Source organism: Citrobacter sp. CRE-46, from assembly GCF_059615875.1.
In genome coordinates this window covers 3,614,522-3,672,192 of sequence record NZ_CM184341.1, presented here as the reverse complement: position 1 = coordinate 3,672,192, position 57,671 = coordinate 3,614,522, and the positions used below count along the sequence as shown (strand labels likewise).

General features: G+C 52.9%; 52 protein-coding genes and 7 tRNA genes (2 of these 59 running past the window's edge). 20 read left to right on the top strand and 39 right to left on the bottom strand.

Translation table 11 applies throughout. From position 1 onward, the window contains the following. A protein-coding gene (gene leuS / locus AC534G_RS18075; protein ID WP_110498575.1) for a leucine--tRNA ligase crosses the window boundary here: on the bottom strand, window positions 1-2,134 show its 5' portion. The gene continues 449 nt to the left of window position 1, outside the view; only the first 2,134 of its 2,583 coding nucleotides appear in the window; it begins with the start codon at window positions 2,132-2,134; its stop codon lies beyond the left edge, outside the window. Window positions 2,135-2,369: 235 nt separating this feature from the next. Here leuS and AC534G_RS18070 point away from each other — a divergent pair, with 235 nt between their 5' ends. Then, window positions 2,370-2,852: a zinc ribbon-containing protein gene (locus AC534G_RS18070; protein ID WP_110498574.1), complete on the top strand. Its 483-nt coding sequence runs from the start codon at window positions 2,370-2,372 to the stop codon at window positions 2,850-2,852. Between the two features lie 96 nt (window positions 2,853-2,948). Here the strand turns inward: AC534G_RS18070 and rihA are convergent, their stop codons facing one another. The 10 genes from rihA to miaB form a co-directional block, all read right to left on the bottom strand. Continuing rightward, the gene (rihA, locus tag AC534G_RS18065; RefSeq protein ID WP_110498573.1) at window positions 2,949-3,884 is read right to left on the bottom strand and encodes a pyrimidine-specific ribonucleoside hydrolase RihA; all 936 of its coding nucleotides are present in this window, start codon (window positions 3,882-3,884) and stop codon (window positions 2,949-2,951) included. A gap of 116 nt (window positions 3,885-4,000) precedes the next feature. Further along, window positions 4,001-4,726 (bottom strand): glutamate/aspartate ABC transporter ATP-binding protein GltL, encoded by a 726-nt coding sequence (gltL, locus tag AC534G_RS18060; RefSeq protein WP_000631392.1) that lies wholly within the window; start codon window positions 4,724-4,726, stop codon window positions 4,001-4,003. Beyond that, a complete protein-coding gene (gene gltK, locus AC534G_RS18055; RefSeq protein WP_038638772.1) occupies window positions 4,726-5,400 on the bottom strand; it encodes a glutamate/aspartate ABC transporter permease GltK in 675 nt (224 codons plus the stop codon). The genes gltL and gltK overlap by 1 nt, the downstream gene beginning before the upstream one ends. Further along, the gene (gene gltJ / locus AC534G_RS18050) at window positions 5,400-6,140 is read right to left on the bottom strand and encodes a glutamate/aspartate ABC transporter permease GltJ (RefSeq protein ID WP_038638776.1); all 741 of its coding nucleotides are present in this window, start codon (window positions 6,138-6,140) and stop codon (window positions 5,400-5,402) included. The genes gltK and gltJ overlap by 1 nt, the downstream gene beginning before the upstream one ends. Before the next feature lie 159 nt (window positions 6,141-6,299). Next, window positions 6,300-7,208 (bottom strand): glutamate/aspartate ABC transporter substrate-binding protein GltI, encoded by a 909-nt coding sequence (gene gltI / locus AC534G_RS18045; RefSeq protein WP_110498572.1) that lies wholly within the window; start codon window positions 7,206-7,208, stop codon window positions 6,300-6,302. Window positions 7,209-7,566: 358 nt separating this feature from the next. Further along, on the bottom strand, window positions 7,567-9,105 hold the full coding sequence (lnt, locus tag AC534G_RS18040) for an apolipoprotein N-acyltransferase (RefSeq protein WP_038638779.1): 1,539 nt from the start codon (window positions 9,103-9,105) through the stop codon (window positions 7,567-7,569). 24 nt (window positions 9,106-9,129) lie between these two features. Beyond that, window positions 9,130-10,008, bottom strand: a complete 879-nt coding sequence (corC, locus tag AC534G_RS18035; RefSeq protein ID WP_038638785.1) for a CNNM family magnesium/cobalt transport protein CorC — start codon at window positions 10,006-10,008, stop codon at window positions 9,130-9,132. 96 nt (window positions 10,009-10,104) lie between these two features. Then, the gene (gene ybeY / locus AC534G_RS18030) at window positions 10,105-10,572 is read right to left on the bottom strand and encodes an rRNA maturation RNase YbeY (protein ID WP_003835559.1); all 468 of its coding nucleotides are present in this window, start codon (window positions 10,570-10,572) and stop codon (window positions 10,105-10,107) included. Next, window positions 10,569-11,615 carry a PhoH family protein gene (locus AC534G_RS18025; protein WP_019076268.1) on the bottom strand — a complete coding sequence of 349 codons (1,047 nt, stop codon included), beginning with the start codon at window positions 11,613-11,615 and terminating at the stop codon, window positions 10,569-10,571. Before AC534G_RS18025 ends, ybeY begins: the two co-directional genes overlap by 4 nt. A 153-nt stretch (window positions 11,616-11,768) precedes the next feature. After that, a complete protein-coding gene (gene miaB / locus AC534G_RS18020) occupies window positions 11,769-13,199 on the bottom strand; it encodes a tRNA (N6-isopentenyl adenosine(37)-C2)-methylthiotransferase MiaB (RefSeq protein WP_038643077.1) in 1,431 nt (476 codons plus the stop codon). A gap of 147 nt (window positions 13,200-13,346) precedes the next feature. On the opposite strand from miaB, the gene ubiF reads away from it, so the two are divergent. Next, complete coding sequence (gene ubiF / locus AC534G_RS18015; protein ID WP_110498571.1) at window positions 13,347-14,522, top strand: 3-demethoxyubiquinol 3-hydroxylase; 1,176 nt, start codon at window positions 13,347-13,349, stop codon at window positions 14,520-14,522. 104 nt (window positions 14,523-14,626) lie between these two features. Here the strand turns inward: ubiF and AC534G_RS18010 are convergent. The 12 genes from AC534G_RS18010 to nagB form a co-directional block, all read right to left on the bottom strand. Then, window positions 14,627-14,701, bottom strand: a tRNA-Gln gene (locus tag AC534G_RS18010). A gap of 35 nt (window positions 14,702-14,736) precedes the next feature. After that, window positions 14,737-14,811: transfer RNA gene (locus tag AC534G_RS18005), tRNA-Gln, on the bottom strand. Window positions 14,812-14,854: 43 nt separating this feature from the next. Continuing rightward, a tRNA-Met gene (locus AC534G_RS18000) sits at window positions 14,855-14,931 on the bottom strand. Between the two features lie 20 nt (window positions 14,932-14,951). Beyond that, window positions 14,952-15,026: transfer RNA gene (locus AC534G_RS17995), tRNA-Gln, on the bottom strand. Window positions 15,027-15,064: 38 nt separating this feature from the next. Beyond that, window positions 15,065-15,139, bottom strand: a tRNA-Gln gene (locus tag AC534G_RS17990). 23 nt (window positions 15,140-15,162) lie between these two features. Further along, window positions 15,163-15,247 (bottom strand) — tRNA-Leu (locus AC534G_RS17985). A gap of 8 nt (window positions 15,248-15,255) precedes the next feature. Then, window positions 15,256-15,332, bottom strand: a tRNA-Met gene (locus AC534G_RS17980). Window positions 15,333-15,555: 223 nt separating this feature from the next. Continuing rightward, on the bottom strand, window positions 15,556-17,220 hold the full coding sequence (asnB, locus tag AC534G_RS17975; protein ID WP_038638793.1) for an asparagine synthase B: 1,665 nt from the start codon (window positions 17,218-17,220) through the stop codon (window positions 15,556-15,558). A 251-nt stretch (window positions 17,221-17,471) separates the two neighbouring features. Further along, window positions 17,472-18,224, bottom strand: a complete 753-nt coding sequence (gene nagD / locus AC534G_RS17970) for a ribonucleotide monophosphatase NagD (protein WP_038638796.1) — start codon at window positions 18,222-18,224, stop codon at window positions 17,472-17,474. A gap of 57 nt (window positions 18,225-18,281) precedes the next feature. Next, window positions 18,282-19,502: a DNA-binding transcriptional regulator NagC gene (gene nagC / locus AC534G_RS17965; protein WP_038638799.1), complete on the bottom strand. Its 1,221-nt coding sequence runs from the start codon at window positions 19,500-19,502 to the stop codon at window positions 18,282-18,284. 8 nt (window positions 19,503-19,510) lie between these two features. Then, window positions 19,511-20,659: an N-acetylglucosamine-6-phosphate deacetylase gene (nagA, locus tag AC534G_RS17960; RefSeq protein WP_069323162.1), complete on the bottom strand. Its 1,149-nt coding sequence runs from the start codon at window positions 20,657-20,659 to the stop codon at window positions 19,511-19,513. A gap of 60 nt (window positions 20,660-20,719) precedes the next feature. After that, on the bottom strand, window positions 20,720-21,520 hold the full coding sequence (gene nagB / locus AC534G_RS17955; protein WP_003022803.1) for a glucosamine-6-phosphate deaminase: 801 nt from the start codon (window positions 21,518-21,520) through the stop codon (window positions 20,720-20,722). A gap of 342 nt (window positions 21,521-21,862) precedes the next feature. On the opposite strand from nagB, the gene nagE reads away from it, so the two are divergent. The 4 genes from nagE (at window position 21,863) to AC534G_RS17935 (ending at window position 27,887) form a co-directional block, all read left to right on the top strand. Further along, window positions 21,863-23,812: a PTS N-acetyl glucosamine transporter subunit IIABC gene (nagE, locus tag AC534G_RS17950; protein ID WP_038638803.1), complete on the top strand. Its 1,950-nt coding sequence runs from the start codon at window positions 21,863-21,865 to the stop codon at window positions 23,810-23,812. A 186-nt stretch (window positions 23,813-23,998) separates the two neighbouring features. Next, complete coding sequence (gene glnS, locus AC534G_RS17945) at window positions 23,999-25,666, top strand: glutamine--tRNA ligase (RefSeq protein WP_038638804.1); 1,668 nt, start codon at window positions 23,999-24,001, stop codon at window positions 25,664-25,666. A gap of 432 nt (window positions 25,667-26,098) precedes the next feature. Beyond that, window positions 26,099-27,505 carry a chitoporin ChiP gene (gene chiP / locus AC534G_RS17940; protein ID WP_199981174.1) on the top strand — a complete coding sequence of 469 codons (1,407 nt, stop codon included), beginning with the start codon at window positions 26,099-26,101 and terminating at the stop codon, window positions 27,503-27,505. A 49-nt stretch (window positions 27,506-27,554) separates the two neighbouring features. Then, on the top strand, window positions 27,555-27,887 hold the full coding sequence (locus tag AC534G_RS17935; RefSeq protein ID WP_038638809.1) for a ChiQ/YbfN family lipoprotein: 333 nt from the start codon (window positions 27,555-27,557) through the stop codon (window positions 27,885-27,887). A 44-nt stretch (window positions 27,888-27,931) separates the two neighbouring features. Here AC534G_RS17935 and AC534G_RS17930 read toward each other — a convergent pair whose 3' ends face one another. The 8 genes from AC534G_RS17930 to ybfF all read right to left on the bottom strand — a co-directional run bounded on the left by AC534G_RS17930 (window position 27,932) and on the right by ybfF (window position 35,573). Then, entirely contained in the window at window positions 27,932-29,227 is a 1,296-nt protein-coding gene (locus AC534G_RS17930) for an MFS transporter (RefSeq protein ID WP_038638812.1), read from the bottom strand. A gap of 53 nt (window positions 29,228-29,280) precedes the next feature. Continuing rightward, window positions 29,281-30,420 carry a tricarballylate utilization 4Fe-4S protein TcuB gene (gene tcuB, locus AC534G_RS17925; protein WP_042309776.1) on the bottom strand — a complete coding sequence of 380 codons (1,140 nt, stop codon included), beginning with the start codon at window positions 30,418-30,420 and terminating at the stop codon, window positions 29,281-29,283. Next, window positions 30,407-31,810 carry an FAD-dependent tricarballylate dehydrogenase TcuA gene (tcuA, locus tag AC534G_RS17920; protein WP_110498569.1) on the bottom strand — a complete coding sequence of 468 codons (1,404 nt, stop codon included), beginning with the start codon at window positions 31,808-31,810 and terminating at the stop codon, window positions 30,407-30,409. The genes tcuB and tcuA overlap by 14 nt, the downstream gene beginning before the upstream one ends. A gap of 97 nt (window positions 31,811-31,907) precedes the next feature. Continuing rightward, on the bottom strand, window positions 31,908-32,834 hold the full coding sequence (gene tcuR, locus AC534G_RS17915) for a tricarballylate utilization LysR family transcriptional regulator TcuR (protein ID WP_110498568.1): 927 nt from the start codon (window positions 32,832-32,834) through the stop codon (window positions 31,908-31,910). Window positions 32,835-32,961: 127 nt separating this feature from the next. Then, complete coding sequence (gene fur / locus AC534G_RS17910) at window positions 32,962-33,408, bottom strand: ferric iron uptake transcriptional regulator (protein WP_003022836.1); 447 nt, start codon at window positions 33,406-33,408, stop codon at window positions 32,962-32,964. 289 nt (window positions 33,409-33,697) lie between these two features. Beyond that, window positions 33,698-34,228, bottom strand: coding sequence for a flavodoxin FldA (fldA, locus tag AC534G_RS17905; RefSeq protein WP_003022839.1), 531 nt, complete (start codon window positions 34,226-34,228; stop codon window positions 33,698-33,700). A gap of 155 nt (window positions 34,229-34,383) precedes the next feature. Continuing rightward, a complete protein-coding gene (ybfE, locus tag AC534G_RS17900) occupies window positions 34,384-34,671 on the bottom strand; it encodes a LexA regulated protein (RefSeq protein WP_042310165.1) in 288 nt (95 codons plus the stop codon). Between the two features lie 128 nt (window positions 34,672-34,799). Continuing rightward, on the bottom strand, window positions 34,800-35,573 hold the full coding sequence (ybfF, locus tag AC534G_RS17895) for an esterase (RefSeq protein ID WP_110498566.1): 774 nt from the start codon (window positions 35,571-35,573) through the stop codon (window positions 34,800-34,802). A gap of 193 nt (window positions 35,574-35,766) precedes the next feature. On the opposite strand from ybfF, the gene seqA reads away from it, so the two are divergent. Beyond that, window positions 35,767-36,309: a replication initiation negative regulator SeqA gene (seqA, locus tag AC534G_RS17890; protein WP_038638828.1), complete on the top strand. Its 543-nt coding sequence runs from the start codon at window positions 35,767-35,769 to the stop codon at window positions 36,307-36,309. 24 nt (window positions 36,310-36,333) lie between these two features. Beyond that, window positions 36,334-37,974, top strand: coding sequence for a phosphoglucomutase (alpha-D-glucose-1,6-bisphosphate-dependent) (gene pgm / locus AC534G_RS17885; RefSeq protein WP_016152262.1), 1,641 nt, complete (start codon window positions 36,334-36,336; stop codon window positions 37,972-37,974). 95 nt (window positions 37,975-38,069) lie between these two features. Here the strand turns inward: pgm and kdpE are convergent, their stop codons facing one another. Genes kdpE through kdpF form a run of 6 tightly spaced genes read right to left on the bottom strand, consistent with a single transcriptional unit; the run spans window position 38,070 to window position 45,851 of the window. Then, window positions 38,070-38,747 (bottom strand): two-component system response regulator KdpE, encoded by a 678-nt coding sequence (gene kdpE / locus AC534G_RS17880; RefSeq protein ID WP_038638835.1) that lies wholly within the window; start codon window positions 38,745-38,747, stop codon window positions 38,070-38,072. Then, window positions 38,744-41,428 carry a two-component system sensor histidine kinase KdpD gene (gene kdpD / locus AC534G_RS17875; RefSeq protein WP_110498565.1) on the bottom strand — a complete coding sequence of 895 codons (2,685 nt, stop codon included), beginning with the start codon at window positions 41,426-41,428 and terminating at the stop codon, window positions 38,744-38,746. Before kdpD ends, kdpE begins: the two co-directional genes overlap by 4 nt. A gap of 10 nt (window positions 41,429-41,438) precedes the next feature. Then, window positions 41,439-42,005, bottom strand: coding sequence for a potassium-transporting ATPase subunit KdpC (kdpC, locus tag AC534G_RS17870; protein ID WP_038638841.1), 567 nt, complete (start codon window positions 42,003-42,005; stop codon window positions 41,439-41,441). 8 nt (window positions 42,006-42,013) lie between these two features. Beyond that, entirely contained in the window at window positions 42,014-44,062 is a 2,049-nt protein-coding gene (gene kdpB, locus AC534G_RS17865) for a potassium-transporting ATPase subunit KdpB (protein WP_110498564.1), read from the bottom strand. 20 nt (window positions 44,063-44,082) lie between these two features. Next, on the bottom strand, window positions 44,083-45,762 hold the full coding sequence (kdpA, locus tag AC534G_RS17860) for a potassium-transporting ATPase subunit KdpA (protein ID WP_110498563.1): 1,680 nt from the start codon (window positions 45,760-45,762) through the stop codon (window positions 44,083-44,085). Beyond that, window positions 45,762-45,851 carry a K(+)-transporting ATPase subunit F gene (gene kdpF, locus AC534G_RS17855; protein ID WP_077949339.1) on the bottom strand — a complete coding sequence of 30 codons (90 nt, stop codon included), beginning with the start codon at window positions 45,849-45,851 and terminating at the stop codon, window positions 45,762-45,764. The genes kdpA and kdpF overlap by 1 nt, the downstream gene beginning before the upstream one ends. Before the next feature lie 308 nt (window positions 45,852-46,159). On the opposite strand from kdpF, the gene AC534G_RS17850 reads away from it, so the two are divergent. From AC534G_RS17850 to AC534G_RS17835, 4 genes are all read left to right on the top strand, one after another. Next, on the top strand, window positions 46,160-46,366 hold the full coding sequence (locus tag AC534G_RS17850; protein ID WP_003022870.1) for a YbfA family protein: 207 nt from the start codon (window positions 46,160-46,162) through the stop codon (window positions 46,364-46,366). A gap of 87 nt (window positions 46,367-46,453) precedes the next feature. Continuing rightward, window positions 46,454-47,407, top strand: coding sequence for a YbgA family protein (locus AC534G_RS17845; protein WP_110498562.1), 954 nt, complete (start codon window positions 46,454-46,456; stop codon window positions 47,405-47,407). 20 nt (window positions 47,408-47,427) lie between these two features. Beyond that, the gene (gene phrB, locus AC534G_RS17840) at window positions 47,428-48,846 is read left to right on the top strand and encodes a deoxyribodipyrimidine photo-lyase (protein WP_110498561.1); all 1,419 of its coding nucleotides are present in this window, start codon (window positions 47,428-47,430) and stop codon (window positions 48,844-48,846) included. 161 nt (window positions 48,847-49,007) lie between these two features. Beyond that, complete coding sequence (locus AC534G_RS17835) at window positions 49,008-49,910, top strand: Rpn family recombination-promoting nuclease/putative transposase (protein WP_110498560.1); 903 nt, start codon at window positions 49,008-49,010, stop codon at window positions 49,908-49,910. Between the two features lie 50 nt (window positions 49,911-49,960). On the opposite strand, the gene dtpD is transcribed toward AC534G_RS17835, so the two are convergent. Further along, entirely contained in the window at window positions 49,961-51,418 is a 1,458-nt protein-coding gene (gene dtpD, locus AC534G_RS17830; protein WP_496594448.1) for a dipeptide permease DtpD, read from the bottom strand. A 264-nt stretch (window positions 51,419-51,682) separates the two neighbouring features. Further along, entirely contained in the window at window positions 51,683-52,255 is a 573-nt protein-coding gene (locus tag AC534G_RS17825; protein ID WP_496594447.1) for a helix-turn-helix domain-containing protein, read from the bottom strand. 182 nt (window positions 52,256-52,437) lie between these two features. Between AC534G_RS17825 and AC534G_RS17820 the strand changes: the two genes are divergently transcribed. The 8 genes from AC534G_RS17820 to AC534G_RS17785 all read left to right on the top strand — a co-directional run. Beyond that, the gene (locus tag AC534G_RS17820; protein WP_046275137.1) at window positions 52,438-52,668 is read left to right on the top strand and encodes a helix-turn-helix domain-containing protein; all 231 of its coding nucleotides are present in this window, start codon (window positions 52,438-52,440) and stop codon (window positions 52,666-52,668) included. 4 nt (window positions 52,669-52,672) lie between these two features. Beyond that, a complete protein-coding gene (locus AC534G_RS17815) occupies window positions 52,673-54,754 on the top strand; it encodes a Mu transposase C-terminal domain-containing protein (protein WP_046275138.1) in 2,082 nt (693 codons plus the stop codon). Window positions 54,755-54,792: 38 nt separating this feature from the next. After that, entirely contained in the window at window positions 54,793-55,740 is a 948-nt protein-coding gene (locus AC534G_RS17810) for an AAA family ATPase (RefSeq protein ID WP_046275139.1), read from the top strand. A gap of 2 nt (window positions 55,741-55,742) precedes the next feature. Then, on the top strand, window positions 55,743-55,982 hold the full coding sequence (locus AC534G_RS17805) for a Kil protein family (protein WP_097471204.1): 240 nt from the start codon (window positions 55,743-55,745) through the stop codon (window positions 55,980-55,982). Window positions 55,983-55,984: 2 nt separating this feature from the next. Further along, window positions 55,985-56,272 (top strand): hypothetical protein, encoded by a 288-nt coding sequence (locus AC534G_RS17800; protein WP_097471205.1) that lies wholly within the window; start codon window positions 55,985-55,987, stop codon window positions 56,270-56,272. A 22-nt stretch (window positions 56,273-56,294) separates the two neighbouring features. Further along, window positions 56,295-56,912, top strand: coding sequence for a DUF3164 family protein (locus AC534G_RS17795; RefSeq protein WP_097471227.1), 618 nt, complete (start codon window positions 56,295-56,297; stop codon window positions 56,910-56,912). Window positions 56,913-56,997: 85 nt separating this feature from the next. After that, window positions 56,998-57,489 (top strand): nucleoside triphosphate pyrophosphohydrolase family protein, encoded by a 492-nt coding sequence (locus AC534G_RS17790; RefSeq protein ID WP_046275143.1) that lies wholly within the window; start codon window positions 56,998-57,000, stop codon window positions 57,487-57,489. Beyond that, window positions 57,479-57,671, top strand: partial view of a gp16 family protein gene (locus AC534G_RS17785; protein ID WP_046275144.1) — the start only. It continues 356 nt past the right edge of the window; the window shows 193 of its 549 coding nt (coding positions 1-193); the start codon lies at window positions 57,479-57,481; its stop codon lies beyond the right edge, outside the window. Before AC534G_RS17790 ends, AC534G_RS17785 begins: the two co-directional genes overlap by 11 nt.

Here is a 57,671-nt window from a genome sequence, read left to right as displayed (position 1 = left end):
CTTTAGCGATAGTTTTGTGTACGTCGCGACGCAGCGCTTTTTGATCTTCGCTCAGAGCAGCAACGTTCAGGGCAGCAACATCACCTTTAGAAGTATGCTCGTAAACCAGTTTCCAGACACGTTTCAGGAAGCGGTTAGCCCCTTCAACGCCGGATTCCTGCCATTCCAGGGTCATGTCAGCCGGAGAGGCGAACATCATAAACAGACGCACGGTGTCCGCGCCGTAACGCTCAACCATCACCTGCGGGTCGATGCCGTTGTTTTTGGACTTGGACATCTTGCTCATGCCGGTATACACCAGTTCATGACCTTCGGCGTCCTTCGCCTTCACGATACGACCTTTTTCGTCGCGTTCAACGATGGCATCAACCGGAGAAACCCAGTTACGCTCGCCGTTAGCGCCGACGTAATAGAACGCATCAGCCAGCACCATGCCCTGACACAGCAGTTGTTTAGCCGGTTCGTCAGAGTTCACCATGCCCGCGTCGCGCATCAGCTTATGGAAAAAGCGGAAGTAGAGCAGGTGCATGATGGCGTGTTCGATACCGCCAATGTAGATATCAACTGGCAGCCAGTAGTTAGCGGCCTCTGGATCCAGCATGCCTTCGTTGTACTGCGGGCAGGTATAACGCGCGTAGTACCAGGAGGACTCCATAAAGGTATCGAAGGTGTCGGTCTCACGCAGCGCAGGCATGCCGTTAATGGTGGTTTTCGCCCACTCAGGATCGGCTTTGATCGGGCTGGTGATGCCGTCCATGACCACGTCTTCCGGCAGAATAACCGGCAGTTGATCTTCTGGTGTCGGCAGCACGGTACCGTCTTCCAGCGTCACCATCGGAATCGGCGCGCCCCAGTAACGCTGACGGGAAACGCCCCAGTCGCGCAGACGATAGTTAACTTTACGTTCACCCACACCTTTTGCGACCAGCTTGTCAGCAATGGCGTTGAAGGCAGCTTCGAAGTCGAGGCCATCGAACTCACCGGAGTTAAACAGCACACCTTTTTCGGTCAGAGCTTGTTCCGACAGATCTGGCTCTGCGCCTTCGGCGGTCAGAATGACCGGCTTGATGGTCAGGCCATATTTGGTGGCAAATTCGTAGTCGCGCTGATCGTGACCCGGAACGGCCATCACTGCGCCAGTGCCGTATTCCATCAGGACAAAGTTTGCCGCCCAAACCGGGATCTCTTCGCCAGTCAGCGGGTGAACGGCTTTAAAGCCAGTGTCGACGCCTTTTTTCTCCATGGTTGCCATTTCGGCTTCAGCAACCTTGGTGTTGCGGCATTCGTCAATGAAGGCGGCCAGTTCAGGATTGTTCGCGGCGGCTTTCTGCGCCAGCGGATGACCTGCGGCAACGGCCAGGTAGGTCGCACCCATAAAGGTGTCCGGACGGGTGGTATAGACGGTCAGCGTGTTGTCGTAACCGTTCACGTCGAAGGTGATTTCCACACCTTCAGAACGACCGATCCAGTTGCGCTGCATGGTCTTAACGGTGTCCGGCCAGTGATCCAGGTTATCCAGATCGCGCAGCAGTTCGTCAGCGTAAGCGGTGATTTTAATGAACCACTGCGGGATCTCTTTACGCTCAACTTTGGTATCGCAACGCCAGCAGCAGCCGTCGATAACCTGCTCGTTGGCAAGAACGGTCTGATCGTTCGGGCACCAGTTGACTGCAGAGGTTTTCTTATATACCAGGCCTTTTTTATACAGCTCGGTGAAGAACTTCTGTTCCCAACGGTAGTATTCCGGGGTGCAGGTCGCCAGCTCGCGGCTCCAGTCATAACCAAAGCCCAGCATTTTGAGCTGGTTTTTCATGTAGGCGATGTTGTCGTACGTCCACGGTGCCGGAGCGGTGTTGTTTTTAACCGCAGCGCCTTCCGCAGGCAAACCGAACGCATCCCAGCCAATGGGCTGCAGTACGTTTTTGCCCAGCATACGCTGGTAGCGGGCGATCACGTCACCGATGGTGTAGTTACGTACGTGGCCCATGTGTAGTCGACCAGAAGGATAGGGAAGCATAGACAGGCAGTAATACTTCTCTTTGCTCTCGTCTTCGGTCACTTCAAATGTGCGCTTCTCATCCCAGTGAAGCTGTACTTTGGATTCTATCTCTTCCGGGCGGTATTGCTCTTGCATGGCAGCCAGTGGTCCTGTTTTCAATACAGCTACAAACGTAGCTCTAGATGTGGTGTTTCAGATCCGCATAGCATAGCCCAAACGCCCGCGCCAAAACAGCCTTTCGCGCATTCAGCGTTGAATTCCCGCAAGGATAATTCTTGCACGAATTTACACACTCTGTGGACAGTCTTGCAAAGCGTAGCGTAAATAACGTCTATTATTATAGACAGTTAACGACCCAGGAGGTGAAGTGATGAACAAGGTTGCTCAATATTACCGTGAACTGGTGGCTTCACTGAGCGAACGCCTGCGTAACGGCGAACGCGATATTGATGCGCTGGTGGAGCAGGCGCGTCAGCGAGTTATGCAGACCGGGGAGTTAACGCGAACCGAGGTGGAAGAGGTCACCCGGGCCGTCAGACGCGACCTGGAAGAGTTTGCGTTGAGTTATGAAGAGAGTCTCGATGAAGAGAGTGACAGCGTCTTTATGCGGGTTATCAAAGAGAGCATCTGGCAGGAACTGGCCGATATTACTGATAAAACGCAGCTCGAATGGCGCGAAGTGTTTCAGGATCTTAGCCATCATGGGGTTTATCACAGCGGCGAGGTGGTTGGCCTGGGCAATCTGGTCTGCGAGAAGTGCCACTTCCATTTAGCGGTATACACCCCGGATGTACTGCCGCTGTGCCCGAAATGCGGCCATGACCAGTTTCAACGTAGACCGTTTGAGCCGTGATCGCTTATTGCCGGATGGCGACGCGAAGCGTCTTATCCGGCCTACAAACTGCACGATTTTGTAGGCCGGATAAGCGTTAGCGCCATCCGGCGTGTATTAGGCGTAAAACTTCAGCCGTTCTGCCAGCAAATCGACAAACCCCTGGCGATCAACGTCCACCATCACGGTTGCGTTAGGTTTATTGCCGCTCAGGAAATAGTAGTCCACCACCGTCATCCCCTGGGTATATTTGCCCTGCGTTTCCACGCCAACCCAACGTTCAACGGTAGTAAACAGTTCAGGTTTCAGCAGCCAGGCAATGGTACACGGGTCGTGCAGCGGCGCGCCGATGAATCCCCATTTTTCGTCTTTATGATATTCAAAGAAAAAGTCGAGTAGTTCAGCCACGATCGTCGAAACAGGGTTGCCGATAGTGCGGAATCGCTCGGTATCTTCACGATGTATTTGCGCTTTATGCGTGACGTCCAGACCTGCCATCACCACAGGGATACCCGACTGGAATACGATCTCAGCGGCTTCAGGATCGACATAGATATTGAATTCCGCCGCGGGCGTCCAGTTCCCGAGGCCCATCGCACCGCCCATAATCACGATACGGGCGATTTTGGCGTGCAGCTCAGGATGGCTGTTCAGAAGCAATGCCACGTTAGTTTGCGGCCCGGTGGAGACAATCGTGACCGGTTCCGGGCTTTCGCGCAGGGTTTTCGCCATCAGTTCCACGGCGGTACAGTCCAGAGGAGCGAAAGCGGGTTCCGGCAATGCCGGACCATCCAGTCCACTCTCACCGTGGACGTTATCGGCAATAATCAGATCGCGCATCAGCGGTTTTACGGCTCCGCCGGCTACAGGGATATCCGTACGGTTGAGTAACGTTAACATGCGTAATACGTTACGCAGCGTTTTGTCGGGCGTCTGGTTGCCAGCAGAAGAGGTGATTGCTTTCACATCCAGTTCAGGTGAGGCGAGGGCGAGAACAATTGCGATAGCGTCGTCATGACCTGGATCGCAATCAAACAGGATAGGAAGTGCCATTGTTGCTCCTTGTAAGTGGGACTTTGTGACAAGGTTAACGCTGGGCTGTACCTGTTTCGAGGAGTGAAGAGATAAAGCGTGAGGTGGCGCGCACATAGCGGTGCGCGCCAGCAAGATTAGTGCAGGATTTTCGCGAGGAAGTCTTTGGCGCGGTCCGATTTCGGATTGGCGAAGAACTCTTCTTTCGGTGAGTCTTCAACAATTTTCCCTTCATCCATGAAGATCACCCGGTTCGCCACTTTCCGCGCAAAGCCCATTTCGTGGGTAACCACCATCATGGTCATCCCTTCATTGGCCAGTTCAACCATAACGTCCAGAACTTCGTTGATCATTTCAGGATCAAGCGCCGACGTCGGTTCGTCAAACAGCATAGCGATGGGATCCATGCACAGCGCCCGGGCGATGGCGACACGTTGTTGCTGTCCCCCGGAGAGCTGAGCCGGAAACTTTTCGGCATGGGCCGCCAGACCGACACGCTCCAGCAGCTTCTGCGCTTTTGCGCGGGCAGGCGCTTTATCGCGTTTCAGCACTTTTACCTGCGCCAGCGTCAGGTTTTCAATGATCGACAGATGTGGAAACAGTTCAAAGTGCTGGAACACCATGCCCACACGGGAGCGCAGTTTGGCCAGATCGGTTTTTTTGTCGTTCACCACGGTGCCATCAACCGTGATGACGCCCTGTTGTACCGGCTCCAGACCGTTCACGGTTTTGATAAGCGTGGATTTACCGGAACCTGAAGGACCGCAGACCACGACCACTTCACCTTTTTTCACTTCCGTAGAGCAGTCGGTCAGCACCTGAAAGTGACCATACCATTTAGAAACATTTTTCAGGGTAATCATTAAACTGTCCTTTTCTTCAAATAGCTGACCAACAACGATGCGCTCAGACTGAATACAAAATAAACGGCGCCAGCAAACAGGATCATTTCAACCTGCGTGCCGTCACGCTCGCCAATAGTGGAGGCGGTACGGAAGAAGTCTGCCAGACTTAATACATAGACCAGCGAGGTATCCTGGAAGAGTACGATGCCCTGGGTAAGCAGCAGCGGCACCATCGCGCGGAAGGCCTGCGGCAGAATAATGAGCTTCATCGACTGCCAGTGGGTCATCCCCAGCGCCAGCGCGGCGCTGGACTGCCCGCGAGAAATACTCTGGATCCCTGCCCGGATAATCTCTGAGTAGTACGCGGCTTCAAACATTGAAAACGCGACCATCGCCGAGATCAGGCGAATATCGGTCTTTGGCGACAAACCCAATACGTTTTGCAGGAAGCCGGGCACAATCAGGTAGAACCACAGCAGTACCATCACCAGTGGAATGGAACGGAATACGTTGACGTAGCCTTTCGCAAACCAGGCAATCGGCGCGAAGCTGGACAGACGCATGACGGCCAGGATAGTTCCCCATACGATACCGATGACGACCGCCGTGACGGTAATTTTCAGCGTGATCATCAGCCCATCCAGCAGATACGGCAGGGAAGGGACAATAGAACTCCAGTCAAATTCGTACATTATTTGCCTCCCATATTGCCCGGCAGGCGGATCTTGCGTTCGACGAGATTCATCACCAGCATGATGACAGCGTTAATCAGCACGTAGGCCAGAGTAATGGCCGTAAACGATTCCCAGGCGTGGGCGGAGTAATCCAGCAGTTTCCCCGCCTGCGCCGCCATATCGACCAGGCCGATAGTAGAAGCGATCGCGGAGTTCTTCACCAGGTTCATCATCTCTGAGGTCATTGGCGGAACAATCACGCGGTAAGCGTTTGGCAGCAGAACATAACGATAAGCCTGCGGCAACGTCAGCCCCATCGCCAGCGCAGCGTTTTTCTGTCCACGAGGCAGAGACTGAATAGCAGCGCGAACCTGCTCGCAGACGCGCGCGGCGGTAAACAGCCCCAGACAAAGCATGGATGAAAGGAAGAACTGAATATTGGGATCCAGTTCTGACTTGAACCACATACCAATGTTTTCTGGCAACAGTTCAGGAATGACCAGATACCAGGTAAAAAATTGGACAATGAGCGGAACGTTACGAAACAGCTCAACGTACAGCGTGCCGATCCCGGCAAGGAAGCGGTTGGGAACTGTACGTAAAATGCCGAATAAAGAACCGATGAGGAAAGCGATAATCCAGGCCGTAATGGATAACGCGACCGTGACCTGGAAACCACTCCAGAGCCAGCCGAGATAGGTGGTGTTGCCGAACGGGGCTTGTTGTAAAAAAATGCCCCAGTTCCAGTCTATAGACATAAATCTACTCCAGAAAAAAAAGGGTAGCAGCGCTACCCTCGAAGATTGTTATTCAGCGTTTTGCGGTTTTCAGGCCTGATGGGGAACGACCATCAGGCTTATAGTCTGTCCGTGCCGAGTAGCAATCGAGAGGGAGGGGAAGCCTCCCATTTATTTTAGTTAGTTAAGCGCTTTATCATTCGGTTCTTTGAACAGAGCTTTCATCTCATCTGACAGTTCGAAATTCATGTTCAGGTTCTTCGGTGGAATTGGGTTTTTAAACCACTTATCAAACCATTTCTCTGCTTCGCCTGAGGTCTGCGCCTTGGCGATCGTGTCGTCCATCAGTTTTTTGAACTCAGGGTCATCTTTGCGCAGCATGCAGCCATAGGCTTCCTGAGACTGCGGCTTGCCGACGATCTCCCAGTTGTCTGGTTTCTTCGCCTTCGCGCGTTCACCAGCCAGCAGGGCATCATCCATCATAAAGGCAACGGCGCGACCGCTTTCCAGAGTACGGAAAGAGTCACCGTGGTCTTTCGCGCTGATGATGCGCATGTCCATTTTTTGTTCTTCGTTCAGCTTGTGCAGCAGCACTTCTGAGGTGGTGCCCGAAGTCACGACCACGGCTTTGCCTTTCAGGTCAGTGAAATCTTTGACGTCGCCGCCTTTTTTCGCCAGCAGACGGGTGCCGACAACGAAAATGGTGTCAGAGAATGCCGCTTGTTTTTGACGCTCGACGTTGTTGGTGGTGGAACCACATTCAAAGTCGAAGGTACCGTTTTGCAGCAGCGGGATACGGTTCTGTGAGGTAATCGGGATCAGTTTTACCTGCAGGTCAGGCTTGTTGAGTTTTTTCTTCACGGCTTCAACGATGGCGTTGGAGTAATCCTGTGAATAACCGACCACTTTTTGCTGATTATCGTAGTAAGAAAACGGTACCGATGATTCACGGTGACCGACAACGATAACGCCATTTTTGGCGATCTTGTCCAGCGTGCTGCCTGCCGCTGGTGCCGCATCTTCTGCGTGCGCCAGACCGGCGGACATTCCCATGACCAGCATGGCAGTGGCGAGCTTACGTAATTGCATATCCAACTCCTTTATCGTCTGCGCCAGGGACGCATTGATACCCATTGTGATGTTGTTATTGTTTGCTACTTAAACGTGCAGTCTTGTATATGTTTGTTAACATTTAGTTTGGATGAATGTAAAGAATTTGCTGTGTTATTGTTTATTTTTGCGAAGTGCGCCGCACCATTTGGGGGCAAAAATATCTTGTTGCACATTTCAGGTGCTACCAAAGATCAACTTTGGTGCGACCAGGTTGCACATTCAGCCAAAACTGCGTTTGCCTTGTATAACAAAGCAATAGACGTGCCAGAATGGGCAAGGTAGGGAGTTTGTCGGCCGGATAAACAAAGTCGTTATCCGGCCCGGGGAAGGAAGGTTATTTACGACGCTGGCGCAGGCTCATTACCAGCGCGCCAAAGCCAAACAGTGCGGTAAGCAGCCATAGCGGCCAGTTACCGGTACGGGCATACGGGGTTAAGCCCGTGGTTGGCGTTACGCTGGTGGTCAGAACCTGGCGGGTAAACTGCGGGATCATCGCCTGAATCTCACCCTGTGGACCAATCACCGCCGTAATACCATTGTTGGTGCTACGCAGCAGCGGGCGCGCCAGTTCCAGGGAACGCATACGCGCCATCTGGAAGTGCTGCCATGGGCCGATAGACTTACCAAACCACGCATCGTTAGAGATGGTGAGCAGATAGTCCGTATCCGGGCGGAAGTTATCACGAACCTGTTCGCCAAGAATGATTTCGTAGCAGATTGCTGCGGTCAGCTTAAAGCCGTGCGCATGCAGCTGTGGCTGCACATACGGCCCGCGGCTGAACGACGACATAGGCAGGTCAAAGAACGGCGCTAATGGGCGCAGGATCGATTCCAGCGGGACAAACTCGCCAAACGGTACCAGATGGTTTTTATTGTAGCGGTTACTGGAGTCGTAGCTGTACGGGCTGTCTTTACCCAGCGTGATGATGGTGTTGTAGGTGTCGTAACGGTTCTGCTTATTCAGCCGCGCGTCTACGATACCGGTAATCAACGTGCTGTTTTTCGATTTCAGCAGATCATCCATCATGCTCAAAAAACGCTGCTGGTTAATTTCCAGGTCCGGGATAGCGGACTCCGGCCAGATGATCAGCTGTGATTTACCCATTTCGGGCTGGGTGGCGTCGAGATAAATTTTCAGCGTGTTAAGTAGCTGACCCTCATCCCACTTCAGTGACTGCGGAATGTCACCCTGTACCATCGAAACCTGAGTTGTTTTTTCCGGCTCAAGCGTATACCACTGGATATAGCGCAGCGGGAAGGGCAGAGCGAAAAGCACCACGCCAGCAATCAGCGGTTTCCAGTTGCGCGTCACCAGCGCCAGCGCCAGCAGGCCGCTGACCATCATCAGCAGGAAGTTAATCGCTTCAACGCCCATCACCGGCGCCAGCCCTTTTAACGGGCCGTCAATCTGGCTGTAACCAAACTGCAGCCACGGAAATCCGGTCAGGACCCAGCCGCGCAGGAACTCGGTTATCTGCCAGACAACCGGCGCGGCAATGGCGACGCGTAGCCAGGTTGTTTTCGGCCACAGGCGTGACAACACGCCAGCAAACAGACCGGTATAGAGTGAAAGGTAGGCGGCAAGCAGTACCACAAGGAAAACGTTAACCGGACCTGGCATACCGCCAAACTGCGCGATGCTGACGTAGACCCAGTTAATGCCGGAGCCAAACAATCCCAGGCCCCAGAAGTAGCCGATAGCGGCTGACTGAAGTGGACGGCGGTTGAGGGTGAGAGCCTGCAGGCCCATCAGCGATACGATCGCCGCAGGCCAGATGTCATACGGAGAGAAAGCCAGCGTCCCGCAGGCACCGAATAATAACGCCAGCAGCAGGCGAATGCGCTGGCGTTCAATTAGTGAGGCAAATGCCATGTAGTCTTAGATCCAGTTTCGGGTTTATTCGTCCAGTTTGGGCTGGGGTGAGTCGTCCGGAATTCTGACATGAACCTGAATAATACGACGGCTGTCGGCCATTGCCACTTTGAACTGGTAACCATCAATGTCGATAGTCTCCCCACGAGCGGGAAGATGACCAAAGGCCTGCATAACCAGACCGCCAATGGTATCGACTTCTTCGTCGCTAAAGTGGGTGCCAAAGGCTTCGTTGAAGTCCTCAATTGGCGCCAGCGCGCGAATGGTCCAGGTGTGGCGACTGAGCTGACGGAAATCAATATCGTCTTCTTCGTCGTACTCATCTTCGATTTCACCAACGATCAGTTCAAGGATGTCCTCAATGGTCACCAGACCAGAGACACCGCCGAACTCGTCGATGACGATAGCCATATGATAACGCTGGGAGCGGAACTCTTTCAGCATGCGGTCAACACGCTTGCTTTCCGGTACGACAACCGCCTGGCGTAACACTTTCTCCATGCTGAAGGCTTCGGCATCGCTGCGCATAAACGGCAGCAGATCTTTGGCCATCAGAATCCCTTCAATGTGATCTTTGTCTTCGCTGATCACCGGGAAACGCGAGTGGGCTGACTCGATAATGACATCGAGGCATTCATCCAGGGTCTGGTTGCGTTTCAGGGTAATCATTTGAGAGCGGGGGATCATGATGTCGCGAACGCGCTGGTCCGCAATGTCCATCACCCCTTCGAGCATATCTCGCGTATCTTCATCGATAAGGTCGTTCTGCCCGGAATCACGGATCAGCTCCAACAATTCGTCACGGTTTTTGGGTTCACCGTGGAAAAGTTGGCTCAGTAACAGGGAAAAAAATCCCTTTTTGCTGGTTAACGTGTCACTACTGTGTGAATTGTCGTCGCTCATGGCGTCGTATGGGTTCTCATGTTAGTTAATAGGTCGCTCAATGCGCGTAAACTCAGCGCATGGCTTCATGGGAAGCCCGGGCTGATGCCCGACGGCTTATTCCTTCTCGGCAATGTACGGATCCTCATAGCCCAGAGCAAGCATAATCTCTGTTTCAAGGGATTCCATTTCTTCCGCTTCATCATCTTCGATATGGTCGTAGCCGAGTAAATGCAGGCTACCGTGCACCACCATGTGCGCCCAGTGTGCCTCAAGCGGTTTACCTTGCTCCTGCGCTTCTTTCTCAACCACCTGGCGGCAGATGATCAGATCGCCCAGCAGTGGCATCTCAATGCCCGGCGGGGCTTCAAACGGGAAAGAGAGCACGTTGGTTGATTTATCTTTCCCGCGATAGGTCAGGTTCAGCTCGTGGCTTTCCGCGTCATCAACCAGGCGAATCGTCACTTCAGACTCTTCCTGAAACTGCGGGATTACCGCATCCAGCCAGCCCTGAAACTGACTTTCTGTGGGTAAACCAGATTCGTCTTCACATGCCAGCTGTAAATCGAGAATAACCTGACTCATTTTTGCTCCTGCTCCTGAGCTTCGCGCTTGCGTTCCGCTGCCAGCTCGGCTTTTCGTTTCTGTTCTGCTTCTTCCCAGGCTTCATACGCCGTGACGATACGGGCGACTACCGGGTGGCGAACCACGTCTTCGCTATGGAAGAAATTAAAACTAATCTCGTCGACTTCGGCCAGCACCTCAATGGCATGACGCAGACCGGACTTAGTGCTACGCGGCAGGTCAATCTGAGTGATATCGCCGGTGATGACCGCTTTGGAGTTAAAGCCGATACGGGTCAGGAACATTTTCATCTGTTCGATGGTGGTGTTCTGGCTCTCATCAAGAATGATGAACGCATCGTTTAAGGTACGACCGCGCATATAGGCCAACGGTGCCACCTCAATGACGTTACGCTCGATCAGCTTTTCGACCTTCTCAAAACCGAGCATTTCGAACAGCGCGTCATACAGCGGACGTAAATAGGGATCGACTTTCTGACTCAGATCGCCTGGCAGGAAGCCCAGTTTTTCGCCGGCTTCCACTGCCGGACGGGTCAGCAGAATTCGACGGATCTCCTGGCGCTCAAGCGCATCGACCGCAGCGGCAACCGCAAGATACGTTTTACCCGTACCCGCAGGGCCAACGCCGAAGGTGATGTCGTGATCGAGGATGTTAGCGATGTACTGCGCCTGGTTCGGCGTACGCGGTTTAATCACTCCGCGCTTGGTTTTGATATTCACCGCTTTGCCAAATTCCGGCACGCTGTCCGCGCTTTGCTCAAGCACACGCGCTTCTTTAATCGCCAGATGAATTTGCTCAGGTTCAATGTCCTGCGTCTGACCGCGCATTGGGGCGGTATCGACATACAGGCTGCGTAAAATATCAGCCGCAGCGGTGACGCAAATTGGGCGACCGGTCAGCTTAAAGTGGTTATCCCGACGGTTAATTTCGATGCCGAGGCGACGTTCCAGCTGTTTGATGTTGTCATCAAATGGACCGCAAAGGCTCAACAGACGGGCGTTGTCTGCGGGTTCAAGGGTGATTTCGCGAGTGTCTATGTTCAAACTGTTCCTCTTTAGCATGTCTCGCCGGACGCTGAACATTTACCGGCATCTAAGGAAATTATTCACGCCACAGGGAAAAGGCGCAAGCATTGCAATAAATATGGGGATTGCGGGAGGAAATACAAGGCCCGTCAGAGCTGACGGGCCAGAAGATTAAGGCTGGTAAATACCGACGCCCAGATCGTTTTCTTTGCGGGTACGCGCAATGACCGACTCAGGGGATTCTGCGATGCGCAGGCCCATTTCGTCTTCGGTGCGCACCACTTTACCGCGCAGGGAGTTCGTCCAGACATCGGTAATTTCAACATCCACAAACTTACCGACCATTTCCGGGGTGCCTTCAAAGTTCACCACGCGGTTGTTTTCGGTACGCCCTGACAACTCCATGATGCTCTTACGTGATGTGCCTTCAACCAGAATACGCTGGGTTGTGCCGACCATACGGCGGCTCCAGGCCATGGCCTGCTGGTTAATACGCTCCTGCAGGATATACAGACGCTGTTTTTTCTCTTCTTCTGGTACGTCGTCAACCATATCGGCAGCCGGGGTGCCAGGACGCGCAGAGAAGATAAAGCTGTAGCTCATGTCAAAATTCACGTCAGCAATCAACTTCATGGTCTGCTCGAAATCCTGTGTGGTTTCGCCAGGGAAGCCAACGATGAAATCCGAGCTAATCTGAATGTCCGGACGCGCCGCGCGCAGTTTGCGAATGATCGCTTTATATTCCAGCGCGGTATGGGTGCGGCCCATCAGATTCAGTACGCGATCTGAACCGCTCTGTACCGGCAGGTGCAGGAAACTCACCAGCTCCGGCGTGTCGCGATAAACTTCAACGATATCATCGGTGAATTCGATCGGATGGCTGGTGGTGAAGCGGATACGGTCAATGCCGTCGATCGCCGCAACCAGGCGCAGCAGGTCAGCAAAAGATCCTGTCGTGCCATCATAGTTCTCACCGCGCCAGGCGTTCACGTTTTGCCCAAGAAGGTTCACTTCACGCACGCCTTGCGCCGCAAGCTGAGCGATTTCAAACAGGATGTCATCCGCCGGGCGGCTGACTTCTTCACCGCGGGTGTAGGGCACCACGCAGTAAGTACAATATTTATTACAGCCTTCCATGATGGACACAAACGCGCTTGGACCTTCAGCACGCGGTTCCGGCAGGCGGTCAAACTTTTCGATCTCCGGGAAACTGATATCAACTACCGGGCTACGGCTAGTGCTTCCACGCACTTTGTTGATCATTTCCGGCAGACGATGCAGAGTCTGCGGCCCAAAAATAATATCGACGTAGTGGGCGCGCTGGCGAATATGATCGCCTTCCTGAGATGCGACACAGCCGCCGACACCGATGATGAGATTGGGATTTTTCTCTTTTAACAGCTTCCAGCGGCCCAACTGATGGAAAACTTTTTCCTGAGCCTTCTCACGGATTGAGCAGGTATTCAGCAGCAGCACATCCGCTTCTTCCGCCACGTCGGTCAGTTGATACCCATGAGTGGCATCCAGCAGATCGGCCATCTTCGATGAATCGTATTCGTTCATCTGACAGCCCCAGGTTTTAATATGGAGTTTTTTGGTCATCGACTTGCTCTTGCGAAATTGTGGCTGAAATGCAGGGCGCATAGTGTACTGCTTTGGCGCGGTTGTGACCAGTATGACGGATGTCAGCCTCAAGGGGTAAAAAATCCTGTAAACTTACACAATACATGTAACAGGATGATTGACCACATGACAAATCAACCAACGGAAATTGCCATTGTCGGCGGGGGGATGGTCGGCGGCGCGCTGGCGCTTGGACTGGCGCAGCATGGATTTACGGTAACGGTCATTGAACATGCCGTTCCCGCGCCGTTTGTGGCTGATGGACAGCCCGATGTCAGAATTTCCGCCATTAGCTCCGCCTCGGTGTCGTTGCTGAAAGGGCTGGGGGTCTGGGATACGGTTCAGGGTATGCGCAGTCATCCTTACCGTCGTCTGGAAACGTGGGAATGGGAAAATGCCCATGTAATGTTTGATGCCGCTGAGCTTAAGTTACCTTTACTGGGTTATATGGTGGAAAACACGGTTCTGCAACAGGCACTCTGGCAGGCGCTGGAAGCCCACCCGAAAGTCACGCTGCGCGTACCGGCGTCATTGATCTCTCTGCATCAACATAACGATCGGCATGAGCTTGAACTGGCTGGCGGTGAGAAAATCAGCGCGAAGCTGGTGATCGGCGCGGACGGCGCAAATTCTCAGGTGCGGAAAATGGCCGGGATTGGTATTCATGCCTGGCAGTACGCGCAGTCCTGCATGTTAATCACCGTACAATGCGAGAACGCACCCGGCGACAGCACCTGGCAACAATTCACGCCTGACGGTCCGCGCGCATTTTTACCGCTGTTTGATAACTGGGCCTCGCTGGTGTGGTATGACTCACCGGCGCGTATCCGCCAACTGCAGGGTTTGAGCATGTTGCAACTGCAGGCGGAGATCGCCAAACACTTCCCGTCGCGACTCGGAAACGTTACGCCTGTGGCGGCGGGGGCATTCCCGCTTACGCGTCGTCACGCGCTACAATATGTCCAGCCAGGTCTGGCGTTGGTGGGTGATGCCGCGCATACCATTCATCCGCTGGCGGGGCAGGGCGTTAATCTGGGGTTCCGTGATGTGGATGCGCTGATTGACGTGCTGGTTAATGCGCGCAGCTACGGTGAATCCTGGGCCAGTCAGCCGGTACTGAAGCGCTATCAGAATCGTCGTATGACTGATAATTTCATTATGCAGAGTGGGATGGATCTGTTCTACGCCGGATTCAGCAACAACCTGCAGCCGCTGCGTATCATGCGTAATCTCGGGTTAATGGCCGCAGAGCGCGCAGGCGTACTGAAACGTCAGGCCTTGAAGTATGCGTTAGGATTGTAATTCAGGCAGGCCTACGGGGGAAATACGTAGGCCTGATAAGCGGAGCGCCATCAGGCGATAAACGCAGAAAAGCAAAAAGCTCGCCGAAGCGAGCTTTTTTAATATGGCTGGGGTACGAGGATTCGAACCTCGGAATGCTGGTATCAGAAACCAGAGCCTTACCGCTTGGCGATACCCCAACGGGCGCACCCACAATGTGGACGACTTTTGAAATTGGCTGGGGTACGAGGATTCGAACCTCGGAATGCCGGAATCAGAATCCGGTGCCTTACCGCTTGGCGATACCCCAACAATATTTTGGCTGTACCGAACGAGTCGATACGTCCTTAATATGGTGGCTACGACGGGATTCGAACCTGTGACCCCATCATTATGAGTGATGTGCTCTAACCAGCTGAGCTACGTAGCCATATATTACTTATTCTTCGATGGCTGGGGTACCTGGATTCGAACCAGGGAATGCCGGTATCAAAAACCGGTGCCTTACCGCTTGGCGATACCCCAATGACCGTTGCGGTGAACCGCTATATCGAAGAAAAAAATGGCTGGGGTACCTGGATTCGAACCAGGGAATGCCGGTATCAAAAACCGGTGCCTTACCGCTTGGCGATACCCCATCCGTGCAACGCTTACGGGTGAATGGTGCGGGAGGCGAGACTTGAACTCGCACACCTTGCGGCGCCAGAACCTAAATCTGGTGCGTCTACCAATTTCGCCACTCCCGCAAAAAAGATGGTGGCTACGACGGGATTCGAACCTGTGACCCCATCATTATGAGTGATGTGCTCTAACCAGCTGAGCTACGTAGCCATCTTTTTTTCGCGTAACCTTATCGGCGTTGCGGGGCGCATTATGCGTATTGAGCCTTGAAGCGTCAACCCCTTTTTCATTGAAAATAGCTGGAATGTGACTGTTTGGTTAGGTTGCGAACAGCATGGCGCAATATTCGGCAATTATTAGTTATTAATTGTTTTTTTGCACAGAAAACAGACATAAAAAAAGAGCCCCGTAGGGCTCTTTTCTAAGGATTAACTTATTTATAAGCGGACTGATGTACGCCAACCGCACGACCAGAGGGATCGTTCATGGTTTTAAACGCTTCATCCCATTCAATCGCTTTGGCAGAAGAACAGGCTACTGATGGCCCGCCAGGCACGCATTCCGCCGCGCTGGCAACCGGGAACAATTCTTCAAAAATCTCACGGTACAAATATGCTTCTTTAGACGATGGCGTGTTGTAAGGGAAACGGAAGCTGGCGGTTTCCAGTTGTTGGTCAGAAACTTGCTCAGCAGCCACCTCTTTCAAGGTATCGATCCAGCTGTAACCGACACCATCAGAGAACTGCTCCTTCTGACGCCATGCGACGCTGGCAGGCAGGTAAGATTCAAAACATTCGCGCAGCACATGTTTTTCCATTTTGCCGTTGCCGCACATTTTATCCTGCGGGTTGATGCGCATCGCCACATCAAGGAATTTCTTATCCAGGAAAGGCACGCGAGCTTCCACACCCCAGGCAGACATCGCTTTGTTGGCGCGGGCGCAGTCGAACATATGCAGCGCCTGCAGTTTACGCACGGTTTCTTCATGCAGCTCTTTCGCGTCTGGCGCTTTGTGGAAATAGAGATAGCCGCCGAATACTTCGTCAGAGCCTTCACCCGACAGCACCATTTTAATGCCCATCGCTTTAATTTTACGCGACATTAAGTACATCGGCGTTGAGGCGCGGATCGTTGTGACATCGTAGGTTTCGATGTGATAAATCACGTCGCGGATAGCATCCAGACCTTCCTGCACGGTGAAGTGGATCTCATGGTGCACGGTACCCAGATGGTTCGCGACCTCTTGCGCGGCTTGCAGATCCGGTGCGCCTTCCAGGCCGACGGCGAAGGAGTGCAACTGCGGCCACCAGGCTTCGCTACGTTCCTGATCTTCAACACGGCGCGCCGCGTATTTTTTCGTAATCGCGGAAATGACCGAGGAATCCAGACCACCGGACAGCAGTACACCATAAGGAACATCTGACATCAGATGGCTTTTCACCGCATCTTCCAGCGCCTGACGCAGCTCGTTTTTATCGGTCACGTTGTCTTTGACCGCATCGTAATCAAACCAATCACGCTGATAATACTGACGAATTTCGCCGTCCTTACTCCACAAATAGCTACCGGCCGGGAATTCTTTGATTGTGCGGCATACCGGAACCAGGGCTTTCATTTCAGACGCGACGTAGAAGTTACCGTGTTCGTCGTACCCCATATACAGTGGGATGATCCCGATGTGATCGCGACCAATCAGATAAGCGTCCTGTTCGCTGTCGTACAGGGCAAAAGCAAACATGCCTTGTAGGTCATCCAGGAACTCCGGGCCTTTTTCCTGATACAGCGCGAGGATAACTTCGCAGTCTGAACCGGTCTGGAACTGATAGCGATCGCCGTATTCCGCGCGCAGCGCCTGATGGTTATAAATTTCACCGTTAACCGCCAGGATATGCGTTTTCTTCACGTTGTACAGCGGCTGAGCACCGGCATTGACGTCGACGATGGACAGACGTTCGTGCGCCAGAATGGCGTTATCACTGGCGTAAATACCTGACCAGTCCGGGCCGCGATGGCGCATCAGACGAGATAATTCCAGGGCTTTTTTACGCAGTTCAACTGCGTCAGTTTTAATATCGAATACGCCAAAAATAGAACACATAACCTTCTCCGTTAACCTGTTGCGTGATGCTTTTTATGTTTGCTTGATAAAGAAAATGCCGCAAAGCGGGAGAGGGCGCAAGCGAATTACGGTGCGGAAAATAAAAAACGCAATGGTCATTGCTGATTGGTGAAAAAAGATTACGTAATGAGCGCTATTATTGATGAATCAGCAGTGAAAAGATGAATTTATTGAATGGGCGTGTTTTTCAGGCCGGATAACTTGCAGGTATTGTTTTCCGGCCAAAGAGATTAAATGACGTCTATCTCAGCAACGGACGGATAAATCCAGCTCGGTCTGAACGGCATGCTGTCGATGTCGTCAAGCGTTGAGACGCCAGACAATACCAGAATGGTTTCCAGACCGGCCTGGAAGCCCGCCAGAATATCGGTACGCAGGTTATCGCCAACGATAACGGTCTCTTCCGAGTGCGCCTGCATTTTGTTGAGCGCCGCGCGAATAATCCACGGGCTGGGTTTGCCGACATAAAACGGCTTACGGCCAGAGATTTTCTCGATACCGGCGCACAGTGCACCGCAGGCGGGATAAAAGCCGCGGCCGTGAGTATCCGGGTTTGTGGCGATGAAACGCGCGCCGTTAGCGACAAAATATGCCGCTTTATGCATCATGTCCCAGTTATAGGAGCGCGTCTCGCCAACAATCACAAAATCGGGGTTCACGTCGGTAATGGTAAACCCGGCTTTATACAGCTCATGAATTAACGCGCCTTCACCTACCACGTAGGCTTTTTTGCCTTCCTGGCGACGAAGAAAATCAGCGGTAGCCATGGCGGAAGTATAAAAGACGCTATCGGGGACATTCACTCCCGCGGTGGCGAAGCGGTTTGCCAGATCTTGCCCGGTCTGTGAAGGATAGTTAGTCAGCAGAACTAACGGCAGGCCTTTTTCCAGGATCCCGGTCAGAAATTCTGCCGCACCCGGTACGGCGACATTGTCGTGCATCAGCACGCCGTCGATATCACAAATTACATTCTTAATGGTCATGAACAACCCAGGGAATTAGTTATGAGTCTTATAGTAATCCACTACTATATGAGAGCATTAGTTTTCCAGCAAACGTTGCAGCAGTGTACCGTTGAGCATCGCGCGCTTCACCAGCGCAAAGGCGCCAATGGCGGAACGGTGATCCAGCGTGGAACGAACCACCGGTAAATTGTGGCGAAATGCTTTCAACGCCTGCGTGTTGATACAGCTTTCTATTGCAGGCAGCAGCACTTTATCTGCCTCAGTAATTTCGCCTGCAATGACGATTTTTTGTGGGTTAAACAGGTTGATGGCGATGGCGATGGTTTTACCCAAGTGGCGACCAACGTGTTCAATCACTTCTGCTGCCAGGTTATCGCCCTTATTTGCCGCCTTACAGATAGCTTTAATATTGCAATCATCCAGCGTGAGTCGGCTGGGATAACCCTGTTTCAGTAAGTTTTGCACGCGGTGCTCGATAGACGCATTGGCGGCAATGGTTTCCAGACAGCCGAAGTTACCGCAGTGACAGCGCTCACCCAGCGGTTCAACCTGAATGTGACCAATCTCGCCCACGTTGCCATTGCGACCGATGAAAATTCGGCCATTGGAAATAATTCCCGCCCCGGTTCCGCGGTGAACTCGCACTAAAATGGAGTCTTCGCAATCCTGGCTTGCCCCGAAATAGTGCTCAGCCAGCGCCAGGCTGCGGATATCGTGACCGACAAAGCAGGTAACCTTGAAGCGTTTTTCGAGCGCCTCGACCAGCCCCCAGTTTTCGACCTGAATGTGCGGCATATAACGAATGACGCCGCTTTCAGGATCAACCAGGCCGGGCAGGATGACGGAAATCGCAATCAGCTCGCGGATTTTCCGCTGGCAGCTGTCAATAAAAGTGGCAATGGTGTTGAGCAGCGCATACTCCAGCGTTTCCTGGGTGCGCTCCGGGAGAGGGTAATGCTCTTCGGCGACCACTTTACTGCTCATATCATAGAGCGTGAGCGTCGTGTCGTGACGGCCCAGACGTACGCCAATGGCGTGGAAATTGCGGGTTTCGGTGACGATAGAGATAGCGCGGCGGCCCCCGGTGGAGGCCTGCTGATCGACTTCTTTGATCAGCCCGCGTTCGATCAACTGACGCGTAATTTTGGTTACGCTGGCGGGGGCAAGCTGGCTTTGCTCGGCAATTTGAATACGCGAGATTGGCCCATGCTGGTCAATCAGGCGATAAACCGCCGCGCTGTTAAGCTGTTTTACGAGATCAACATTACCTATTTGAGCTTGTCCGCCTGGTGTCATTCTTTCTCTTACTCAGTAACGACCTCGTTGCCATTAACGATGGTCTTGATGATTTTAAAGTCGTGCGTAAACGCAGTCAGGTTGGCTACTTTGCCTGGCGCGATGCTGCCGAGTCGTTTGTCGACGCCAATGGCGCGAGCAGGGTAGAGCGTTGCCATGCGTAACACTTCGTCGAGAGCGATATTCGCATGTTCGACCAGATTGCGTACGCCTTCAATCATGGTTAATGATGAACCGCTCAATGTACCGTTCTCATCAACGCACAATCCATTTCGGTAGTATATTGTTTTACCAGCGAAAATGAACTGTTCAATATTGGCACCTGCCGGCGCGGTCGCGTCGGTGACCAGGCACAGCTTGTCGCCTTTCAGGCGCTTGGCATTACGGATGTTAACGTAGTCAACATGCAGACCATCAGCGATGATACCGCAATAAATATCGGCTTCGTCAAGAATAGCGCCCGCCAGGCCCGGTTCGCGGCCCGTTATATAAGGCATGGCGTTAAACAGATGCGTTGCAAAGGTAATCCCTGCGCGGAAGCCGATTTTGGCCTCTTTTACCGTCGCATTGGAGTGACCGGCGGAAACCACGATACCTGCATTTACCAGTTTGGTGATGACCTCTACCGGGACCATTTCTGGCGCCAGCGTCACTTTGGTTATCACGTCAGCATTATCGCACAGGTAATCAACCAACGCAGCGTCCGGTTGACGGACAAATCCCGGATTATGGGTGCCTTTTTTCACCAGATTGAGCCACGGACCTTCCAGATGAAGTCCTAATGCCTGATTCGGGTGTTTCGCCAGGTATTCACGCATGACGCGAACGCCTTGTTTCATCAGGTCATCGCTGGTGGTGATAAGCGTAGGCAGATAGTTGGTGCAGCCTGATTTTTCATTGGCTTTCTGCATGATTTCCAGCGTTTCGACGGTCACGGCTTCTGCCGTATCGTTAAACTGTACGCCACCGCAGCCGTTTAGCTGTACATCGATAAAACCGGGGGAAATAATGGCCCCATTCAGTGAGCGCTGTTCAATTCCTGACGGTAACTCAGCCAGTGGGCAAACGCTGTCAATCAGGCCATTGGCGACAACAATCGCATGGTCATCAAGAATTTCGTGACCGGTAAAGATCCGGCCCTGGGTTAAAGCATACATTCCGACCCCCGATTTCAAAAAATGCCGCCCTGCAACTTATCGACAGGGCGGAGACATCAATTACAGACCTTTAATATTTTCCGCTTCTAACTCGTTAAAGTATTTCAGCGTTTTCACTTTCAGTTCCATGGTGGAAGGCTCATCGCACACCACAACGGCTTTTGGATGCAACTGCAGACAGCTGATGGTCCACATGTGGTTAACGTTGCCTTCAACGGCGGCTTGCAGCGCCTGCGCCTTCTGGTGACCCAGTACCAGGATCATCACCTCTTCGGCATCCAACAGGGTGCCCACGCCCACAGTCAGGGCATATTTAGGCACCTGGCTTACGTCGCCGTCAAAGAAGCGTGAGTTAGCAACACGCGTGTCGTGAGTCAGCGTTTTGATGCGGGTACGGGAAGCCAAAGAGGAGGCTGGTTCGTTGAACGCGATGTGACCATCGTTGCCTACACCGCCCATAAACAGGTGGATTTTACCGTAAGAACGGATTTTTTCTTCATACTGACGGCATTCTGCATCAATATCCGGCGCGTTACCATTGAGGAGGTTGATGTTTTCTGCTGGAATATCAACGTGATCAAAGAAGTTACGATGCATGAAGCTGTGATAGCTTTCCGGATGCTCTTTCGGCAGGCCAACATATTCGTCCATATTGAAAGTAACAACATGCTTGAAGCTCACCTGGCCCGCTTTATGCATTTCAACCAATGCCTTATAAGCTGTCAGCGGAGTACCGCCCGTCGGCAGGCCCAGAACGAACGGGCGATCTGCCGTTGGTTTGAACGCGTTAATACGGTTAACGATATGGCGAGCAGCCCATTTGCCGACTTGTTCAGCGGTATTCAGGGGGATCAGTCTCATTCTTCACCTCAAAAGTAAATGTAAGCAATTGGCGGATTGAGTCTCTGTGCAGTATTAAGCGTAACCTGGTTTTGCATCGGTAAGGATCAATCCGTTTCGATTTTTTGAATGATAAAATAAGTTTTCGTAGTTAGCCAGTGAAAGGGAGGGTTAATAACGATATTTGGTGACTGTAATCACAAAAAACACGCGTTTAATTTGCGATACGAATTAAATTTTCACACACTCAGAATGTAGATGAATGGTTAATATCGTTGATCCAGAATCTTGCTGTCAGGAATGGTTGCACAATAAAAATATGGCTTCAAAGAAGCCTAATCGGGGTCTCGTAGGGGGAATAAAATGAATATTTTAGGTTTTTTCCAGCGGCTGGGTAGGGCGTTACAGCTCCCCATCGCTGTGCTGCCAGTCGCGGCACTGTTGCTGCGATTCGGCCAACCAGATTTACTAAACGTACCTTTTATCGCGCAAGCGGGTGGGGCTATCTTCGATAACCTGGCGCTGATTTTCGCTATCGGTGTGGCTTCCAGCTGGTCAAAAGACAGCGCGGGTGCGGCAGCGCTGGCGGGTGCGGTCGGTTATTTCATATTGACCAAAGCAATGGTTACCATTAACCCGGCCATCAATATGGGTGTACTGGCGGGTATCATCACCGGTCTGGTTGGCGGTGCGGTGTATAACCGTTGGTCTGGTATCAAACTGCCTGACTTCCTGAGCTTTTTTGGCGGCAAACGCTTCGTGCCGATCGCCACTGGCTTCTTCTGTCTGGTGCTGGCTGCTATCTTCGGTTACGTGTGGCCGCCGGTGCAGAACGCCATCCATGCGGGTGGTGAGTGGATCGTAGGCGCTGGCGCGTTGGGTTCCGGTATTTTTGGTTTCATCAACCGTCTGCTGATCCCAACTGGTCTGCATCAGGTTCTGAATACCATCGCCTGGTTCCAGATTGGCGAATTTACTAACGCCGCTGGCACTGTTTTCCACGGTGACATCAACCGCTTCTATGCGGGTGACGGCACTGCGGGTATGTTCATGTCTGGTTTCTTCCCAATCATGATGTTTGGTCTGCCGGGTGCGGCGCTGGCGATGTACTTCGCTGCTCCGAAAGCGCGTCGCCCGATGGTTGGCGGTATGCTGCTGTCCGTTGCGATCACCGCGTTCCTGACCGGTGTTACCGAGCCGCTGGAATTCCTGTTCATGTTCCTGGCGCCACTGCTGTATCTCCTGCACGCACTGTTAACCGGTATCAGCCTGTTCGTTGCGACGCTGCTGGGGATCCACGCGGGCTTCTCCTTCTCCGCAGGTGCTATCGACTACGTGTTGATGTACAACCTGCCGGCAGCAAGTAAGAACGTCTGGATGCTGGTCGTGATGGGGCTGGTCTTCTTCGTCATCTACTTCGTGTTGTTCAGCGCGGTTATTCGTATGTTTAACCTGAAAACGCCGGGCCGCGAAGATAAAGAAGACGATATCGTTACAGAAGAAGCGAACAGTAATACTGAAGAAGGTCTGGCTCAACTGGCAACCAGCTACATTGCTGCGGTTGGCGGTACCGATAACCTGAAAGCGATTGATGCCTGTATCACCCGTCTGCGTCTGACTGTGGCCGATTCTGGTCGCGTAAACGATGCGATGTGTAAACGCTTAGGCGCATCGGGTGTCGTTAAGCTGAACAAACAAACTATCCAGGTCATCGTAGGTGCGAAAGCGGAATCCATCGGCGACGAAATGAAGAAAGTTGTGGCGCGTGGCCCGGTTGCGGCAGCGTCTGCTGAAAGTGCACCAGCAGCAGCGGCCCCGGTGGCAAAACCGCAGGCTGTAGCGAACGCAGTCACCGTTGAAGCGCTGGTTTCTCCGATTACCGGTGACGTCGTTGCGCTGGAGCAGGTTCCTGATGAAGCCTTCGCCAGCAAAGCGGTAGGCGACGGCGTTGCGGTGAAACCAACAGATAAAATCGTGGTTGCTCCGGCTGCGGGCACTATCGTGAAAATCTTCAACACCAATCATGCGTTCTGTCTGGAAACCGTTAAAGGCGCGGAAATCGTAGTCCATATGGGTATCGATACCGTCGCTCTGGAAGGTAAGGGCTTTAAACGCCTGGTTGAAGAAGGTGCGGAAGTGACGGCGGGTCAACCGATTCTGGAAATGGATCTGGATTTCCTGAACGCCAATGCACGTTCCATGATTAGCCCGGTTGTGTGCAGCAACAGCGATGATTTCGGCGCTCTGGTCATTAAAGCCGAAGGTCATGTGGTTGCCGGTCAGACACCACTGTATGAGATTAAAGGTAAATAACTGCTCCTGAGTAAAGTGAGTTAAATGCCTTAAGCGGCGGGGGATATTCCTCCGCCGCTTTTTTTTGCAGCAATTGGCCCCAATATTTTCGATTGATACATATTTTGCGTAACTAAAGGTTGTCAGTCTGCCTGGCTTATAAGATCATATTCCGTTATACGTTGTTTACGCTTTGAGGAATCCACGATGAGTGAGGCTGAAGCCCGCCCGAGTAACTTTATTCGTCAGATCATCGATGAAGATCTGGCCAGTGGTAAGCACACCACGATCCATACCCGTTTTCCGCCGGAGCCAAATGGCTATCTGCACATTGGCCACGCGAAATCCATTTGTCTGAACTTTGGTATTGCGCAAGATTACCAGGGCCAGTGCAACCTGCGTTTTGATGATACGAACCCGGTTAAAGAAGATATCGAGTACGTTGAGTCGATTAAAAACGACGTTGAATGGTTAGGTTTCCACTGGACTGGTGACATTCGCTACTCGTCGGATTACTTCGATCAGCTTCACGCCTATGCGGTAGAGCTTATTAATAAAGGTCTGGCGTACGTTGACGAACTGTCAGCGGACGAAATTCGCGAATACCGCGGTACGCTCACTCAGCCGGGTAAAAACAGCCCGTTCCGCGATCGCAGCGTCGAAGAGAACCTCGCGCTGTTCGAAAAAATGCGTACCGGTGGCTTTGAAGAAGGTAAAGCCTGCCTGCGCGCGAAAATCGACATGGCGTCGCCGTTTATCGTGATGCGCGATCCGGTGCTGTACCGTATTAAGTTCGCTGAACACCACCAGACCGGCAACAAGTGGTGCATCTACCCGATGTACGATTTTACCCACTGCATCAGCGATGCGCTGGAAGGCATTACCCACTCGCTGTGTACGCTGGAGTTCCAGGATAACCGTCGTCTGTATGACTGGGTGCTGGACAACATCACCATCCCGGTTCACCCGCGTCAGTATGAATTCTCGCGCCTGAATCTGGAATACACCGTGATGTCCAAGCGCAAGCTGAACCTGCTGGTGACCGACAAGCACGTTGAGGGCTGGGACGATCCGCGCATGCCGACCATCTCTGGCCTGCGTCGTCGCGGTTATACCGCGGCCGCTATCCGTGAATTCTGCAAACGCATTGGCGTGACCAAGCAGGACAACACCATTGAGATCGCCTCTCTGGAATCCTGCATTCGTGAAGATCTGAATGAAAACGCGCCGCGCGCGATGGCGGTTATCGATCCGGTGAAACTGGTTATCGAAAACTACCCGCAGGGCGAGAGCGAAATGGTGACCATGCCTAATCATCCGAATAAACCGGAAATGGGCAGCCGTGAAGTGCCGTTCAGCGGTGAAATCTGGATCGATCGCGCTGACTTCCGCGAAGAAGCGAACAAGCAGTACAAGCGTCTGGTGATGGGCAAAGAAGTACGTCTGCGTAATGCTTACGTGATCAAGGCCGAGCGTGTAGAGAAAGATGCGGAAGGGAATATTACCACCATTTTCTGCACTTACGATGCCGATACTCTGAGCAAAGATCCGGCCGATGGTCGTAAAGTAAAAGGTGTTATTCACTGGGTCAGTGCGGCACATGCGTTACCGATTGAAATCCGCCTGTACGATCGTTTGTTTAGCGTACCGAACCCAGGCGCGGCAGAGGACTTCCTGTCCGTGATTAACCCGGAATCCCTGGTGATTAAACACGGCTACGGCGAGCCATCGCTGCAGGCAGCGGTCGCAGGCAAAGCGTTCCAGTTTGAACGTGAAGGTTACTTCTGCCTTGACAGCCGCTACGCTACGGCTGACAAACTGGTGTTTAACCGCACCGTTGGTCTGCGCGATACGTGGGCTAAAGCGGGCGAATAAGCCGCAACACATCCTGTCTAAACGCCGCTTCATGCGGCGTTTTTTTACGCCAAAACGTTTTCCAGGCTCCATTTGCGGAGCGAATTAATTACATGCCTGTAATAATGAATCAGCTGAATGTTTTTACCTTTAAATAACTTACCGCAATATGAAATCGGCTGAAACCGATTTCATCCCCATGGAAAACAAGCGGTTTTTTCTTTTTTTCAACGCTTTTTTATCTCCCGATGAAAATGTAACAGAAAGCAATGAAATATGTGCGGTTGCTCATACTATTACATACTCGTTACAGAAAGAGATTGATAATTCGCGTCGCGAAAAATAGTCTATTCATTGTAGTCACTGAGGTTTTCTTAGCACTACTTTTTTAATTTTTGTTTTTTCGCTGACCGCTTTTATCGGCAGCATTTTTATGTCAAAGAGGATTAACATATGCGTACGTTTAGTGGCAAACGTAGTACGCTGGCGCTGGCTATCGCCGGTATCACAGCAATGTCGGGTTTCGTTGTCGCTCCACAGGCTCACGCCGAAGGTTTCATTGATGACTCCACTTTAACCGGCGGCATCTATTACTGGCAGCGTGAGCGTGACCGTAAAGATGTCACCGATCATGACAAATACAAAACCAACCTTTCTCACTCCACATGGAACGCCAACCTCGACTTCCAGTCCGGTTATGCGGCGGATATGTTTGGTATTGATATCGCAGCATTCACCGCGATTGAAATGAACGAAAGTAGCGAAAGCGGCCATCCAAACGAAATCGCATTCTCTTCAAAAAATAAAGGCTACGACGAAGATTACTCCGGCGATAAGAGCGGAATTAGCCTGTATAAAGCAGCAGCCAAATTTAAATACGGCCCAACCTGGGCACGCGCCGGTTACATTCAACCAACCGGGCAGACGCTATTGGCTCCGCACTGGAGCTTTATGCCTGGTACTTATCAGGGTGCCGAAGCCGGTGCCAACTTCGACTATGGTGATGCCGGCGCACTGAGCTTCTCCTATATGTGGGCCAATGAATATAAAGCGCCGTGGCACACCGAAGTCGATAAATTCTATCAGGCCGATAAAAAGACCAGCGTAGATTACCTGCACTCAATCGGCGCGAAATATGACTTCAAAAATAACCTGTTGCTGGAAGCGGCATTTGGTCAGTCTGAAGGCTACGTCGATCAATACTTCGCGAAAGCCAGCTACAAATTCGATTTAGGTGGTAACCCGTTTACCACAAGTTATCAGTTCTACGGCGCGCGCGACAAAGTTGATGATCGCACCGTGAACGATATTTATGACGGCACGGCCTGGCTGCAGGCGTTGACCTTCGGCTACAAAGTGGCGGAAGTGGTTGACCTGCGCCTGGAAGGGACCTGGGTTAAAGCGGACGGGCAGCAGGGGTACTTCCTGCAGCGTATGACCCCGACCTACGCCTCATCAAACGGTCGTCTGGATATCTGGTGGGACAACCGCTCTGACTTCAACGCCAACGGCGAAAAGGCCGTCTTCTTCGGTGCAATGTATGACCTGAAGAACTGGAACCTGCCGGGTTGGGCAGTCGGTGCGTCCTACGTTTACGCCTGGGATGCCAAGCCATCTACCTGGCAGCTCAATCCGGATGCGTACTACGACAAAATCCGGACTATCGAAGAGTCTTCTTACAGCCTGGATGCGGTCTATACCCTGCAGGACGGTCGTGCGAAGGGCACCATGTTTAAACTGCACTTCACCCAGTACGACAACCATTCAGACATTCCGAGCTGGGGCGGTGGTTATGGCAACATCTTCCAGGATGAACGCGACGTGAAGTTCATCGTTATTGCTCCGTTCACCATCTTCTAATGCCAACAGCGGCAGACCAGACGTCTGCCGCTCCGTTGAGGAAAGTGCTATGAAAAAACTGATACTCATCGCCATTATGGCATCAGGGCTGGTGGCTTGTGCGCAATCCCCTTCGCCGAAAGAAGACAGTCGCCTGAAAGAAGCCTACAGCGCGTGTATTAACACCGCGCAAGGATCGCCGGAGAAAATTGAAGCCTGCCAAAGCGTGCTGAATGTGTTGAAGAAAGAAAAGCAGCACCAGCAGTTTGCTAATGAAGAAAGCGTACGCGTACTGGATTATCAGCAGTGTATCCAGGCCACGCGCACGGGTAACGATCAGTCCGTTAATGCTGATTGTGACAAGGTCTGGCAGGAAATTCGTAGCAAGAACGCTGCGCAGTAATTCGAAAAATGCTACGGGCGGAGAATTTTCCGCCCGTTTGCTTTTCAGAGCTTATGTTCCACTGGTTGATAGCCCCGACTCAGTCGGACAAACAGCATTGCCGTGGCGGCGAGTCCACAAAGTGCTGCGCACATCAACCACCATCCAGGTGAGCTTTTATCCCCGGTTAGCTGGACCAGCGCCGTGGATATGACTGGTGTAAGGCCGCCAAAAATCGCCGTGGCAAGACTGAATGCCAGTGAAAAGCCCACCGTACGGACATAGACAGGCATCACCTCGGTGAGTGCCGCGACCATTGCCCCGTTGTACATGCCAAAAAAGAACGAGAACCAAAGCAGGACCAGCGTCATGCGCATGAAGTCTGGCGCGGCGGTGAGCCAGTGCATTACCGGCCAGGTGGTAAGCAGTGCCAGTACGGTAATCCCCATCAATACCGGACGACGACCAATTCGGTCAGATATCGCCCCGCCAATCGGCAGCCAAATAAAGTTAGAAATACCGACCAGCATGGTGACTACCAGGCTATCGCGTGCGCTTAGGTGGAGTACGGCCCTGCCGTAGGTTGGGGTGTAGACGGTAATAAAGTAAAACGTCGTGGTGGTCATCGCTACCAGCAGCGTACCCGCAGCGATCAGACGCCAGTTTTTGATGATAGTGGTGAAAATTTCCCTGGTGTCGGGACGGTGCGTACGTTGTAAAAATGCGTCTGTTTCCTGAAGCGAACGGCGCAGGACGAAGATCAACGGAATAATCATACAACCAATAAAGAACGGAATGCGCCAGCCCCATTCAGAGATCTCATCGTGCCCCAGTGTGGCATTCAGAGCGTAGCCAATCAGCGCCGCCACCACAATGGCGACCTGTTGGCTGGCGGACTGCCAACTGGTGTAGAAACCTTTATTGCCAGGCGTGGCGATTTCAGAAAGATAAACCGAAACGCCTCCCAGCTCTACGCCCGCAGAGAAGCCTTGCAATAATCGACCGACTAATACCAGCACAGGGGCCAGCAGGCCAATGCTTTGATAACCGGGAACCAAGGCAATCAGCAGGGTACCGCAGCCCATGATCGCCAGCGTCACCATCAGTCCTTTACGGCGACCAATTCTGTCGATGTAAGCACCCAGCACGATTGCGCCAACGGGCCGCATTAAAAAACCCGAACCGAAAACCGCAAAGGTCAACATGAGCCCGGCAAATTCACTCTCCGCGGGGAAGAACGTCTTTGCGATATAGGTGGCGTAAAACCCGAACAGAAAAAAGTCGAACTGTTCGAGAAAATTACCGCTGGTTACCCGCAGTATTGCGCCGAAAGTTCCGGCGCGCGATGGTTGTTGTGTCATTGGGTTTGCTCCACTGTCTTATCATAATATTTATAGAGGTAAGAGTTTGCGGGTTAGTCGCCTGTGACCCCCGCTTGTTTGCCGCGCCGTTTCTCAATCGCCCACTTGAGTAAGGCTGCGCAGCGGTAAAATCCGTGGGCAAATTTTCCGTAAGGAATGGTCAGAAAAAGCGCCATGACCACGCCGAGATGAATGGCCAGTAAAATAGCCATCCATGAGGTGTCTCTTCCCGCCAGCAGCGCCAGACCGGTCAGACTGGTCAGCAGCAGCAGCAAAATAAAACCGCGATCCATCGGTTTTTGCCGTGCGTCGCCATGTAGCGGTGAGCGTTTAAGATTCAGCCATAGCAAGCCAGCCGGGCCGACAACCAGACCAATGCCGCCCAGCGTGCCCAGCATCACCGGAACGCTGAAGAACGGGTAGGGCGCTTCTATGCCTGCAAAGTAGTGATAGCCTGTAGCCACCACGGTGGCGGCAAAGCAGAGCATAAAACCGTAGAAGGTAAAGTGGTGGAAACGGCGGCGCATCAGGGTGAAAGCATCATCCGCTTCGTTACAACCTTTGCCGTGGCCACCATCGAGATATTTCAGCGTCAGCGCATCGTGTGAGGCTTCAGCAATCTCGGCGGAACGCGGCATACCCGGAGAGATCTCGCGCCAGAAGCGGATCACGCCCGCCATCAGCAAACCGATCGCCAGAATAAAGACCGAACCAAACATCCAGGCCAGCAGGTTATGCGGGAAAATTTGATAGAAATCCCCGGCCAGCGGAGGATGGAATAGTGAACCTTTCAAACCTATAGCGAGGAGTAAAAACAGGATCAGACCGAAAACCAGCGCCAGCGTCACGGTTACGCCCGCGCGACGATAAAGCGCGCCAAAGGCGGCGGGTTGCGCATAATGCTGATAGGTTTCGAGCCGGACCTCCGCCATCGCCTTCGGTACGTTGATGGCAAATTCATGAGGCGGGGCATACTGACACGCGTGCAGGCAAGCGCCGCAGTTATGGCACAAGTTCGCCAGATAGTTGATATCCGCTTTACCGAATTCCAGACGTTGCGTCATCGCCGGGAATACGGCGCAAAAGCCTTCACAATAGCGACAGGCATTGCACACCTGCATCACACGTTCAACTTCAGCTTCCGGTTCGGTGATAATTTGCGCTTCGATGATCAGTTTCTCAAGCTGCTTCATGACGTGTCTCCTTACGTGCGGCCAGCGCGGCTTCTTTTCCGGCAATGCGGCCAAAGGTTGTGCCGATCGACATCCCCACGCCTGCGGTGTAGCCCTTGCCCAACACGTTGCCCGCCATCATCTCTCCGGCGACGAACAGGTTACGGCTTGGAAGCCCGGCAAAATGCACAGCGGCGTGTTCGTTCACTTTTAACCCAAGATAAGTGAAGGTGATCCCTGGCCGCAGGGCATAGCCGTAGAATGGCGGCTGGTCCAGTGGTCGCGCCCAGTGCGTTTTCGCGGGTAGCAAATCTTTGGTGGCGCAGTTATCCAGAACGGTGTGGTTGAACTGACCTGGCTGGCAGGCGTTGTTGTATTGCGTCACGGTGTGGGTAAAACGTTCGGCATCCAGTCCTAACTGAAGAGCCAGCTCTGCCAACGTATTGGCCTGCGCGCCGGGAAAGACCGGCGGCATAAAGTGGCCAATAGCTTTACTGTCGATGATGGAGTAGCCAATCTGCCCTGGCTGTTGAGCGACCAGACGTCCCCAGATGGCGTAGCGTTTGGGCCAGAAATCTTCACCTTCATCATAAAAGCGCTCAGCGTCCCGGTTCACCACTATACCGAGCGAGACGCAGTCCACGCGGGTGCAAATCCCGCCGTCATATAATGGCGCTCTGGCATCAATGGCCACGCAGTGTGACTGGGAGGGATCGCCGATAATGTCGGCTCCGGCATCCATCATAAATTTGAGCAGTACGCCCTGGTTAAAGCGCGTGCCGCGAATCAGGAAGTTATCCGCTGGCCATTCGCCGCGCTCGTTCTCTCCCCATGCTTCTCGTAGCCATTCGCGGTTAGACTCAAAACCGCCAGCGGCAAGTACGCAGGATTTAGCGGTGATGCGCTCTTCGCCTGCCAGCGCCGCCACGAACTCGCCATTACGCAGTTCAAGCGCCTGAACCGGGGTGTTATAGCGGATCTGCACTCCCAGCTTTTCTGCGCTGCGATAATAGGCATTCACAAGGGCCTTTCCACCGCCCATAAAAAAGGCGTTGGTTCGCGCCACGTGTAAAGCGCCAGAGAGAGGAGGCTGAAAGTTAACGCCGTGCTGGCGCATCCAGTCGCGGCATTGTGAAGAGGTACGGATCACCAGACGCGCCAGCGCTTCGTTGGTATTCCCTTCCGTGACGCGCCACAGATCTTGCCAGAATTCTTCTTCAGGATAGCTGTCCACCAGCACATCCTGCGGCGCATCATGCATACAACGTAAATTACGCGTGTGTTGGGAGTTTCCTCCGCGCCATTCCCGGGGGGCCGCTTCGAGCAGGAGTACCGAAGCTCCTTGCTCCCGGGCGGTCAAGGCAGCACATAACGCGGCATTACCACCACCAATCACCAGAACATCAACCATCGTATACTCCATTACCATTTAACTATTTGTTAAATTTGTAATTGAAATGTATACGTACAGCTTGTGCGGGCGCTATGATGTGGTGCTAAACGGTACTTTAGTTATTGTAAAGAGTAGCGCCAGGCCAGCTTCCTGCTTCCACCAGTTGATGCATCACTTTCGTCAGCACCACACGGGCGGCAAGGCCTGCCGGGGTAAGTTCATCGTCAGAGAGGCTGACCAGAAAGTTAGGGCGGCTAAGTATCGGATTATAGACGCCGATCACTCTTAGAGTTTCTTTATCGAGATGGGAGATCGCCGCACCGGGCTGAAGAGTGGCGCCAATGCCACTGCGTACGGCGCGCATCAGTAACGCCAGACCATCAATTTCAGTAGCGATCTCAATATTTAGCGCGTGTTCCTGGCAGATGGCATCCAGCCTGCCGCGCAGACCGTGTCCCGGGCTTGGCATGATCAATGGAATATTTGCCAACTGGGCTGGAGCAATATTGTCGTCGACAATATCAGCCAATAGGGCATGGGTCCCAATCAAAAACAGCCGTTCTTCAAGAATCGGTCTGGCGCTCCAGCGCAGGATCTTTTCTTTTTGAAACACGACAGCCAGATCAATCTGGCGGGTATTAATCATTCGTTCCAGGTTGCCAGAGAGACTTTCCACCACATGCAGGCGAACATCAGCATAGCTTTCCCGCATGGCGTGAATAAATGGCATGCCGAGAACGGAAGCGGTACTGGGGGCCATACCGACGCTGACGTGTCCGGAAAGTCGGGCCTCACGCGCGGCGAGGATTGCATCGTCTGCATGCCGGAGCGCCAGCTGCGCCTGGGAGTAAAAAGCCAGTCCGGCGCTGGTGGGCGTCACACCGCGCGAGGTGCGTTGAAGCAGACGAATAGCAAGTTCGCTTTCCAGGCGCGTCATTTGCTGACTGAGTGCCGAAACACCGATATTGAGATCGAGCGCCGCGCTACCCATGCTGCCGGTTTCTACAACACGCACAAAATAGCGTAGTTGACGAAGTTCCATTTCAACTCTCCGAATGGCAATTGATTTTTACATTAAAGCAACATTGACGTAGAAGGAAGAGGGGGATGGTCAAATTTGGCCCATAAAAAAAGCCAACCGGATGGTTGGCTTTTCAGAAAGCGTCACATTATTTGCCGTCGTGCGCATGCTCATCTTCGCGGCAATCGCCTTCGGCGCAGTGGCCATAAAGATAGAGGCTATGGTTGGTTAAGCGAATACCATGTTTAGCCGCAATCTCACGCTGACGCGCTTCAATGGAATCATCGCTGAACTCGACCACTTTGCCGCAGTCGAGGCAAATGAGGTGATCGTGGTGATGCTGTTGAGTCAGTTCGAAGACGGATTTACCACCTTCAAAATTGTGGCGGGTCACGATACCGGCATCATCAAACTGGTTCAGCACACGATACACGGTCGCCAGACCAATTTCTTCACCCATATCGATCAGGCGTTTGTATAAGTCTTCCGCACTGACGTGATGGTTATCCGGTTCCTGAAGAACTTCCAGAATTTTTAAACGAGGAAGCGTTACTTTCAGGCCAGCCTTCTTTAATGCGGTATTGTTGTCAGTCATGCGGAATCTGTCCTGTAGCTAAACGATTCACTTCATTAACAGAAGTGACAGAAATTGCACTTGAGAAATTGCGTATCATTATAGAACTGCCATGGTTAAATGAAAACAGCAAGTCTCTGGCATATATTGTTAATCAAAACGTGGTATCGCCGACAAACACACTGTGCAACACCCGATTGGCATCCAGCCATTGTACAGGGTCAGACGAAAAAGTTACAAATTTGTAGCAATTATTTTGATTGGTTTTATCTATTGATGCGGCGCAGATGAAGATCTACGCCGCGCGAAATCAGGCATTGATGATTTCGTCGAGGTGCAGTTCTTCTGAGATCTGCTTAACCCATTTTTCTACACGTTCAGCGGTCAGCTCCGGCTGGCGATCTTCATCGATAGCCAGACCGACAAAGTGGTCGTCGTCAGCCAGGCCTTTGGACGCTTCAAAGTGATAACCCGCCGTTGGCCAGTGACCGACGATGGTGGCACCGCGTGGCTCAATGATGTCGCGAATTGTGCCTAACGCATCGCAGAAATATTCTGCGTAATCTTCCTGGTCGCCGCAGCCGAACAATGCAACCAGTTTGCCGTTAAAATCAATGTCTTCGAGGGTAGGGAAGAAATCGTCCCAGTCACACTGCGCTTCACCGTAGTACCAGGTTGGAATGCCGAGCAGCAGAATGTCATACCCTTCCAGGTCTTCTTTGCTGCTTTTTGCAATGTCATGTACATCGGCAACGTCTTTACCAAGCTGTTTTTGAATCATTTTTGCGATGTTTTCGGTATTACCGGTGTCGCTGCCGAAAAAGATGCCAGTGATTGCCATGAGTAAAATAACCTCTTGAAACTTATTGAAATGGTGGTGGCGCATTGCCCACGGATAAGGGCAATCATAGCAGAACAGTCAGGCATGCGGAAACAGCAAACACGCGGGACTGCACTCTGTGCTACACGATTTATGATTTAGAGCAGAAATTCAGACTATGCCTGACCGCGCAATGCGGTGAGTTGGGTCATCAGCATCTCTTCGATGAGTTCACTGCGACTCATGTTGCGCGCCTCGGCCAGCTCGTTTAACGCGTCAACGGCATCAGCGTTCAGTTTCAGTTCGACACGCTTAAGCCCGCGAACTTTGTCACGTTTAAGCTGATTACGTTTATTTATACGTAACTGTTCATCACGCGAGAGCGGATTAGTTTTGGGTCGTCCCGGGCGACGCTCCTGCGCGAACAGATCTAATGTCGTACGGTCCGTTTGTTCTTTGGCCATGATCTTGGTGACTTCGGGGAAACAATCAGCCAGGCGTCCGCCCGGATGGATAGCGCGCCATAATACATCAGCAGGAGAGGCACGCCAACGCCCACGCGCGTAATCGCGCACGGACGCTGAGTTTTTAATCAGTTAGCCGGTTCGTTCAGATAACGACGGATGGCCCGCAGCACTGCTTCAGGTTTTTCCGCATGTACCCAATGCCCCGCGCCTGCGATAACGTGCGCCCGAGCCTGCGGGAATTGTGCCAGCAGTTGCTCGCGATACGCTTCGGTGACATAAGGGGAGTTACCGCCTGGAATAAACAATGCCGGGTGCTCCCATGCCGGGAGGGTTTGCCAACCGACGATATTGGGATATTGATCCCATAATACGGGAACGTTAAAGCGCCACTCGCCGTCAACAAAGGATTTCAGCAGAAACTGAATAACACCCTCCTCTTGCAGATGCTGGCGCATGACGCTTGCTGCCTGCTGGCGCGAGGACGCTTGTGCCTCGGTTACGGCATTGATTGCCGCAAAAATCTCATCGTGACGGCGTACCTGATAGTCAACCGGCGCAATATCAATAGCCACCAGCCGATCGATACGATCAGGGGCTAACGCGGTTAACGCCATGACGGCTTTTCCCCCCATCGAGTGACCAATAAAGATCGCTTTTTCGATCTGTTGATCGTCCAGCGTATCCACCAGGTCTTGCGCCATGGCCGCATAATTCATCTCAGGCGAGCGGGGCGAGAGGCCATGATTTCGCATATCAACCTGGATGATATCGTGATCGACCACCAGGGAGCGTGCCAGGATCCCCAGGTTATCCAGGCTACCAAACAGGCCGTGAACCAGGACGATGGAAGAATTATTGTGCAGGTTTTGCGCAGATTGCGCTCGGATATTCAATTTCATGGCAAAGTTCTTTTTTTCACACTCACGGGTTAGGGTATCATGTTGACCATTCTGCCACAGGGCTGCAACAACTACGGTTACTCCGAGTTTTATCAGCCACCAGGCTTGACGCTATCCGCTGTTGGGATTTGCCTTTACACTACGCGTGTTAACCCAACAACTTGTATTCAGCTAAACACTGCACTGGATTAAGATGAAAACGATTGAAGTTGATGATGAACTCTATAGCTATATTGCCAGCCATACCAAGCATATCGGCGAGAGCGCATCCGACATTTTACGGCGTATGTTGAAATTTTCCGCCGCAGCACAGCCTGTCACTCCGGTAGTAAAAGAAGTCCGCGCTGTGCAACCTGTCGTGGAAGCTAAGCCGGTTAACCCCGTAAAAGATAAAGTGCGCGCGATGCGTGAACTGCTGTTGTCCGATGAATATGCGGAACAGAAGAAAGCAGTAAATCGCTTTATGCTGGTGCTGTCTACACTCTATTCTCTGGATCAAAACGCATTCGCCGAAGCAACGGATTCGTTGCATGGCCGGACGCGCGTTTATTTTGCGGCAGATGAACAGACGCTGCTGAAAAATGGTAATCAAACCAAACCGAAACACGTGCCAGGCACGCCGTACTGGGTGATCACCAATACCAACACCGGCCGTAAATGCAGCATGGTGGAGCACATCATGCAGTCAATGCAATTCCCTGCGGAATTGATTGAAAAGGTTTGCGGAACAATTTAATCCTTGCATTAGAAGGACCAGGCAATGGCAATCCACAACCGTGCAGGTCAACCTGCGCAACAGAGTGATTTGATTAACGTCGCCCAACTGACGGCACAGTACTATGTACTGAAACCAACGGCAGGGAACGCTGAGCACGCCGTCAAGTTCGGTACGTCCGGGCATCGCGGCAGTGCAGGTCGTCATAGTTTTAACGAGCCGCATATTCTGGCTATCGCCCAGGCGATTGCTGAAGAACGTGCGAAAAACGGGATTACTGGCCCGTGCTATGTGGGCAAGGATACCCACGCGCTGTCTGAACCGGCTTTTATCTCTGTGCTGGAAGTGCTGGCGGCGAATGGCGTCGATGTCATCGTGCAGGAAAACAACGGCTTTACGCCAACCCCTGCCGTGTCGAATGCCATCCTGGTCCACAACAAAAAAGGCGGCCCGCTGGCTGATGGCATTGTGATCACGCCGTCCCACAACCCGCCGGAAGATGGTGGCATTAAATACAACCCGCCAAACGGTGGTCCGGCAGATACCAACGTCACCAAAGTGGTGGAAGACAGGGCTAACGCGTTGCTGGCTGACGGTCTGCAAGGCGTGAAGCGTATGTCGCTGGACGCGGCGCTGGCATCGGGTCATGTGAAAGAGCAGGACCTGGTTCAACCGTTTGTGGAAGGACTGGCGGATATCGTCGACATGGCGGCGATCCAGAAAGCGGGTCTGACGCTGGGTGTCGATCCGTTGGGCGGTTCCGGTATCGAATACTGGAAGCGTATTGCGAAGCACTACAACCTGAACCTGACTATCGTTAACGACCACGTTGATCAGACTTTCCGCTTTATGCATCTCGATAAAGACGGCGCAATCCGTATGGACTGCTCCTCCGAGTGCGCGATGGCGGGTCTGCTGGCGCTGCGTGACAAGTTCGATCTGGCCTTTGCCAACGATCCGGACTATGACCGTCACGGTATCGTCACCCCGGCGGGGCTGATGAACCCGAACCACTACCTGGCGGTGGCGATCAACTATCTGTTCCAGCATCGTCCGCAGTGGGGCAAAGATGTTGCCGTCGGTAAGACGCTGGTTTCCTCGGCAATGATTGACCGCGTGGTCAACGATTTGGGTCGTAAGCTGGTGGAAGTGCCGGTCGGTTTTAAATGGTTTGTTGACGGTCTGTTCGATGGCAGCTTTGGCTTTGGTGGTGAAGAGAGCGCGGGCGCTTCTTTCCTGCGTTTCGACGGTACACCGTGGTCGACCGACAAAGACGGCATCATCATGTGCCTGCTGGCGGCAGAAATTACCGCTGTGACCGGTAAGAACCCGCAAGAACACTACAACGAACTGGCTGCTCGCTTCGGCGCGCCGAGCTACAATCGTTTGCAGGCGAGCGCGACCTCCGCGCAGAAAGCGGCGCTGTCTAAGCTGTCTCCGGAAATGGTAAGCGCCAGCACGCTGGCGGGCGACCCGATCACCGCACGTCTGACCGCGGCACCTGGCAATGGTGCTTCCATTGGCGGTCTGAAAGTGATGACTGACAACGGCTGGTTTGCCGCGCGTCCGTCAGGCACAGAAGACGCTTACAAGATCTATTGCGAAAGCTTCCTCGGCGAAGAACACCGCAAACAGATCGAAAAAGAAGCGGTTGAGATCGTCAGCGAAGTGTTGAAAAACGCGTAAACCCCAGGCCGGATAAGACGCTAACGTCACCATCCGGCATGAATACAAAAGCCGGATAGCATGTATGCTGATCCGGCTTTTTTATTCGACTAGACTTACGGCATAAAGCGATAGCCAATCCCGGTTTCGGTCAGAAAATGACGTGGACGAGCCGGGTCCCGCTCCAGTTTCTGGCGCAGGTGTCCCATATAAATTCGCAGATAATGGCTGTGCTCAACGGCGTTCGGCCCCCAGACCTGATTTAACAATTGGCGTTGCGTCAGTACCTTCCCGGCATTATTCAGCAGTACCGCTAACAGGCGAAACTCAATCGGCGTCAGATGGATTTCCTCGTCACCACGGTGTACGAGGCGGGCGGCGATATCCACTTTTACGTTGGAAAAATGCACCACCGGTTCGGGAGACGCGCCGCTGGCGTGGCGACGCAATGCCACGCGCAATCGCGCCTGTAGCTCGCCAATACCGAAGGGTTTACTGAGATAGTCATCGGCGCCGGCATCCAGTGCGGCGATTTTATCGCTCTCTTCGCTGCGGGCTGAAAGCACAATTACCGGGATTGCGCTCCATTGCCGCAGGTCGCGAATAAAATCAATGCCGTCGCCGTCTGGCAGGCCAAGATCGAGAATGATGAGATCGGGTTTTCGCGTGGCGGCTTCCAGCAAACCACGTTGTAGCGTTTCCGCTTCATATACACGCAGACCATCGGCTTCCAGCGCAGTGCGCAGAAAGCGGCGAATGGCCTGTTCATCTTCAACAATCAGTACGTTTGTCACATATCCTCATGAAAATCTTCAAGTTCAGGGGGGATCTCCTGGGGTAGTGTAACACGGAAACATGCCCCCCCCTGGGCACGATTATGGGCGGAAATGGTACCGCCGTGCACGTCCACAATCGCCTGACAAATGGCCAGTCCCAACCCCACGCCGGGTACCGATGACTCTTTGTTTCCTCTGGAAAATTTGTCAAAAACGCGCTGTTCCATACCCGACGGAATACCCGGTCCATTATCCCAGACGTCCAGTAGCAGGTGCTCGCCATCGACGCTGGCGTCAATGCCGATTTGTGCCTGCGGACCCGCATATTTTACGGCGTTCTCCAGCAGGTTGATCAACACCCGTTCAAAAAGCGGGCCATCGACATGGATCAGCGTCAACGGTTCGGGTAACGACAGGTTAATCGGAGCAGAGAGTCCTGGCTCCAGCATCTGCAGGGCGCTGCCCACCACCTCTTCCAGCGTTAACCACTCCTTCTTAAGATTAAAGCCGCCAGACTGAATTCGCGCCATATCCAACAGATTATTAACCAGTCGGGTGGTATTCAGCACGTGCTGGCGAATCTCACTGGCCTGGCGCGCATGCGGCGAACCTTCACTGGCCAGATCCAGCGTTAAAATCTCTGCCTGACCGAATAGCACCGTCAGCGGCGTACGTAAATCGTGGGACAGGGCGGCGAGCAGGGCGTTGCGAATGCTTTCACGCTCGCTGGCAAACCGGGCCTGCTCTTCGCTGGCGGTCAGGGTCAGACGTTCCAGCGCACTGGCGACCAACAGGGTAAAGGTTTCCAGCAGGCGCTGCTGCTCGGGGATCATCAACTGACGCAGATTTCCCGGTTCCACTACCAGTAGTCCATGCGTTTTATCGGCGCTTTTTAGCGGTAAGATTTGGTACGGTACGCCCGGTAAGGTATCCGTGCCCGCGCCAGCCGGTTGCCCTTTGTCAAAACTCCATTGGGCAATGGCATCGTCCCATGGCGTCATGCCCTGTTGATGGGTGAGGGGAGCCAGCTTACCGTGTTCATCAGGTAATAAAACCTGACTGCGGGCCTGAAACGTTGAGGCGATAAACTGTTCGCTGGTCGCGGCGATATCCTGCTGGCTCCGTCCAACGGCTAACGCTTTCGACATCTCATACAGATGACGCGTACGCTGTTCCCGATAGCGCGCCACCCGCGCCTGATAACGGACGCCGGCGGTCAGATTACCGATAACCAGCCCGACCGTTAGCATTACGGCAAAGGTAAGCAGGTACTGGACGTCGGAAACGGCCAGCGTCCCACGCGGGGCAATAAAGAAGAGATCGAAGCTGGCGACGTTAATAAAGGTTGCCAGTACGGATGGCCAGCGTCCGTAGAAGAGGGCGATAACCACCACACCCAGCAAATAGAGCATTACCAGGTTAGCGGCATCAAAAGCCATCAGCCACTGCATCGCGATCAGCGTAATGATGGCGCATAGCGCGACGGCAACCACACAACCCTGAATTTGTACCCGCCATTTATCTTTAAAGGTGCGGCTATCCGGAGTGGGTAGCGTCGGGCGTGAAGGCGGTTCGTCCAACGCGACAATCATCAGGTCGAGATCCGGTGCGCGATGGGCCAGTTTGTCGGCAAAGGAATCGCTGCGCCACCAGCGACGCGTTGTCGGACGCCCGAGCACAATTTTTCCCAGATTATGCTCGCGGGCGTAGCGGATTACCGCTTTATCTTCAGCAGGATCGGAAAGCGTGGCGGTTTCCGCGCCCAGCTCCTGGGCTAATCGCAGTGCGCTTAAGATCGCGCGCCGCTGTTTTTCGGGGAGTCGGTGCAGCGCTGGCGTTTCGACATACACCGCATGCCAGACGCTGCCGAGACGCGCCGCCAGTCGCGCGGCGGCGCGCACCAGTTTTTCGCTGCCGGTGTTGTGCCCAATGCACAGCAAAACGGCGTCGCGGGTATGCCAGACTTTTTCTTCCCCTGGACGCCCGCGCCAGGCGCGCATTTGATCGTCCACCCGATCGGCCGTGCGTCGCAGGGCCAGCTCGCGCAGCGCGATCAAATTACCTTTGCGAAAGAAGTGCTCGATGGCTCTTTCCGCCTGACCAGCGATATAGACCTTGCCTTCGTTCAGGCGCTGGCGCAAATCATCGGGGGGAAGATCGACCAGCACCACATCGTCAGCGGCATCGAAAAAAGGATCGGGAACGGTTTCGCGCACCTGAATACCAGTGACGCCGCTGACCACATCATTGAGACTTTCCAGATGCTGGACGTTAACGGTGGTAAAGACGTCGATACCGGCTTCCAGCAACTCTTCAATATCCTGCCAGCGCTTTGGATGGCGTGAGCCTGGGGCATTACTGTGCGCCAGTTCATCCATTAAAATGAGCGCCGGACGGCGGGCCAGCGCGGCATCAAGATCGAACTCGCTGATGTGGCGACCATGACGCGCGTGTCGCTTTAGCGGCAGGATGCTGAGACCGTCCAGCAGCGCGGCGGTCTCTTTGCGTCCGTGGGTTTCCACCACGCCAATCAGCACATCTAACCCCTGCGCCCGCAGCCGCTGGGCTTCCGTTAGCATGGCCCAGGTTTTCCCGACGCCCGCGCAGGCGCCGAAGAATATTTTTAGTTTTCCGCGGTGTGGGGCGGTGGTCTGCTCCAACAGGCGATCGGGGTCGGGACGTAAGGGTTCGCTATGCATGTCCTTTTTCTCAGTGCTTATCCAGCGCTAAATTAAGTTCCACCAGGTTCACCACCGGCTGGCCGATAAAACTGACCAGCGGCTTTTGCGTGTATTGTGCAACCAGGCGCGACACCTCTTCAACGCTGAGGTTGCGGGCCTGCGCCACGCGAGGAATTTGCCAGGCCACCGCGGCGGGCGTCAGGTTGTTATCCAGCCCGCTGGCAGACGCGGTTACCAGTTCTAGCGGAACGGCTGGATTAGCCTGTGGATTGGCAGCACGCAGCGCGGCAATCCGGCTTTGCAACTGTTTATCCAGTTCCGGGTTGCTGACGGCCAGGTTACTGCCGCCAGAAGCCATGGGATTATAGGGCATTTCCGCCGTCGCAGACGGACGCCCCTGAAAATAACCGGCGGCGGTAAAATGTTGCCCAATAAGCTCAGAGCCGCGAACAACCTGATCTTCGCGGATCAACGAGCCGTTAGCCTGGTGGGGAAACCACCACTGCCCCAGCGCGGTGGTCAGCAGCGGGTAAGCCCCGCCGGTAATAAGCATCAGGAAAATCAATGTTGATAATGCAGGACGTAATCCACTCATCTGAAACCTCACACCAGACCCAACAGGGTCAGCAGTAAATCAATCGCTTTAATACCAATAAATGGCACCACCAGACCACCCAGACCGTAGATCCACAAATTACGGCGCAACATTGCAGATGCGGATAACGGCTTGTAGCTCACGCCCTTAAGCGCCAGTGGGATCAGAAAAACGATGATTAGCGCATTAAAGATAACCGCGCTGAGGATCGCTGAATCCGGCGAATGCAGTCTCATGACGTTAAGCGCATTGAGCTGCGGATAGGTGGCGGCGAACGCGGCCGGGATAATGGCGAAATACTTTGCCACGTCATTGGCGATACTGAAGGTGGTCAGCGAGCCGCGCGTCATCAGCATCTGTTTCCCAATGTGCACCACTTCAATCAGTTTGGTGGGGTTGGAATCGAGATCCACCATGTTGCCAGCTTCCTTCGCCGCCTGGGTCCCGGAGTTCATGGCGACCGCGACATCCGCCTGCGCCAGTGCCGGGGCGTCGTTGGTTCCGTCGCCGGTCATCGCCACCAGACGGCCTTCCGCCTGATACTGACGAATCAGCGCCAGCTTGGCTTCCGGCGTGGCCTCCGCTAAGAAATCATCCACCCCGGCTTCTGCGGCGATCGCGGCGGCGGTCAGGCGGTTATCGCCGGTTATCATCACCGTTTTGATCCCCATTTTGCGCAGTTGGGCAAAACGTTCTTTGATCCCGCCTTTCACAATATCTTTCAGGGCTATCACGCCCAGTACGCGGGAGCCTTCGGCTACCACCAGCGGCGTAGCGCCAAGGCGAGCGACGTTGTCGACCTTCTGCTCGACATCGACCGGGAAGTGACCGCCGTTGGCTTCAACGTGACGACGAATGGCATCGACCGAACCTTTGCGGATCATACGGTTGTCGATGTTGATACCGCTCATCCGGCTTTGCGCGGTAAACGGCACAAAAGTAGCGTGCAGCGATTGCACGTCGCGAATACGCAGATTAAAGCGCTGTTTTGCCAGAATAACGATGCTGCGGCCTTCCGGTGTTTCATCGGCCAGCGATGAAAGCTGTGCGGCATCGGCCAGCGTTTTTTCGTCCACGCCCTGGGCAGGCAGAAAATCTGAAGCCTGACGGTTACCCAGCGTAATAGTGCCGGTTTTATCCAGCAGCAGGACGTCCACGTCACCCGCGGCTTCGACCGCACGTCCGCTGGTGGCAATGACGTTCGCGCCCAGCATACGGCTCATCCCGGCCACGCCAATGGCAGAAAGCAGACCGCCGATGGTGGTGGGGATCAGACAAACGAGCAGGGCAACCAGTACCGTGACGCTGACCGCGCTGCCGCCCCAGGCGGAAAACGGCCATAGCGTGGCGGTCGCCAACAGAAAGACGATAGTCAGGGCAATCAGCAGGATCGTCAGGGCGATTTCATTGGGGGTTTTACGCCGCTGCGCGCCTTCGACCATGGCGATCATCCGGTCGAGGAATGTTTCGCCGGGGTTTACGCTGCATTCGATCACCAGCCAATCGGAGAGGATGCGAGTCCCGCCGGTGACCGAGGCAAAATCGCCACCGGATTCACGAATGACCGGCGCAGACTCACCGGTAATCGCGCTTTCGTCCACCGATGCGCCACCTTCGATCACCTCGCCGTCACACGGGATAATATCGCCAGCTTCCACCAGCACAATATCGCCTTTACGGAGATCATCGGCAGGGACGTGATCCATGGCCGAGCCGTATTTTGGTTCGCGAAGTTTGCGGGCAAAGGCGGTTTTTTTCACCCCTTTCAGGCTGTTCGCCTGTGCTTTACTGCGCCCCTCAGCCAGCGCTTCGGCAAAGTTAGCGAACAGGACGGTGATCCACAGCCACAGACTAATCGCGCCGGTAAACCACGGATTGCCTGGCATATAACCTGTTGCCATCGCCAGCGTTAACAGCGTGGTCAGCAGGCTGCCCAGCCAGACGAGAAACATCACCGGATTACGCCATTGGGTATGTGGGCTTAATTTTTTCACGGCATCCATCAGCGCCTGTGCGACCAGAGAAGGTTCGAACAGCGCCAGTTGCTTGCGACTCATAGTAATGTGCTCCGCATCACTCAGTGTAATGACAGGTATTCTGCGACCGGGCCAAGGGCCAGGGCAGGAACAAAGGTGAGAGCGCCAACCAGTAACACCGTACCGATTAACAACCCGACAAACAGCGCGCCATGGGTGGGTAGTGTGCCAGGGCTGGCAGGCTGGATCTTTTTACTGACCAGCGACCCGGCAATAGCCATCACGGGTACGATCACGCCGAAGCGACCAAAGAACATGCACAGCGCCAGCAGGCAGTTCCAGAACGGGCTATTGGCGCTTAATCCGGCAAAGGCGCTACCGTTGTTGTTCGCGGCAGATGACACGGCATACAGCACTTCACTAAACCCATGTGGACCCGGGTTGAGCATGGCGCTGCGCCCGGCATCGGTCATCATTGCTATTGCTGTGCCAAGCAGGACCAGCGCAGGGGTGACCAGAATCGCCAGCGCGGTCATTTTCATTTCGCGCACGTCGATTTTCTTACCCAGGTATTCCGGTGTTCGGCCAATCATCAGCCCGGCGATGAACACAGCCAGCAATACGAACAGCAGCATGCCGTACAGACCTGAACCCACACCGCCGAAGACCACTTCGCCAATTTGCATCAGCCACATCGGCACCATTCCGCCGAGTGCGGTAAAGGAGTCATGCATCGCAATCACTGCGCCACAGGATGCCGCCGTTGTGACGACCGCAAACAGACTGCTGACCAGTACGCCAAAGCGGCTCTCTTTGCCTTCCATGTTGATATTGCTGTCTGCACCTAACTGCATCAGATGCGGGTTGCCCTGAACTTCGGCCCACATCACGACGGCTACGCAGATGACAAAAATGAGCGACATGGCCCATAACAGGGTCCGGCCCTGACGACGATCGCCCACCACATCGCCAAAGGCAAAACACAGCGCGGTAGGAATTAAGAAAATAGCCAGCATCTGTACCAGGTTGGTCAGCGCGGTTGGGTTTTCAAACGGATGTGCTGAGTTAGCGTTAAAGAAACCGCCCCCGTTGGTGCCGAGCATCTTAATCGCTTCCTGCGAAGCGACAGGTCCCATCGGCAGCAACTGTCTCACCCCTTCAAGCGTCGTGATGGGCTGATAGGGCAATACGTTTTGCAGCGCGCCTTGTTGAATAAAAAACAGGGCGATGAGCAGCGCAATCGGCACGAGGATCCACAGCGTAATACGAACCAGATCGACCCAGGCATTACCCAGCGTATCCATGCTCTGGCGCGTAAAGGCACGCGTCAGGGCAAAAATCACCGCAATACCGGTCGCCGCGGACAGGAAGTTCTGCACGGTCAACCCAGCCATCTGGCTGAAGTAGCTTAAAGTGGTTTCACCGGCATAAGATTGCCAGTTGGTATTGGTGACAAAACTCACCGCCGTGTTGAGCGCGAGATGCCATGAAAGTCCTGGAAGCTGCTGAGGATTCAGCGGCAGCAGGTTTTGCGCCATCAGCATCGAAAACAGGACCAGCAGGCCCAGTACATTGAGCGCGAGGATTGCCAGCAGATACTGCCGCCAGTTCATCTCCTGTTGCGAAATGCCCAGACCACGCCAGAGCACACTCTCCACGCCAGCGAGGCCCGGTAGGGACGTATTATTGATGAGTCGGGCCAGTCCAAACCCCAGCGGTCTGGCGATGACAAACAGCACCAGCAAGAAACTGGCAATGAGTAAAAAACCTTGAGCCGCCATCAGAACGCCTCCGCATTAATCAGGGCATACACAAGGTAACCTAATAATAAAAAGACCAGCCCAATGCCGGTTATCACGCCTGCACTCACAGTGCACCTCCAGTGGCATAAATGTGATAACCAGAGCGTAGGTTTTTGCTTGCAAAGATTTCGCAAAAATCGGCGGGCGGGGTGTAAAAAAAGTATAAAAATGGCAAAGACCATTATTTAACTAATGGTTAGTATTAATTTAACTTTTATGTAACTTAATTACGGTTTTAAGCTAAACGGGGCATAAATAGATAAAAATAAGTGGTCGGATGAGTAGTAAAATTACACACAAGGCGGTATTATTTTCATCAGTTAACCAACTTTATTTTTCCGGTGCGATTCACCGAACAGTTATATGGGAGAGGATTATGGACTTTTATAAAGAATATCCAGCACACATTGTTTTCTTACGCCGTACCTTTGCCGTAGTGGCAGGCGTACTGGCGCTGCCGGTCATGCTGTTCTGGAAAGACCGTGCCCGTTTTTACAGCTACCTGCATCGCGTCTGGTCTAAAACCAGTGATAAGCCGGTGTGGATGGAGCAGGCTGAAAAAGCCACCTGCGATTTCTATTGATAATTTATGAATCCTAAAAGCCGCTGATATCAGCGGCTTTTTTGCTCATGATAGCTACACTTATCTCAGGAATGAAAAGGAGCGATCATGAGCGAGAATATCCCTGTTGGTATCAGTGCCTGTCTGTTGGGGGAAGCGGTTCGCTATGATGGTGGGCATAAGCGCCTGGCCTTTGCTGTAGAAGAACTGTCGCCGTGGGTCGCGTTTGAACCCGTATGCCCTGAATTGGGGATCGGGTTACCGGTCCCACGACCTGCTCTGCATCTGGTCAAAGAGGGCGAGGCTGTCTCCCTGCGTTTTAGTGATAAGCGCGAGGGGGATTTGACCGACGCAATGACGGCTTTTAGTCAGCGACAAAGCGATCGTCTGGTGCATTTGTGCGGCTATATCGTCTGTGCGAAATCACCCAGTTGCGGTATGGAACGGGTGCGAGTCTACGACGCGGAAGGCAAAAACAACCGTAAAGCCGGACGAGGGATCTTTACGTCTGTGCTGATGTCGACGTTACCCTGGCTTCCCGTGGAAGAGGACGGGCGTTTGCACGACCCGCAGATTCGGGAAAATTTTGTTGAGCGTATTTATGCTTTGCACGAGCTCAACAGTATCCGCCAGCAAGGGTTAACGCGCGGCGCATTAATCGATTATCACAGTCGTTACAAGCTATTACTGTTGGCCCATTCCCAGCCGGACTATCGCGAACTCGGGCGTTTTGTCGCGGCGATTGGCGAATGGAAAGATTTGCAGGCTTATTTTGTCGAGTATCGCTTAAGGCTGATGAGTTTGCTGGCGCATCTTCCCTCCCGGCGCAACCATACCAACGTGCTGATGCATGTCCAAGGGTATTTTCGTACGCAATTAAATTCTCGTCAGCGACAAGAGCTGGCCTCTCTCATTGACGGCTATCGACGTGCGACTCAACCGCTGCTTGCGCCAATAACATTACTCAAACACTATATGGCGGAATACCCGGATGCTTATCTCTCCGGGCAGCGCTATTTCAATCCCTGGCCAGAGGCTCTGCGTTTGCGCTACGGGCGTTAATTTTTTTCTTCAGGAGTGTTATGACCACCCATTTGGTCTGGTTTCGGCGTGATTTACGTCTGCACGACAACCTCGCGCTGGCGGCGGCTTGTCGGGATCGTTCTGCGCAGGTGCTGGCGTTATATATATCTACCCCCGGGCAGTGGAAGGCCCACGATATGGCCCCGCGTCAGGCGGCATTTGTCAACGCGCAGTTGAATGCGTTACAAGCGGCGCTGGCAGAAAAAGGCATCCCTTTACTGTTTCATGAAGTGGCTGATTTTGCGGCCAGCGTGGACACCGTCAAACGTGTCTGCCTGCAGTATGACGTCAGTCGATTATTTTATAACTATCAATATGAAATAAACGAACGACAGCGTGATGTAAACGTAGAGAAATCATTACCCCAGGTGGTGTGCGAAGGGTTTGATGACAGCGTGATCCTGCCTCCTGGAGCGGTGATGACCGGCAATCATGAGATGTATAAAGTGTTCACGCCGTTTAAAAATGCCTGGCTGAAGCGGATTAAAGACGGTATTCCAGAATGTGTGAGAGCGCCAAAAATGAGAGAAAGCGGCGCTCTTGACGCACCGTTAACATCAATAACGCTGAGCTATCCGCAGCAAGATTTTGATGCGCAGAGGTTTGTGGCAGAGGAAAAATTGGCCATCGCGCAATTACGCCAGTTTTGCCAGCAGGCTGCGGGAAAATACGAACAGCAGCGTGATTTTCCAGCGATTGACGGGACCAGTCGATTATCCGCAAGCCTGGCGACAGGCGGGTTATCGCCGCGCCAATGCCTGAATCGACTGCTCGCAGAGCAGCCGCAGGCGCTTGAGGGCGGGGCGGGCAGCGTCTGGCTGAACGAGCTTATCTGGCGTGAATTTTATCGTCATCTGATGACGTATCATCCGGCGCTGTGTCGGTATCAACCCTTTATCCGCTGGACCGATCGCGTGCAATGGCAGAATAACCCGACGCATTTGCAGGCCTGGCAAACGGGTCAAACGGGTTACCCGATTGTGGATGCGGCGATGCGTCAGCTCAACGCCACGGGCTGGATGCATAATCGTTTACGCATGATTACGGCCAGTTTTTTAGTAAAAGACCTGCTGATCGACTGGCGTAAAGGGGAGCAGTATTTCATGTCGCAACTGATCGATGGCGACCTGGCGGCCAATAACGGCGGCTGGCAGTGGGCCGCATCCACCGGAACCGATGCCGCACCGTATTTCCGCATATTTAACCCCACGACGCAGGGCGAAAAATTTGACCGTGACGGTGAGTTTATCCGCCAGTGGCTGCCGGAATTGCGCGATGTGCCGGGTAAAGCCATCCATGAGCCGTGGTCGTGGGCGGAAAAAGCGCAGGTGACGCTTAACTATCCTCGCCCGATTGTCGATCATAAGCAGGCCAGACTGGCGACGCTGGCGGCATATGAGGCGGCGCGAAAAGGGTAAAGGCAGGGTGGATTTCTGCGTAATGCCTTCCAGCAAAATGGATTTGTTGCAGTTGGGCGCGTTTAGCGCTGAAGTGTGCGCGCAAGGTTGTTAATGCCCTGATGCAGATGCTTTTATCTGGCAGTAAAGTTCCGTCATCTTCATTCGGGTGATGGAACTTGATGACAATGCCAACAACCTCCACACCGCACGACGCGGTATTTAAAACGTTTTTACATCATCCCGAAACGGCGCGGGATTTTCTCGACATTCACCTGCCAGCTGAACTGCGGATGCTTTGCGATTTGAATTCGCTGAAGCTGGAGTCAGAAAGCTTTATTGAAGCGGATTTACGTTCGCGCTACTCCGACGTGCTCTGGTCTTTGCACACACGCAACGGTGATGGTTATGTCTATGTGGTGATAGAGCATCAAAGTTCAGCCGAGCCGCATATGGCTTTTCGTCTGTTGCGTTATGCGATGGCGGCGATGCAGCGTCATCTGGACGCAGGGCATAAGGAACTGCCTCTGGTGATACCGATGCTCTTTTATCATGGCTGTCGAAGCCCCTATCCGTACTCATTGTGCTGGCTGGATGCCTTTGCTGACCCCGTGGCGGCAAGACAGCTTTATTCCAGCGCATTTCCGTTGGTAGACATAACGGTGGTACCCGATGATGAGATCATGGCTCGCAGACGAATGGCGCTGCTGGAATTAATGCAAAAACATATCCGTCAGCGGGATTTGATGGGGCTGGTAGAGCAACTGGCCACGCTGCTACTTACTGGATGCGCTAATGACACGCAATTACAGGCGATGTTTAATTACATCCTACAATCTGGCGACGAATCTCGTTTTAATGAATTTATGCAGGAGATAGCGCAACGGATCCCCCAACATAAGGAGAGGCTGATGACTATTGCAGAGCGGTTACGGTTAGATGGATTACAGGAAGGGTTACAGCAGGGTAAACAAGAAGCCGCATTACGTATAGCGCAAACCATGCTGGAGCAAGGTATAGATCGCACAATGGTGCTACTGGTTACAGGTCTTACTGAAGAGGAACTCGCAGCAATTCATGCATAATTACCTGAAAAAACAGGCCCGAATCTTATCACATCATCGGGCCTGTACACTCAGGACTCTACCGCTAACGCACGGTTTCTGAATTTCAGCGACTGGTACAGCCAAATCAGCAGCACCAGTACCACACAGGCCAGTGCGCCCCAGGTAATTTCGCTAAAGACGTCAATATAGGCATTGATGGAATAGTTGATGGCGCCGGCAGCGTCAAACGAACCTTGTGACGTCTGGTCGGCGATCACCCCAGCCAGGTAGTTGGCGATTGCGCCGGAAAGCAGCATATAAATGCCAGTTAATACACCGGTTACTCCGGGGATCTCAATGCGGGTAATTTGTGACATTGCCACCGGGTCGATAAACAGTTCCGCAAAGCCCATGACCGCCAGCCCCAATACCATCAGCGGCATGGAAGAGTGGCCGTAAGCGGCGGACCAGCGGGCGCTTAAGGTCAGAATACAAAAACCGGCGCTCATTAAACCGAGACCAAGGGCAAATTTGCCCCAGATACGTACGGTGCGATTGCCGCCTACGCTCTCTTTGACCACCCATGCCAGCACGATACCGCACAGCATAACCGCAAAGGCGTTAACCGACTGGAACATCGCGGTGGGTACGGAATACCCCAGAATGTCGCGATTAACAAAGCGGTCGATATACAGGCTGATTGAGCTACCACCCTGTTGAGCAAAGGCCCAGAACAGCAGGCTAAAGAAGGTCAGCGTGACGATGAGCCCCAGCTCTTTGCGCTGCTTCTGGGTTTGCGCCTGGCGGTAAATCTTCGCCAGAACCGCCAGACCGATAACAGTAGCAACGATCAGAGCGTACACGGACCACTCTTTCCAGAACAAGACAGTAATCAGCAGTGGGGCTGCAACCAGCAGAACTAACAACCAGGCCCAGTTCGGCAACATGTATTTTTTCGCGCGCAGGACGGCCTTATTGACGCCGGTGGTATGGGAGAAATGGCGATTACCACATAAGAAAATCACCAGCCCTGCCAGCATGCCGATAGCGGCCAGCGCAAAACCCATCGCCCAGCTGTACTCTTCCTGCACATAGCCACAGGCTATCGGGGCAATGATTGAACCGATGTTGCCGGCGGCGTAGAGCAGAGAGAACCCACCGTCGCGGCGGGGATCTTCAGGCTGATACAGTTCACCCAGCAGGCAACTGACGTTGGATTTAAACAGACCGTAGCCACAGACGATAATCGCTAGCGATAAATAAAGGAATGCCGGGGCCATTTCGCTGGCGCCCAACACCAGATGCCCCACCGCCATCAAAAATGCGCCGATCATCACCGCCATCCGGTTGCCGAGCACTTTATCTGCCAGATACCCTCCGAGAATGGGTGTGACGTAGACCAGCGAGCAGTAGGCGCTGAACAGTTCATAAGCGTGATTATCGTCGTACTTAAGCTGGTTAGTGAGATACAGAATCAGCAGCGCACGCATACCGTAAAAACTGAAATATTCCCAAATTTGTAGCGCGACTATGGGGAAGGAAATCATTTGATACTACCGGGAGAAGGTTGGATTAACCGGGAATGCGCGGGATTAGTGGGGGCGGTTCAACATCTCATTTGATACCGTTTTACAGAAATGCAGCCGATCGGCAAAACATTTGATACTGACTCACTGCACATTCAAAAGCTGATATTTAGCGTTCAAAGAAAATTTTAACACACTTCAAAAAAAGAAGGCCTGCTGGTTGATGTAATGCATTGATCCAACGTATAGCAGCTGTAATAAATAGCTACTTCAGCCAGGAACCACTCAGCCGACCTTCTTACTATCACTATGCAGGTCCGCTTCGGCTACACCGCTATCCCCTTCAGATGGCCCTTTTTTCAATTGTTCATTAAGCCTTAAAAGGCGTTCTTTGTCTGCCACGGATAAGCTCATAAAATTTCGGTCTGTAGCTGCTGCGCTCGCGACTAATCCAACCATACTCCTGGCTCCCTCTTTTAAGCAAAAATCTAAAATTTCCTTTTGCTCTTCTGGAGTTAGCGTTTCGAAAATCATTCTCCAGGTGCTTTGAGCTAAGTTAGCAGAACTCCTATGCGCCTCGTCAAGTATCACTGATTGATTCATATTGGAATCAACTCTGTCATTCCCGAACGCCAACCAATCCAGAGTTACCTGCTCCTTAGATGCAATCAGTTGCATGGCCGCAAAAGAAGGTTCCGTTCCTCTTGTTAGGTAATTGTTAAGTGTTGAAAAAGACATCCCCCAATCTGTTGCGGCTGAGCGTACGCTTCGGGCGCCAATCAACGAACGCAAACGCTGAATAAATTTTTCTTTTCTCTCTTCATCAAAAGCAAGTTCTGTTGCTTTTCGTTCTTTCATTTTCTTTCCCAGTTAACGTATTGATTTAAATGAACAAGATTCAAATTAGAGTCACCTCATTCTAAAATGACAAAAGAAAGAGTCTTTTTTGCTTTACGTGATGCTAATTTGGATCAATACTTATCCCAACGGATAACCCAGCCGGATTATCCGGGCGGTTAACTTTTTAGGATATGCGAAGAATGGAAATAAATGAAGTCATTCCCGTCAGGGGCTGGCATAACGTGGACATCGTTGGCGAGCTTCATAAGCGTAAGCTGACACTGCGTAGCCTCTCCGTTAGCGTCGGATTGAAGCCAGATACATTAAAAAATGCACTGGCTCGTCCCTATCCCAAAGGCGAGCGCATCATTGCCGATGCTCTCAATGTAGATCCCGCATTAATCTGGCCAGACCGTTACAACAAGGACTAGTGACATGTACGTGACCATCAGTGAACTGGCTGGTCTTCCGGGACTGCCAGCGACCCAGCAGGGGCTGAGATACAGCCTGAAAAAAATCGTGGGTAACACCCCGGAGCTTGTTCGTAAACGCCCTGGCACCAAGGCATTTGAATACCACATCGACTGCCTGCCACAGGATGTACAAAAAATCCTGCGTGCCCGTCAGGTTAAAGCCATGCTGGCCACGCAGCCAGGTGATACTCCTGCCGCTGAGGTAACAGCACATAACGCCAAAGGCAGTGACGAGAGCAAAATTGCGGTATACCGCAAGTGCCCCGCACTGATGGAGGAAAAACTGGGCTCACTGACATCAGCACAGAGATTAACGGCAGATGCACGAATGGCGCTGGTTGCTGAGGTGATTCGTCTGGGGCAATTGCCGGGCTTTACCCGGGCGAAAGCGCTGCGTGAAATCGTGCGTCAGGCACAGGCCGGAGAATTACCCCAGCGCTTGGCAGATGCCGCAGCGGCAGCAAACGCCAAGAAAGGGGCATCGCGCTCCCTCAGTGAGATATCGCTGAAACGCTGGCTGGCAGATTTCAATAAAGCGAATACCCCCGCCGAACGTCTGATGTTACTGGCCCCGGGTAAGCGTCAGAGTGTGAAACCAGAAGAGATTAAGTGGCTGCCTGAGTTCCTGCGCTTCTACCGTCGCCCTGATGGTCGCGGCATTCAGGAGGCCTATGATGATTTTGCCATTGAATGGTCAGAGCGTTTCCAGGGGGACATGGTGATGATTGCTGCAATGCCCTCTTACGATCAGGTGTGTTACGCGATGGATAAATTGCCGATAGTGGTAAAGCAAAAAGGTCGCGTGACGGGCAGCGAGTTCAGACAGTACGAAGGTTTTGTCCGCCGTGACTGGGAATCTCTGCCCGTCAATTATGTCTGGATTGGTGATGGCCACGGGATGAAGATGAAAGTAGCGCACCCCGATCACGGTAACCCGTTCTCCCCTGAGGTGACATTCATCCTGGACGGTTGCTGCCGATATATCGTCGGTTGGAGCCTTGCGCTTTCGGAAAGCGTGATTGCGGTTGCTGATGCCATGCGCCACGGTATTAAGAATAACGGGAAACCTTTCCTGTATTACTCTGATAATGGTGGCGGCGAGACTAATAACACGTTTGATGCCGACATCACGGGTATTCTTCCCCGCCTCGGTATCGATCACCGGCTGGGTATTCCTGAGAACCCGCAGGGTCGTGGCATCATCGAACGCCTCAACCGTACACTGGCCATGCGTATTTCCCGCCAGTTTGCGACTTACTATGGCACGGGAGCGGACCGCAGCACCGTCCGTCGCACCACAAAGGCTCTGATGTCAGCCACTAACGCAGTGGCCAAAGGTAAGGAGCTGTCAGTTAAACAGCAGCAGACTCTGCGTGACCTGCCTTCATGGGATGCATTAATTGCCGAAATTGAGAGTGGTGTTGAGTGGTACAACAACCGTCCGCACGAGTCGCTGCCGAAGCGTGGCAATGGTGAACATTTTACCCCGGCACAGTTTCGCCGTTACAAACTTGAGAAAGAGGCAACTGAAATTGAGTGGCTTTCTGATCTCGAATTGCGCGAAATGTTCATGCCGCAGATTGAGCGCAGCGTGAGCCGCTGTGAAGTCCGCCTGTTCAACAACCTTTATTACTCGTCTGAACTCAACCACGAACATGGCAATAAAGTGCTTGTGAATTATGACATCCATGATGCCACTAAAGTCATTATTCGCCGCATGGATGGCTCATTTATATGCGAAGCGATCTGGGATGGTAACAAGCGTCAGGCATTCCCTGTTACCGCTGAGTACCATCAGCGCCAGCAGCGCATTAAGGGTATGAAAGCGCGTGGCGAGGAGAAAGTCCGTCTGGCCGAGGCTGAGAATGTCCATACACTGCCAGCCCCGCAGAAGGAAAACTGGTTACAGGGGAATGTCTACCGCCCTCATACCGCAGCGCCAGTCATGCTGGCTGAAACCGAGGAAGCGGAATATATGGAGGATGAATACCTGAATAATTCTCTGGATATGCTGGAACAGAATAAACGTAAAAACGTTATTTGAATCACGTTTAAATTTAATTCAAAAATATGGAGTTAATTATGTCTGATGTGAATATCTCTGATATTCGCGGGGTTCTGCGCAACCTCGTGGACGAAAAAGGACTGACTTTTAATAAAGTGGCTCGAGAAACAGGCCTGTCCTCCGGCACCCTCAGCAGTTTTATGAACGGTAAATATGCGGGGGATAACGAACGTGTGGAAGAAGCCCTGCAGCGCTGGGTCAGCAAGCAGTTCGCGGCCGCAGAATTCCCTGAGCCTCCACGCTTTATCGAGACGCCAACCGTGAAACAAATCTGGACGGCATTTCGTTACGCTCATCTGACAGAGTGTATTGGCGTGATTTGTGGTAACCCGGGTGTGGGTAAGTCTGAGGCAGCACGTGAATACTGTCGTACCAACGATAACGTCTGGATGATTACAGTAACTCCGGCATGCGCCAGTGTTCTTGAATGTCTGACTGAACTGGCCTACGAGGTGGGTATGAATGATGCACCACGCCGCAAAGGCCCACTGGCTCGCGCCCTGCGCCGTCGTCTTGATGGCACTCAGGGTCTCATCATTATTGATGAAGCTGATCATCTGGGCGCTGAAGCCCTGGAAGAGCTGCGCCTGCTTCAGGAGGCGACCCGCGTCGGACTGGTGCTGATGGGTAATCATCGTGTCTATTCCAATATGACCGGCGGTAACCGTACCGTTGAATTTGCCCGTCTTTTCTCCCGTATTGCCAAACGCGTGGCCATCAATAAAACCAAGAAAGCCGACGTATCTGCCATTGCAGATGCCTGGCAGATTAAGGGTGAAAAAGAGCGTCAGCTTCTGCAACAAATCGCCCAGAAACCCGGTGCGCTGCGTATTCTCAGCCATTCTCTACGTCTGGCTGCAATGACTGCACACGGTGCTGGTGAAGCGGTGAATGAAGCCTATATCCTGAAAGCATTTCGCGATCTGGATCTGGACGTCGATGTTTCCACGTTACTGCGAGGTTAAACATGTTTCCTGAACTGATTTCGACCCACGTGCAGCAGGCCATGGCAACAGAGGCCATGCTCAATCAGAAAGGTTGTCTGGTGACCGGCTTTCGCCAGTCCCGTACCCGCCCGATTCTGGAGGTGTCATGTCCTCCGGCTGAGTTATTGCACAGTGCTGTACGTATTGTTGAACGCAATAACAGTGGCTCCCGCTCTATCTGGGTGGCCAGTTTCAATGGTTGTCGGATTATCTGGAGGTGATTATGGCAGTCGGGAAAAGTCGTCCCTGGACAAAACAGGAACTTGCATTGCTTGAAAAGCATGCAGGAAAACTCACCCTCAGTCAGATTTCTGAAAGGATGAACCGCAGTCAGAGCGCCATCCAGTCACGAGCACAACGACTTGGTCTGTCTCTGGTGATTGAGTCGGCAGATGCTCATGATGCCTGGTTATGCAATGAGCTTTATAAAGAAGGTTTATCCATTGCGATCATTGCCGAAAAAATGGAATTAAGCCGCCGCATTGTTTCAAACATCGTCTTTCGTGGATAAGGACGTAATTAAAGGTATCAATATGAACAATACAGGAAATACCCCAGTGGGTTACCGCACTAATGCGCAGGGACATCTGGTCCCCGAGTCGCAAATTAAACCGCTCGATAAGCTACGTGACGAAGTGGTGATGAATATCATCGACGCTGCCCGCCAACAGCGCCAGCTGCTGGCTGCGTTTAAACTGGAGTCCATGCAGGAAATCACCGACTTTATTGACCTTTCGGCTTCTGAATATGGTGTGGAGTACGGCGGCACCAAAGGTAATGTATCGCTGGTCAGCTTCGATGGTCGTTACAAGCTGGTTCGTGCCGTAGGTGAGCATCGCGTCTTTGATGAGCGTATCCAGGCGGCTAAAAAACTGATTGATGACTGCATTGGTGAGTGGTCTGTCGGCGCTGATGAGAAGATTATGGCGATGGTTGATCATGCCTTCCGCGTCAACAAACAGGGAAAAATCGATATCAACCAGGTTTTGAGTCTGCGCCAGTTGAACATTGACGATGTCAAATGGAATGAAGCAATGGATGCCATTGCTGACGCTATTCAGGTGACCGGCACCAGTCAGTATTTGCGACTTTATGAGCGCCAGGGTGATGGTAGTTATCAGCAAATTTCGCTGGATTTAGCCAAGCTTTAATTACCAGTAAATAAAACTTCAAATTAATAACGGCGCGTGCGTCAGGGATTCGTTCGCGCCGAATTCAGGAAAAGGGTAATACATCATGAATAAACCTCTTATTTACGATAACGCGCTGGCGCAGTGGGGATATGACCGTCAGGTGCTGGCTACTTCCGAAGAGTGCAGCGAGCTGGCGGCCAGCTGTGTGCGCTTCGTGAACCATAAAGCCAATGCGTCACGGGTTGCAGAAGAAGCGGCTGACGTTGAAATCATGATCGAGCAGCTGCGTCACAACGGTCTGAACGACATGATTGAGCAAAGCAAGGCTCGTTCACTTACCCGCCTTGCCCAGCGTGTGGGTGTTGAGGTCAACCCGGTAGCAACCTGTACACCGTTTGTGACGACCCTGCTAGCCGATGCGCAGGAGCAGTTTGAGCTGGCTGATGCGCTGTACCGGGATCGTGATACTAACAATCGCTACGCTGCTGCTGGTCTGCGTCGTTGCATGTCGCTGCTCATGCATGCCGCGCAGTTGATGATCCGGGAGCAGCAACACACTGAAAATCACATGCAGGGGGAAAAGCATGCGGGCTAATACCATCAAACTTATCCACGTAGCCCGCCGTTCGCTGGGTCTGGATGATGAAACCTATCGCGCGATGCTGGGCAGTATCATTCCCGGTAAAATAAGCTGCCGCGATATGTCACAGTCGGAACTGCAAAAAGTACTTAAGGCGATGGAAGAGAAAGGCTTTAAGGTTAAACCGACTAAGAAGC

What these genes read in the sequence shown, in the direction of transcription:
- AC534G_RS18070 (WP_110498574.1), top strand. Translation starts at nt 2,370, where the DNA reads ATGAACAAGGTTGCTCAATATTACCGTGAACTGGTGGCTTCACTGAGC.
- rihA (WP_110498573.1), bottom strand. Translation starts at nt 3,884, where the DNA reads ATGGCACTTCCTATCCTGTTTGATTGCGATCCAGGTCATGACGACGCT.
- gltL (WP_000631392.1), bottom strand. Translation starts at nt 4,726, where the DNA reads ATGATTACCCTGAAAAATGTTTCTAAATGGTATGGTCACTTTCAGGTG.
- gltK (WP_038638772.1), bottom strand. Translation starts at nt 5,400, where the DNA reads ATGTACGAATTTGACTGGAGTTCTATTGTCCCTTCCCTGCCGTATCTG.
- gltJ (WP_038638776.1), bottom strand. Translation starts at nt 6,140, where the DNA reads ATGTCTATAGACTGGAACTGGGGCATTTTTTTACAACAAGCCCCGTTC.
- gltI (WP_110498572.1), bottom strand. Translation starts at nt 7,208, where the DNA reads ATGCAATTACGTAAGCTCGCCACTGCCATGCTGGTCATGGGAATGTCC.
- lnt (WP_038638779.1), bottom strand. Translation starts at nt 9,105, where the DNA reads ATGGCATTTGCCTCACTAATTGAACGCCAGCGCATTCGCCTGCTGCTG.
- corC (WP_038638785.1), bottom strand. Translation starts at nt 10,008, where the DNA reads ATGAGCGACGACAATTCACACAGTAGTGACACGTTAACCAGCAAAAAG.
- ybeY (WP_003835559.1), bottom strand. Translation starts at nt 10,572, where the DNA reads ATGAGTCAGGTTATTCTCGATTTACAGCTGGCATGTGAAGACGAATCT.
- miaB (WP_038643077.1), bottom strand. Translation starts at nt 13,199, where the DNA reads ATGACCAAAAAACTCCATATTAAAACCTGGGGCTGTCAGATGAACGAA.
- ubiF (WP_110498571.1), top strand. Translation starts at nt 13,347, where the DNA reads ATGACAAATCAACCAACGGAAATTGCCATTGTCGGCGGGGGGATGGTC.
- asnB (WP_038638793.1), bottom strand. Translation starts at nt 17,220, where the DNA reads ATGTGTTCTATTTTTGGCGTATTCGATATTAAAACTGACGCAGTTGAA.
- nagD (WP_038638796.1), bottom strand. Translation starts at nt 18,224, where the DNA reads ATGACCATTAAGAATGTAATTTGTGATATCGACGGCGTGCTGATGCAC.
- nagC (WP_038638799.1), bottom strand. Translation starts at nt 19,502, where the DNA reads ATGACACCAGGCGGACAAGCTCAAATAGGTAATGTTGATCTCGTAAAA.
- nagA (WP_069323162.1), bottom strand. Translation starts at nt 20,659, where the DNA reads ATGTATGCTTTAACCCAGGGCCGGATCTTTACCGGTCACGAAATTCTT.
- nagB (WP_003022803.1), bottom strand. Translation starts at nt 21,520, where the DNA reads ATGAGACTGATCCCCCTGAATACCGCTGAACAAGTCGGCAAATGGGCT.
- nagE (WP_038638803.1), top strand. Translation starts at nt 21,863, where the DNA reads ATGAATATTTTAGGTTTTTTCCAGCGGCTGGGTAGGGCGTTACAGCTC.
- glnS (WP_038638804.1), top strand. Translation starts at nt 23,999, where the DNA reads ATGAGTGAGGCTGAAGCCCGCCCGAGTAACTTTATTCGTCAGATCATC.
- chiP (WP_199981174.1), top strand. Translation starts at nt 26,099, where the DNA reads ATGCGTACGTTTAGTGGCAAACGTAGTACGCTGGCGCTGGCTATCGCC.
- AC534G_RS17935 (WP_038638809.1), top strand. Translation starts at nt 27,555, where the DNA reads ATGAAAAAACTGATACTCATCGCCATTATGGCATCAGGGCTGGTGGCT.
- AC534G_RS17930 (WP_038638812.1), bottom strand. Translation starts at nt 29,227, where the DNA reads ATGACACAACAACCATCGCGCGCCGGAACTTTCGGCGCAATACTGCGG.
- tcuB (WP_042309776.1), bottom strand. Translation starts at nt 30,420, where the DNA reads ATGAAGCAGCTTGAGAAACTGATCATCGAAGCGCAAATTATCACCGAA.
- tcuA (WP_110498569.1), bottom strand. Translation starts at nt 31,810, where the DNA reads ATGGTTGATGTTCTGGTGATTGGTGGTGGTAATGCCGCGTTATGTGCT.
- tcuR (WP_110498568.1), bottom strand. Translation starts at nt 32,834, where the DNA reads ATGGAACTTCGTCAACTACGCTATTTTGTGCGTGTTGTAGAAACCGGC.
- fur (WP_003022836.1), bottom strand. Translation starts at nt 33,408, where the DNA reads ATGACTGACAACAATACCGCATTAAAGAAGGCTGGCCTGAAAGTAACG.
- fldA (WP_003022839.1), bottom strand. Translation starts at nt 34,228, where the DNA reads ATGGCAATCACTGGCATCTTTTTCGGCAGCGACACCGGTAATACCGAA.
- ybfE (WP_042310165.1), bottom strand. Translation starts at nt 34,671, where the DNA reads ATGGCCAAAGAACAAACGGACCGTACGACATTAGATCTGTTCGCGCAG.
- ybfF (WP_110498566.1), bottom strand. Translation starts at nt 35,573, where the DNA reads ATGAAATTGAATATCCGAGCGCAATCTGCGCAAAACCTGCACAATAAT.
- seqA (WP_038638828.1), top strand. Translation starts at nt 35,767, where the DNA reads ATGAAAACGATTGAAGTTGATGATGAACTCTATAGCTATATTGCCAGC.
- pgm (WP_016152262.1), top strand. Translation starts at nt 36,334, where the DNA reads ATGGCAATCCACAACCGTGCAGGTCAACCTGCGCAACAGAGTGATTTG.
- kdpD (WP_110498565.1), bottom strand. Translation starts at nt 41,428, where the DNA reads ATGCATAGCGAACCCTTACGTCCCGACCCCGATCGCCTGTTGGAGCAG.
- kdpC (WP_038638841.1), bottom strand. Translation starts at nt 42,005, where the DNA reads ATGAGTGGATTACGTCCTGCATTATCAACATTGATTTTCCTGATGCTT.
- kdpB (WP_110498564.1), bottom strand. Translation starts at nt 44,062, where the DNA reads ATGAGTCGCAAGCAACTGGCGCTGTTCGAACCTTCTCTGGTCGCACAG.
- kdpA (WP_110498563.1), bottom strand. Translation starts at nt 45,762, where the DNA reads ATGGCGGCTCAAGGTTTTTTACTCATTGCCAGTTTCTTGCTGGTGCTG.
- AC534G_RS17850 (WP_003022870.1), top strand. Translation starts at nt 46,160, where the DNA reads ATGGACTTTTATAAAGAATATCCAGCACACATTGTTTTCTTACGCCGT.
- AC534G_RS17845 (WP_110498562.1), top strand. Translation starts at nt 46,454, where the DNA reads ATGAGCGAGAATATCCCTGTTGGTATCAGTGCCTGTCTGTTGGGGGAA.
- phrB (WP_110498561.1), top strand. Translation starts at nt 47,428, where the DNA reads ATGACCACCCATTTGGTCTGGTTTCGGCGTGATTTACGTCTGCACGAC.
- AC534G_RS17835 (WP_110498560.1), top strand. Translation starts at nt 49,008, where the DNA reads ATGACAATGCCAACAACCTCCACACCGCACGACGCGGTATTTAAAACG.
- dtpD (WP_496594448.1), bottom strand. Translation starts at nt 51,418, where the DNA reads ATGATTTCCTTCCCCATAGTCGCGCTACAAATTTGGGAATATTTCAGT.
- AC534G_RS17825 (WP_496594447.1), bottom strand. Translation starts at nt 52,255, where the DNA reads ATGAAAGAACGAAAAGCAACAGAACTTGCTTTTGATGAAGAGAGAAAA.
- AC534G_RS17820 (WP_046275137.1), top strand. Translation starts at nt 52,438, where the DNA reads ATGGAAATAAATGAAGTCATTCCCGTCAGGGGCTGGCATAACGTGGAC.
- AC534G_RS17815 (WP_046275138.1), top strand. Translation starts at nt 52,673, where the DNA reads ATGTACGTGACCATCAGTGAACTGGCTGGTCTTCCGGGACTGCCAGCG.
- AC534G_RS17810 (WP_046275139.1), top strand. Translation starts at nt 54,793, where the DNA reads ATGTCTGATGTGAATATCTCTGATATTCGCGGGGTTCTGCGCAACCTC.
- AC534G_RS17805 (WP_097471204.1), top strand. Translation starts at nt 55,743, where the DNA reads ATGTTTCCTGAACTGATTTCGACCCACGTGCAGCAGGCCATGGCAACA.
- AC534G_RS17800 (WP_097471205.1), top strand. Translation starts at nt 55,985, where the DNA reads ATGGCAGTCGGGAAAAGTCGTCCCTGGACAAAACAGGAACTTGCATTG.
- AC534G_RS17795 (WP_097471227.1), top strand. Translation starts at nt 56,295, where the DNA reads ATGAACAATACAGGAAATACCCCAGTGGGTTACCGCACTAATGCGCAG.
- AC534G_RS17790 (WP_046275143.1), top strand. Translation starts at nt 56,998, where the DNA reads ATGAATAAACCTCTTATTTACGATAACGCGCTGGCGCAGTGGGGATAT.